The 57,441-nt window shown below is 63.1% G+C and carries 49 protein-coding genes, 2 pseudogenes and 1 riboswitch; of the genes and pseudogenes, 19 read left to right on the top strand and 32 right to left on the bottom strand.

The genetic code is table 11. The annotated features are described in order from the left end of the window. The first annotated feature begins 201 nt into the window (after positions 1–201). Positions 202–2,205 (top strand): cyclic di-GMP phosphodiesterase, encoded by a 2,004-nt coding sequence (gene pdeR, locus PQQ53_RS32535; protein WP_408328678.1) that lies wholly within the window; start codon positions 202–204, stop codon positions 2,203–2,205. A gap of 40 nt (positions 2,206–2,245) precedes the next feature. Here the strand turns inward: pdeR and PQQ53_RS32530 are convergent, their stop codons facing one another. The 3 genes from PQQ53_RS32530 to PQQ53_RS32520 all read right to left on the bottom strand — a co-directional run bounded on the left by PQQ53_RS32530 (position 2,246) and on the right by PQQ53_RS32520 (position 6,256). Further along, a complete protein-coding gene (locus PQQ53_RS32530; protein ID WP_408328675.1) occupies positions 2,246–3,136 on the bottom strand; it encodes a crotonase/enoyl-CoA hydratase family protein in 891 nt (296 codons plus the stop codon). A gap of 469 nt (positions 3,137–3,605) precedes the next feature. Then, positions 3,606–4,709, bottom strand: a complete 1,104-nt coding sequence (locus PQQ53_RS32525) for a malate/lactate/ureidoglycolate dehydrogenase (RefSeq protein WP_408144864.1) — start codon at positions 4,707–4,709, stop codon at positions 3,606–3,608. Between the two features lie 83 nt (positions 4,710–4,792). Then, positions 4,793–6,256 (bottom strand): M20 family metallopeptidase, encoded by a 1,464-nt coding sequence (locus PQQ53_RS32520; RefSeq protein ID WP_408144862.1) that lies wholly within the window; start codon positions 6,254–6,256, stop codon positions 4,793–4,795. 176 nt (positions 6,257–6,432) lie between these two features. Here PQQ53_RS32520 and PQQ53_RS32515 point away from each other — a divergent pair, with 176 nt between their 5' ends. Then, positions 6,433–6,744 (top strand): superinfection immunity protein, encoded by a 312-nt coding sequence (locus PQQ53_RS32515; RefSeq protein WP_408144860.1) that lies wholly within the window; start codon positions 6,433–6,435, stop codon positions 6,742–6,744. Between the two features lie 108 nt (positions 6,745–6,852). On the opposite strand, the gene PQQ53_RS32510 is transcribed toward PQQ53_RS32515, so the two are convergent. The 4 genes from PQQ53_RS32510 to PQQ53_RS32495 form a co-directional block, all read right to left on the bottom strand. Next, positions 6,853–7,125: a YodC family protein gene (locus PQQ53_RS32510; RefSeq protein ID WP_408328673.1), complete on the bottom strand. Its 273-nt coding sequence runs from the start codon at positions 7,123–7,125 to the stop codon at positions 6,853–6,855. A 470-nt stretch (positions 7,126–7,595) separates the two neighbouring features. Beyond that, on the bottom strand, positions 7,596–9,176 hold the full coding sequence (locus PQQ53_RS32505) for an MFS transporter (RefSeq protein WP_408328670.1): 1,581 nt from the start codon (positions 9,174–9,176) through the stop codon (positions 7,596–7,598). Between the two features lie 31 nt (positions 9,177–9,207). Then, complete coding sequence (locus PQQ53_RS32500) at positions 9,208–9,846, bottom strand: TetR/AcrR family transcriptional regulator (RefSeq protein ID WP_408328667.1); 639 nt, start codon at positions 9,844–9,846, stop codon at positions 9,208–9,210. Positions 9,847–10,023: 177 nt separating this feature from the next. Beyond that, positions 10,024–10,449, bottom strand: coding sequence for an OsmC family protein (locus PQQ53_RS32495; protein ID WP_028194665.1), 426 nt, complete (start codon positions 10,447–10,449; stop codon positions 10,024–10,026). Between the two features lie 374 nt (positions 10,450–10,823). Between PQQ53_RS32495 and PQQ53_RS32490 the strand changes: the two genes are divergently transcribed. Further along, on the top strand, positions 10,824–11,132 hold the full coding sequence (locus PQQ53_RS32490) for a DUF4148 domain-containing protein (protein ID WP_408144850.1): 309 nt from the start codon (positions 10,824–10,826) through the stop codon (positions 11,130–11,132). 207 nt (positions 11,133–11,339) lie between these two features. Here the strand turns inward: PQQ53_RS32490 and PQQ53_RS32485 are convergent, their stop codons facing one another. The 5 genes from PQQ53_RS32485 to PQQ53_RS32465 all read right to left on the bottom strand — a co-directional run bounded on the left by PQQ53_RS32485 (position 11,340) and on the right by PQQ53_RS32465 (position 16,578). Continuing rightward, positions 11,340–11,894 (bottom strand): carboxymuconolactone decarboxylase family protein, encoded by a 555-nt coding sequence (locus PQQ53_RS32485; RefSeq protein WP_408153321.1) that lies wholly within the window; start codon positions 11,892–11,894, stop codon positions 11,340–11,342. 35 nt (positions 11,895–11,929) lie between these two features. Continuing rightward, entirely contained in the window at positions 11,930–13,258 is a 1,329-nt protein-coding gene (locus tag PQQ53_RS32480) for an aspartate aminotransferase family protein (protein WP_408144846.1), read from the bottom strand. A gap of 5 nt (positions 13,259–13,263) precedes the next feature. Continuing rightward, positions 13,264–14,295 (bottom strand): C45 family autoproteolytic acyltransferase/hydrolase, encoded by a 1,032-nt coding sequence (locus PQQ53_RS32475; RefSeq protein ID WP_408328664.1) that lies wholly within the window; start codon positions 14,293–14,295, stop codon positions 13,264–13,266. Between the two features lie 150 nt (positions 14,296–14,445). Next, on the bottom strand, positions 14,446–15,300 hold the full coding sequence (locus PQQ53_RS32470) for a MurR/RpiR family transcriptional regulator (RefSeq protein WP_408144842.1): 855 nt from the start codon (positions 15,298–15,300) through the stop codon (positions 14,446–14,448). A gap of 441 nt (positions 15,301–15,741) precedes the next feature. Beyond that, positions 15,742–16,578, bottom strand: coding sequence for an alpha/beta fold hydrolase (locus PQQ53_RS32465; RefSeq protein WP_408144840.1), 837 nt, complete (start codon positions 16,576–16,578; stop codon positions 15,742–15,744). A gap of 502 nt (positions 16,579–17,080) precedes the next feature. Between PQQ53_RS32465 and PQQ53_RS35080 the strand changes: the two genes are divergently transcribed. Next, positions 17,081–17,890, top strand: coding sequence for a phytanoyl-CoA dioxygenase family protein (locus PQQ53_RS35080; RefSeq protein WP_459252115.1), 810 nt, complete (start codon positions 17,081–17,083; stop codon positions 17,888–17,890). A gap of 87 nt (positions 17,891–17,977) precedes the next feature. On the opposite strand, the gene PQQ53_RS32455 is transcribed toward PQQ53_RS35080, so the two are convergent. From PQQ53_RS32455 to PQQ53_RS32415, 9 genes are all read right to left on the bottom strand, one after another. Continuing rightward, a complete protein-coding gene (locus tag PQQ53_RS32455) occupies positions 17,978–18,802 on the bottom strand; it encodes an ABC transporter ATP-binding protein (RefSeq protein ID WP_408328661.1) in 825 nt (274 codons plus the stop codon). An 8-nt stretch (positions 18,803–18,810) separates the two neighbouring features. Then, the gene (locus PQQ53_RS32450; protein WP_408144834.1) at positions 18,811–19,668 is read right to left on the bottom strand and encodes an ABC transporter permease; all 858 of its coding nucleotides are present in this window, start codon (positions 19,666–19,668) and stop codon (positions 18,811–18,813) included. 40 nt (positions 19,669–19,708) lie between these two features. After that, positions 19,709–20,605, bottom strand: a complete 897-nt coding sequence (locus tag PQQ53_RS32445) for a hypothetical protein (protein WP_408328658.1) — start codon at positions 20,603–20,605, stop codon at positions 19,709–19,711. Continuing rightward, positions 20,593–21,375: an N-acyl homoserine lactonase family protein gene (locus PQQ53_RS32440; protein ID WP_408153201.1), complete on the bottom strand. Its 783-nt coding sequence runs from the start codon at positions 21,373–21,375 to the stop codon at positions 20,593–20,595. Before PQQ53_RS32440 ends, PQQ53_RS32445 begins: the two co-directional genes overlap by 13 nt. Before the next feature lie 36 nt (positions 21,376–21,411). Further along, a complete protein-coding gene (locus tag PQQ53_RS32435; protein ID WP_408328655.1) occupies positions 21,412–22,194 on the bottom strand; it encodes a creatininase in 783 nt (260 codons plus the stop codon). Between the two features lie 74 nt (positions 22,195–22,268). Continuing rightward, positions 22,269–23,021: an SDR family NAD(P)-dependent oxidoreductase gene (locus PQQ53_RS32430; protein ID WP_408328652.1), complete on the bottom strand. Its 753-nt coding sequence runs from the start codon at positions 23,019–23,021 to the stop codon at positions 22,269–22,271. A 10-nt stretch (positions 23,022–23,031) separates the two neighbouring features. Further along, positions 23,032–24,042, bottom strand: a complete 1,011-nt coding sequence (locus PQQ53_RS32425; RefSeq protein ID WP_408144825.1) for a fatty acid desaturase family protein — start codon at positions 24,040–24,042, stop codon at positions 23,032–23,034. Positions 24,043–24,047: 5 nt separating this feature from the next. Next, positions 24,048–25,052, bottom strand: coding sequence for an ABC transporter substrate-binding protein (locus PQQ53_RS32420; RefSeq protein WP_408144824.1), 1,005 nt, complete (start codon positions 25,050–25,052; stop codon positions 24,048–24,050). Between the two features lie 56 nt (positions 25,053–25,108). Then, positions 25,109–25,219, bottom strand: a riboswitch (guanidine-I (ykkC/yxkD leader). Between the two features lie 183 nt (positions 25,220–25,402). Continuing rightward, complete coding sequence (locus tag PQQ53_RS32415) at positions 25,403–25,960, bottom strand: MarR family winged helix-turn-helix transcriptional regulator (protein WP_408144822.1); 558 nt, start codon at positions 25,958–25,960, stop codon at positions 25,403–25,405. 332 nt (positions 25,961–26,292) lie between these two features. Between PQQ53_RS32415 and PQQ53_RS32410 the strand changes: the two genes are divergently transcribed. Genes PQQ53_RS32410 through PQQ53_RS32385 form a run of 6 tightly spaced genes read left to right on the top strand, consistent with a single transcriptional unit; the run spans position 26,293 to position 33,311 of the window. Beyond that, positions 26,293–27,555 carry an amidohydrolase/deacetylase family metallohydrolase gene (locus PQQ53_RS32410; protein WP_408144820.1) on the top strand — a complete coding sequence of 421 codons (1,263 nt, stop codon included), beginning with the start codon at positions 26,293–26,295 and terminating at the stop codon, positions 27,553–27,555. Between the two features lie 22 nt (positions 27,556–27,577). After that, positions 27,578–29,989 (top strand): xanthine dehydrogenase family protein molybdopterin-binding subunit, encoded by a 2,412-nt coding sequence (locus PQQ53_RS32405; RefSeq protein ID WP_408328648.1) that lies wholly within the window; start codon positions 27,578–27,580, stop codon positions 29,987–29,989. Continuing rightward, on the top strand, positions 29,986–30,813 hold the full coding sequence (locus PQQ53_RS32400; protein WP_408328645.1) for an FAD binding domain-containing protein: 828 nt from the start codon (positions 29,986–29,988) through the stop codon (positions 30,811–30,813). Before PQQ53_RS32405 ends, PQQ53_RS32400 begins: the two co-directional genes overlap by 4 nt. Then, on the top strand, positions 30,810–31,337 hold the full coding sequence (locus PQQ53_RS32395) for a (2Fe-2S)-binding protein (protein WP_408328642.1): 528 nt from the start codon (positions 30,810–30,812) through the stop codon (positions 31,335–31,337). Before PQQ53_RS32400 ends, PQQ53_RS32395 begins: the two co-directional genes overlap by 4 nt. Before the next feature lie 34 nt (positions 31,338–31,371). Then, complete coding sequence (locus PQQ53_RS32390; protein ID WP_408328639.1) at positions 31,372–32,139, top strand: SRPBCC family protein; 768 nt, start codon at positions 31,372–31,374, stop codon at positions 32,137–32,139. Further along, positions 32,136–33,311, top strand: a complete 1,176-nt coding sequence (locus PQQ53_RS32385; RefSeq protein WP_408328636.1) for an oxamate carbamoyltransferase subunit AllG family protein — start codon at positions 32,136–32,138, stop codon at positions 33,309–33,311. The genes PQQ53_RS32390 and PQQ53_RS32385 overlap by 4 nt, the downstream gene beginning before the upstream one ends. Before the next feature lie 153 nt (positions 33,312–33,464). Here the strand turns inward: PQQ53_RS32385 and PQQ53_RS32380 are convergent, their stop codons facing one another. Further along, positions 33,465–34,013, bottom strand: a complete 549-nt coding sequence (locus PQQ53_RS32380) for a MarR family winged helix-turn-helix transcriptional regulator (protein ID WP_408144808.1) — start codon at positions 34,011–34,013, stop codon at positions 33,465–33,467. A gap of 40 nt (positions 34,014–34,053) precedes the next feature. Further along, entirely contained in the window at positions 34,054–34,680 is a 627-nt protein-coding gene (locus tag PQQ53_RS32375) for a DUF1989 domain-containing protein (protein ID WP_408144806.1), read from the bottom strand. A gap of 432 nt (positions 34,681–35,112) precedes the next feature. Between PQQ53_RS32375 and PQQ53_RS32370 the strand changes: the two genes are divergently transcribed. From PQQ53_RS32370 to PQQ53_RS32355, 4 genes are read left to right on the top strand one after another with little or no spacing between them, the layout of a single operon-like run. Beyond that, the gene (locus PQQ53_RS32370) at positions 35,113–35,994 is read left to right on the top strand and encodes a transporter substrate-binding domain-containing protein (protein WP_408144804.1); all 882 of its coding nucleotides are present in this window, start codon (positions 35,113–35,115) and stop codon (positions 35,992–35,994) included. A gap of 21 nt (positions 35,995–36,015) precedes the next feature. Then, positions 36,016–36,660: an amino acid ABC transporter permease gene (locus tag PQQ53_RS32365; RefSeq protein ID WP_408144802.1), complete on the top strand. Its 645-nt coding sequence runs from the start codon at positions 36,016–36,018 to the stop codon at positions 36,658–36,660. Further along, entirely contained in the window at positions 36,657–37,316 is a 660-nt protein-coding gene (locus PQQ53_RS32360; protein WP_408144800.1) for an amino acid ABC transporter permease, read from the top strand. The genes PQQ53_RS32365 and PQQ53_RS32360 overlap by 4 nt, the downstream gene beginning before the upstream one ends. 8 nt (positions 37,317–37,324) lie before the next feature. After that, positions 37,325–38,158 carry an amino acid ABC transporter ATP-binding protein gene (locus PQQ53_RS32355; RefSeq protein WP_408144798.1) on the top strand — a complete coding sequence of 278 codons (834 nt, stop codon included), beginning with the start codon at positions 37,325–37,327 and terminating at the stop codon, positions 38,156–38,158. Positions 38,159–38,231: 73 nt separating this feature from the next. Here PQQ53_RS32355 and PQQ53_RS32350 read toward each other — a convergent pair whose 3' ends face one another. The 3 genes from PQQ53_RS32350 to gltA all read right to left on the bottom strand — a co-directional run bounded on the left by PQQ53_RS32350 (position 38,232) and on the right by gltA (position 44,042). Beyond that, entirely contained in the window at positions 38,232–39,521 is a 1,290-nt protein-coding gene (locus PQQ53_RS32350; RefSeq protein ID WP_408144797.1) for a hypothetical protein, read from the bottom strand. 616 nt (positions 39,522–40,137) lie between these two features. Next, the gene (locus PQQ53_RS32345; protein ID WP_408144795.1) at positions 40,138–42,417 is read right to left on the bottom strand and encodes an amylo-alpha-1,6-glucosidase; all 2,280 of its coding nucleotides are present in this window, start codon (positions 42,415–42,417) and stop codon (positions 40,138–40,140) included. Positions 42,418–42,743: 326 nt separating this feature from the next. Continuing rightward, a complete protein-coding gene (gene gltA, locus PQQ53_RS32340; protein ID WP_408144793.1) occupies positions 42,744–44,042 on the bottom strand; it encodes a citrate synthase in 1,299 nt (432 codons plus the stop codon). A gap of 430 nt (positions 44,043–44,472) precedes the next feature. Between gltA and PQQ53_RS32335 the strand changes: the two genes are divergently transcribed. Beyond that, positions 44,473–44,874, top strand: coding sequence for a hypothetical protein (locus PQQ53_RS32335; RefSeq protein WP_168664332.1), 402 nt, complete (start codon positions 44,473–44,475; stop codon positions 44,872–44,874). A gap of 105 nt (positions 44,875–44,979) precedes the next feature. Here the strand turns inward: PQQ53_RS32335 and PQQ53_RS32330 are convergent, their stop codons facing one another. The 3 genes from PQQ53_RS32330 to PQQ53_RS32320 all read right to left on the bottom strand — a co-directional run bounded on the left by PQQ53_RS32330 (position 44,980) and on the right by PQQ53_RS32320 (position 48,185). After that, positions 44,980–45,831, bottom strand: coding sequence for an alpha/beta fold hydrolase (locus PQQ53_RS32330; RefSeq protein WP_408328633.1), 852 nt, complete (start codon positions 45,829–45,831; stop codon positions 44,980–44,982). A gap of 450 nt (positions 45,832–46,281) precedes the next feature. Further along, positions 46,282–47,334, bottom strand: a complete 1,053-nt coding sequence (locus tag PQQ53_RS32325; protein WP_408144789.1) for a rod shape-determining protein — start codon at positions 47,332–47,334, stop codon at positions 46,282–46,284. A gap of 191 nt (positions 47,335–47,525) precedes the next feature. Then, positions 47,526–48,185, bottom strand: coding sequence for an alpha/beta hydrolase (locus PQQ53_RS32320; protein WP_408144787.1), 660 nt, complete (start codon positions 48,183–48,185; stop codon positions 47,526–47,528). A 328-nt stretch (positions 48,186–48,513) separates the two neighbouring features. On the opposite strand from PQQ53_RS32320, the gene PQQ53_RS32315 reads away from it, so the two are divergent. Further along, positions 48,514–50,091: a DHA2 family efflux MFS transporter permease subunit gene (locus tag PQQ53_RS32315; RefSeq protein WP_408144785.1), complete on the top strand. Its 1,578-nt coding sequence runs from the start codon at positions 48,514–48,516 to the stop codon at positions 50,089–50,091. 108 nt (positions 50,092–50,199) lie between these two features. Here the strand turns inward: PQQ53_RS32315 and PQQ53_RS32310 are convergent, their stop codons facing one another. The 3 genes and pseudogenes from PQQ53_RS32310 to PQQ53_RS32300 all read right to left on the bottom strand — a co-directional run bounded on the left by PQQ53_RS32310 (position 50,200) and on the right by PQQ53_RS32300 (position 52,841). Then, entirely contained in the window at positions 50,200–50,949 is a 750-nt protein-coding gene (locus tag PQQ53_RS32310) for an AraC family transcriptional regulator (RefSeq protein ID WP_408145015.1), read from the bottom strand. Between the two features lie 153 nt (positions 50,950–51,102). After that, positions 51,103–51,177: pseudogene (locus tag PQQ53_RS32305) on the bottom strand (hypothetical protein); the annotation flags it as partial. A 794-nt stretch (positions 51,178–51,971) separates the two neighbouring features. Further along, complete coding sequence (locus tag PQQ53_RS32300) at positions 51,972–52,841, bottom strand: NmrA family NAD(P)-binding protein (RefSeq protein WP_408328630.1); 870 nt, start codon at positions 52,839–52,841, stop codon at positions 51,972–51,974. A 269-nt stretch (positions 52,842–53,110) separates the two neighbouring features. Here PQQ53_RS32300 and PQQ53_RS32295 point away from each other — a divergent pair. The 3 genes and pseudogenes from PQQ53_RS32295 to PQQ53_RS32285 all read left to right on the top strand — a co-directional run. Further along, a pseudogene (locus PQQ53_RS32295) lies at positions 53,111–53,271 on the top strand (IS21 family transposase); the annotation flags it as partial. 102 nt (positions 53,272–53,373) lie between these two features. Beyond that, positions 53,374–53,499, top strand: a complete 126-nt coding sequence (locus PQQ53_RS32290) for a hypothetical protein (protein ID WP_408328627.1) — start codon at positions 53,374–53,376, stop codon at positions 53,497–53,499. Between the two features lie 1,561 nt (positions 53,500–55,060). Next, entirely contained in the window at positions 55,061–56,194 is a 1,134-nt protein-coding gene (locus PQQ53_RS32285; protein WP_408328681.1) for a beta-glucosidase, read from the top strand. Positions 56,195–57,441: the final 1,247 nt, after the last annotated feature.

The raw sequence follows: 57,441 nt of genomic DNA, 5'->3' as shown, positions 1-57,441 counted from the left end.
GGGGGGGGGGGGGGGGGCAGGTGCACGTGCGCCCCCAGTCACGCCAAAGCAAACTTAAAGCACACGATCACCCGACCGTTAATGTTTATAAGCCCGAATTCCGCCGCTTCGCTACAATGTGGCCAGTCTTAAGCACGTTAAAGACTGTCTGCCCCCTCGCGCCTTGACGGGGACAACCGGCAGACATCGCCCGGGGATCTCATGAACGACGACCAACACGACCAGGTGCTTTATGCCCAGTTCGGCACAAGCAGCCCTTGCTGGCGTCTGTCGACCGACAGCAACGCACTCGAACTCACGCCCGTCAACGGCGATGCGCCTGCGAACGTCGCCATTGCGCTGAATCCTCAACAGGCGTCGCAAATCCGCTGCCTCACCGGCGCAACCTCGCACATTGTCGTCGACGTGCGCATGTTCGGCGAACCGTTGCGCCTGCATCTCGTCGGGAAAAAGCTCAGCGGCAACACGTGGGGCGGCACCGCCTCGGCCTACGACGACACCGAATCCGTCGCCCGCGACCTGGTTCACAGCCTCTCATTCGCCGAGCAGGTGGTCTCCGAAGTCAATTCGGTCGTGGTCATCGTCGACCGGCACGGCCGGATACAGCGCTTTAACCGCCTCGCCGAAGAACTCACCGGGGTCAAGGAAGAGAACATCATCGGCCGTAACGTGTGGGCGCTGTTCATGTCGTCCGAAGACGGCGTGGCGTCCAGTCAGAACATCGCGGGCTTCTTCAATCGCGGCGTGTCGTACGAAGTCGAACGGCGCATTAAAACGGTGCATGGCGAACGGCTGTTTCTGTTCCGCAATAAATTCGTCCAGAGCGGCAGCGGCGTCGAAGAACAGTTCCTGATCTGCTCCGGCACGGATATCACCGAGCAACGGCTCGCGCAGGACCGGCTCACCGAACTCGCCAATACCGACTCGCTCACCGGCCTGGCCAATCGCAACGCGATCCAGGACAAGATCCGCGCGGCCATCGAAGAAGCCGGCCCGAACGAAGCGATCGGCGTGCTGTTCCTCGATCTCGACAACTTCAAGAAGGTCAACGATCACTATGGCCACGTGTTCGGCGACCGCCTGATCAGCGACGTATCGGCGGCCATCAGCACCTGCCTGAACGAAGGCGACGCGCTCGCGCGCCTGGGCGGCGACGAATTCATCGTGCTCGCCGCCAAAGGCACCGCGCACGGGCTCGAAGCCACTGCGCAACGCATTCTCGAACGCATGCGCACGCCGTTCGCGGTCGGGCTCGTCGAGGTGTACACCGGCTGCTCGATCGGCATCGCGCGCTATCCGGAACACGGCGACAGTCTCGAGTCGCTGATCCGTTCGGCCGACACCGCCATGTACGTCGCCAAGGACGAAGGCAAGCGCACCCACCGCGTGTTTTCGGCGGACATGAACCGCCGGGTCGCCGAGTACATGTGGCTCGACACCAACCTGCGGCGCGGACTCGATGAAGGCCAGCTGACGCTGCATTACCAGCCCAAGCTGTCGCTCGCCACCGGCATCGTGCAGGGCGCCGAGGCACTGGTGCGCTGGAATTCGCCGGAGCGCGGGCAGATCATGCCCGCTGAATTCATCCGTTATGCTGAAGAGTCCGGGCTGATCGGCGTGCTGGGTCGCTGGGTCATGGAAACCGCCGCGAAGCAGGCCGCCCGCTGGAAAGCGGCTGGCTACAACCTGCGCATCGCGATCAACGTGTCGGCGCGGCAACTGGTCGACACCGCCGTCGTCCGGCATTTCACCGAGGCGTTGCAGCATGCGAATCTCGATCCCTGCCTGATCGACCTCGAACTCACCGAGAGCTGCCTGATCGAGGACGAAGCGGCCGCGATCGATCTGATCAAGCAGTTCCGCCAGCTCGGCGCGCAGGTGCATCTGGACGACTTCGGCACCGGCTATTCGTCGCTGTCGCAACTGGGCCGCATTCCGCTCGACGTCATCAAGCTCGACCGCAGCTTCGTGCGCTCGATCAATGCCGACACCAAAGCGCAGGCGCTGGTGCGCTCGATGGTGGCGGTCGCGCAGGAGCTGGACTTCAAGGTGGTCGCCGAAGGCATCGAGACCGAATCCGAAGAAATGTTCATGAAGGGGCTCGGCGTCGATTACGTGCAGGGCTTCCTGTATGGGCAGGCCATGCCCGCCGCCGAATTCGAACGCTGGTTGCAGGACAGGCAGAAACTCAGACTGATCGCCTGAGCTTCCGCGCCGGCTCGACGCAATGACGAGCCGGGTCGGTTCAGGCGAAATCGGCCGCGCTCGGCGCCGCCTGACGGAGATTCGACGTACGGCGGCGGTTCTGCAGCATCACCAGCCGCTCCATGAACGCGAGGTCCTTCTCGTCGATCGTGAAGGCGGCGTTGACCCAATCCTCGGTAATTTCCATCAGCTCGGCACGCGAGAGTTGCAGCACGCGCTGACGCGTCCGCAGCATCGCGCGGATGCCGTTCATCTTCGGCTTCAAGGTGTCGATGAAGGTGCGCGTGGCCAGATAGGCTTCACCCGGCTCGAACAACTGGTCGACCAGGCCCTTGCCGAAGTGCCATTCCGCCGTATGGGATTCGCCGACGCCGATCAGTTCCTCGGCGAGACGCATACCTGCCTTGCGCGCGACCAGCGAATAACCGCCCATGCCCGGGAACAGATTGAATGCGATCTCCGGAAAGCCCATGCGCGCGTCTTTCTGCGCAAGCAGGAAATGATGCGCCAGCGCGGCCTCGAAGCCCCCACCGAGCGCCGAGCCCTCCACCATCGCAATCGAAATCGCCCCGGTATCGAAACCTCTCGCCGCCGCGTGCACGCAATCGACGCAGGACCGCGCATAGGCCATCAGCGCCTGGCGCTTGCCGGCGCGAATCGTCTCGGCGAAGAAGTCGAGATCGCCGCCGACGTTGTACATGGTCGGAATCAACGAACCGGTGACCCAGAAATCGATCGGCAAACCGGAGTCTCGCGCCTCCTGCGCGAGCCCCAGAATATCGTGCACCAGATCGAGATTGAAACAGGGACGCGGTTGGGCGCGCAGCATCATCCACATGACGTTGCGGCCTTCTTCGTAGTAAGCGGAGATTTGCGAAAGATTGCCCGCTTCGAGGAACGGACGACAGGCGTGGTGGTTATGCAGATTCATTTTGATCGGTCCTTTAGGGTTAAACACGGGCATTGCAATGCGAGCCTAAAACAGACCGGAATCGGATGGGAGCGGGGTAACTAACAGATGGATGCAAACCGGTGTAGAAGCCGCGCCGGCAGCGACTAGACGGGTGGACAGCGCGATTGTGAAATACCGGCACGCGCAAACGCTTGCGCACCGTAAATGGGCAAAAAAACTGTGGAAAACGGCGTGCTGCGCCAGTTAATTAGCGAGCAAACAAATCGGCATTTTTTGCTGAGTCAGGTGAATAAAAATAAATACGGGTCGATGGGAAAATGCAATCGATATTAAAGCTCTGTCATGTTTGCTCTTTATTATTTTTTGCATGTCGGTTTCTATAGCCAATATGCATATTCAAACATGAACGGCAGGGATAGAGAGCCGCTGCAATGAGCCACAACCGCCTCATGCGCACGATGCCGGGTCGGCGCATGCCGCCTCCCCTTTACCGCAAGCAGGTAGACCAGCGCCCCGCCTTTTCTTCGCTCATGCCGACCGCCAGCGCCGCCTCGTGAATCTGTGTCCACGTGGCGGGGTCGACCGGGATGCCTTCGGCTTCGCGTTGTGCGCGTGTCACGCGCTCGGGCTCGCCAGGTTCGTAGATACGATCGGTGCCCGCCGCCAGCGGCGAGGCCTTCACCCACTCGATGAACGCATCGGCTTCGGCTTGCGCGTCGGGGGCGTCGAAGGCGGCGGGATCGATGATCACCGACAGCATGCAGTTGATGATCGCGTTGGTCGTGCCGAGCGTTTCCGTGTGCGTCGTGAAGCCGCCGGACAGCGCGCCGCCGAAAATCTCGCACATCGCCGCGAGCCCAAAGCCCTTGTGACCGCCGAACGGCGTCAGCGAGCCGAACGGTTCTTCGTGCATGACCTTCGGTTCGAGCGTGGGAAACCCTGCGTGATCGATCAACGCGCCGGGCGGCACATGCTTGCCCTGGTTGTACGCGACGCGCGTCTTGCCGTAGGCCACCGTGCTCGTCGCGAAGTCGAGCACGAGCGGCGGCTTGCCGGGCCGCGGATAAGCCGCGCAGAACGGATTCGTGCCGATGCGCCGGTCCGCGCCGCCGAACGGCGCGACGAGCGGATCGCCCGCGACGTTGACGAAGTGGAACGACACGAGCCCGGCGCGCGCGCACTGTTCGGCCCAATGACCGATGCGGCCGATGTGATGCGCGCCGCGCAAGCCGATAGCGCAGATGCCGAGACGTTTGGCGCGCTCGATGCCCCACTCCATCGCCTCGAACGCAACCACCTGGCCGAAGCCCTTGCCGCCTTCGACGGTCAGCACCGCGCCCGCATCCTTCACCACTTCGGCATGCAGGTTCAGTTGCAGTTGCGCGTCGGCGAGCGACGCGACATAGCGCGGGATCATGCCGACGCCATGCGAGTCGTGTCCGGTCAGATTCGCCGCCACCAGATGATCCGCGACGAGCGCCGCTTCGCGCGGCGTGCTGCCCGCCTGCACCCAGATCGCCGTCACGTAGGCATGCAATTGATCGGCCGGAATCCGGAGGGTGGCGGGACGGGCAGTCTGGTTATCGGTCATCAATGAGTCGGTTCAGGAAAATCGCAAGCGATGGGATGCCGCTCACTCTCTTTCGACGAGTCGAGCAAGCGGCCGGACCGCGCTCAGGGCGCAGCGGCAATCACTTCCGCCACCGCGGCCGTGAGCTTCTTGCCGTACGGCACGTGCAGGAACTCGTTCGGGCCATGCGCGTTCGACTTCGGCCCGAGCACGCCGCACACCATGAACTGCGACTTGGGGAAACCCGCCTTCAGCACGTTCATCAGCGGAATGGTGCCGCCCTGCCCCATGTACGCAACGTCCGCGCCGTAGTGCCGGCGCGACGCGTCGTTGAGCGCCGTGGCCAGCCACGGCGCGAGGTCCGGCGCGTTCCAGCCGCTCGCCGCACCGGCGTCGGGCTTGAACGTCACTTTCGCGTTGTACGGCGGATCGAGTTCAAGCAGCGCCTTCAATTCGGCGACGGCCTTTTCCGCTTCGATCAGCGGCGGCAGACGCAGCGACAGCTTGAACGCGGTGCGCGGACGCAGCACATTGCCCGCGTCGGCGAGCGCGGGCAAGCCGGCCGCGCCCGTCACCGACAGCGAAGGGCGCCACGTCGAATTGAGCAAGGCCTCTTGCGGATCGGTAGTGGTGGGCAGCACCTGGCGGCCGTCCTGGCCGCAGGCCCACGGCAGTTTCTTCCAGACATCGTCGCCGAGAATTTGCGCGGTGGCTTCCGCTTCACGCAGACGGTCCGCAGGGATCGGACTATGGAAACCCTTCGGCAGCAGCGTGCCGTTGGCGGCATCTTCGAGCCGGTCGAACAGTTGCCGCATGATGCGAAAGCTCGACGGCGCGATGCCGCCGTAACCGCCCGAGTGAATGCCTTCGTCGAGCACCTGCACTTCGAGGTCACCGGCGACAAGGCCTCGCAGCGACGTAGTGAGCCACAGTTGATCGTAATTGCCCGCGCCCGAGTCCAGGCACACGACGAGGCCGACCTTGCCGAGCCGCTCGCGCAGCGCGTCGACGTACGGCAGCAGATCGTAGCTGCCCGATTCCTCGCAGGTTTCGATCAGACCGACGCAACGCGGACGCTCGATGCCTTGCGCGTCGAGAGCGGCGAGCGCCGTGATGCTCGCGTAGATCGCGTAGCCGTCGTCGGCGCCGCCACGGCCGTAGAGCTTGCCGTTCTCGAACTTCGGCGTCCAGGGGCCGAGGTCGTTGCGCCAGCCGTCGAACTCGGGCTGCTTGTCGAGGTGGCCGTACAGCACGATGGTTTCTTCGCTGCCCGAGCGGGTCGCGGCGGATTCGAAGAAAATGACCGGCGTGCGCCCGGGCAGGCGGATGACTTCGAGCTTCAGACCGCGCACCGGCTGCTGCTCGGCCCATTGCGCGGCGTCGGTGATCACGCGTTCCAGGTAACCGTGTTTGGCCCAATCAGGATCGAAGGCCGGGCTCTTGGCCGGCACCGCGATGTAGTCCGTCAACGCGGGGACGATCTCGTCGTTCCACTTGCGGTCCACGAATTCGCGAAGCGTGTCGGGATTGATGCGTTGAGCCTGCTGGGTCGTATCGTCGGAGATCATGATGGCGGTCCTGGCGGTTCCGTTCGGTCGAAACGACCATGATAATCCTGATGCACGATCGGCTGAACCCTTTGACGACCACACGGCGTCCCGCGCTGCACCTCCCGAGTAACCCCGCTGCGCAAACGAAACATTCGCGCGACAATCGTGGCATGCATCGCGCATCGGAGTTGTTCGTGGCTGGCAACATGCTCGTCCAGATCATCGCCGCGGGGTTCGCGCTGGCGCTGTACTTTCTGCCGGCGGTTCTCGCGGACCGGCGCAAGCGTCACGACGCCCTGACGCTGGCGCTGTTCAACGCCTGTCTGGGCTGGACCGTGCTGGGCTGGCTGCTTGCGCTCTACTGGTCGTTGCAGCCGAACCCGCCGAAAAACCTCGCGGGGGAAGTGCTGCAGACGCGCAAAACCATGCGGATGCGAGCGTTCTCGTCAGCGCTGATGCTGCGCGTGCACAAACGCGCCTCGGTGCGAGACGATGCAGAGAGTTGATTCTTTCGATGCGCCCAGCCTGCCAGGCTGGATAGCCAACGGCGGCCGGACGTGGATAGCCGAACAGGCGGCCGCATGACGGCCGCCGCGTGCTTCATTCAGCTGGATTCAAGCCGCGCGGCCAATCTGTTGCCAGCGCACGGAGCCGGCCGGAATCGAGCGAGGTTCGGCACGGACGTTCGCGGGCGCGAACATCTCGCGGCGCAGTTCGCCGTATTCGTCGAACCACTCGCAGATCAGCCAGTCGCCGGGATTCAGCGCGACCGGACCTGAATAGGTCACGGTCATGCGTGGACCCCCGTCCTTCAACGTCACGACATCGCCCACGCCGTAACTCGCGGTGGGTGGTGTCTGGAGTGCGTCAATGGTAGCGGTTAGCATTTTGTTTCCCCTACGGAACCGTTGAGCGTGATTAAGTCATTGCGCCGGGATTCTCGACATTAGACCTACTGAGGGAAGTCTCTAAAGTGTGCCAAGATTAACAATCGAAATTAACTGCGGCAAGTTCTTTTTAGACATACCGTTTTCAGCGTCGCTGAAATGTCCTTCCATCCTGACCTGCGCGCTTCGAAACCAGGAAAATCCCTGAACATCGCCGCAACCCCGACCCCATGCGGCACCGCACGATGGCACCATTTACCGCGGGCGAACCCGGGCGCAGTAGAAAATGCGCCTCGCATTCTTCATATCTAAAGCGCTGCCAAATGTCGCACCAGTTTCACGGAAATAAGAGTTACCTGTGAACGGGTAACTCACCGGTAAATAAGCCGGCTTCTATTTATGTTTTTGTTTAAACGTGCACGATAATGCCGGTAAACCACCCGTTGAAAACGATTACCAGTCGCGGATTTTCAAACCGGTTGCACCGAACGGTATAGCGCCAGTTGCTGATGGCGCACCAGAAGCACGCTCAAACCGATGCAGACGAACATCAGCAGCGCATTGATCGCCAGGCTGATCTGAAACGCCTGCGCGTACGCGGCGGGCGCCGCGCTGCCGCCGATCGCGCCGAAGAACGCGCCGCTGATGGCCGCCGTGCCGAACGCCGAACCGATCTGCAGCGTCGACGACACCACGCCTGAGGCCAGCCCCGCCTTCTCCGGCACGACTTCGAGCAGCACGATGCGCATGATCGACGGCAGCAGCAAGCCGTGACCGACGCCGGCGCATACGAGCCCGCAATAGAACAGCAGGTCCGGTGTGGCCGATTGCGTGGCCGACCAGCCGGTGACCGTGAAGCCGACCGTCATCATCGAAAAACCGAGCGTCAGCACATGGCCGCCGATGCGCTTGACCACGGCGGGCGACGTCAGCGGCCCGACCACGAAGCCGAGCGCGAACGGCATGATCGCCATGCCGGAGGCGAGCGGCGTCCAATGCAAACCTGTCTGCAGGAAAATGCCGTAGGTGAGGAAGAACGCGCTATTGCAGTAGAACAGGAACGCGAGCACGAGCCCCAGTGCGAAGGCCCGATTGCGGAACAGTTGCAGATCCACCAGCGGATGGCCCCCGCCGCGCTCCACGCGGCGCTCGGTCGCCACGAACAGCGCGAACGCGGGAACCGCGAGCGCGAACATCGCGAAGGTCCATGCGGGCCAGCCGGCTTCGCGGCCATGCGTCATCGGGTAGATGATCAGCAGCAGCACCGCGGACAACAGCGCGACACCCTTCACGTCGATGCCGGTGCGCGTGGCCGGTTGATTCTCCGGCACGAACTTCCACGTGCCGAGAAACGCCGCAATCCCGATCGGAATATTGATCAGGAAGATGATGCGCCAGTCGAGCCCAAACGGGTGATACGTGATCAGCGCGCCGCCGCCTAGCTGCCCGACGATCGACGACAGCCCGAATACGAAGCCATACAGACTCATCACCTTGGTCTGCTGATGCAGCGGCACGACCGCGCGAATGGTCGCGAGCACTTGCGGTGCCATCACCGCCGCCGCGATGCCCTGCACGATCCGCGCGATCACCAGCATATGGCCGCTGGTCGCAAAGCCGCACAATGCCGACGCGATCACGAAGGCCGCCATGCCCGTCATGAACATGCGGCGGCGCCCGTACAGATCGCCGAGGCGTCCGCCGGTGATCAGCAGTACGGCGTACGCGGACGCGTAGGCGGACACCACCAGTTGCAATTGCGCGTCGCTGGCGTTCAGGCCGGTGTGGATCGACGGCAGCGCGAGGTTGACGATGAAATAGTCGAGTGGCGCAAGGAAAGCGCCGACGAACAGCACGGCCAGCGCGAGGCCCTGGCGCTCGAAGCGCGGCGCGGCTTTTTCCGCAGCCGACGCCGATGCCGCAGCCGCAGCCGATCCGGTGGCGGCCGCCATGCCGGCCGCCACCGCACCGGGGCACGTCACGACGCCCGTGCCGCCGCTGGCGCATCCGACGAGTGCCGTTGGAGCAGACTTGATCGCATCTCTATTCATGACTGACCGTTCAATAATTTGGCAAAAAAATTTAGACGAGTGCGCGCATCGCGACGTCCACTATTCCGAGGAGCGCGTCTTCCTTGTGGGCGACCCGCCCCAACACGCGCAGACCTTGCATCACGCACAGCAGAAAATCGCCGACGGCTTTTTCATCGAGCGTCGAGTTGAATGCGCCGCTCGCCTGGCCGCGAATCACGGACGCTGCCAGCAGCGTCGCCATACGGCGCTGAATCGCCGCGACGCGGGTGCGCAGTTCCTCGTCGCCCGGCTGCATTTCCAGGGTGGTGTTGGTGATGAAGCAACTGCGTTCGCCCGTCAGCGCGCACGCGACCCGCGCGTAATGCAGTAAGGCGTTGCGCAGCGCCTCTTCGGCCGGTACCGGCGCGTTCAGCCGCTCGGCGAGCCGCGCGACCGAACCTTCCGCGTAGTGATCCAGCGCGGCGAGCATGATGCCGTGCTTGTCGCCGAACACGCCGTACAGACTGCCGCGCAAGAGGCCCGTGGCTTTACAGAGGTCGTCGATCGACGTCGCATGGTAGCCGTGGTTCCAGAACACCTGGCTCGCGCTCTTTAGCACGGTGTCCGTGTCGAACTCGCGCGGCCGGCCCCGCGTACACACGTCGCCGCCTTTTTTCGCGGATTGCTTGAGATGGCCCGATTGCTTCATGGGCTGGATATTATGACTAACCGTTCAACAAATCAAGGCCGCGTTTTCGTAAGAAGCGGCAAGGGCAGCTAGACGGGATGCCGGGCGGCGCGCAAAAAAGCCGGCGGCGGGCTTGGCCCGCTCACCGGCTTCGTCACGCGGCGCCTGCCGGAAACCGGCAGAAACGGGCGCGAGAACTCAGGTTTCGAGCTTCGCGTCCATGGTGATCGTCGCGTTCAACACCTTGGACACCGGACAACCCGCCTTCGCATCCGCGGTGGCCTTTTCGAACGCGGCTTTATCGCCACCGGGAATTTTCACCGCCACGTCGAGATGCACCGCGGTGATCGTAAAGCCGCCGCCGTCCTTGTCGAGCGTGACGGTTGCCGTGGTGCCGATGCGTTCGGGTGTGATGCCGGCCTTGCCCAGTTCAGCCGACAACGCCATCGAGAAACAACCCGCATGCGCAGCCGCGATCAGCTCTTCCGGATTCGTGCCGATGCCGTCCGCGAAGCGCGTCGAAAACGAGTACTGGGTCTCCTTGAGGACGCCGCTGTCGGTGGAAATCGAGCCTTTGCCGTCTTGCAGGCCGCCTTGCCAGACTGCCGATGCCTTGCGCTTCATTGCTCTCTCCTGTTGGGTGCCCTGCTTCGCGCGCTTGCCGACCGAAGATGATGCCCGCCGCGACGGTCTCGCCCGGATGTTTCGCGGCTCAGGCATCGGTCGTCTCCTGGGAGACTTCCTTCGGGCGTGTCGCGCGGCGCTGCAGGCGCGGGCGTGGACCGAACTTCATCATAGGCGCTTACGTGTGCCAGCGTCGTGACGATCCACCGGTCGAGCGCGCGGAAACCATGTTCTGCATTACATCAAAATCCGTAATAATTTTTCCTGGCAAACGCTCTTTTTTGCCGACCTCGTAAGAAATAGACTTGTTTCAACGGATCGGGCCTGGTGATTCCAAACCGATCTCTCAACAATCGAATATCTTGGAGGTCATCATGAAATCGCTTCTTTCCGCAGTGGTCATTGCATCCGCTCTCATCGTCCCGGCTGTTTCTTTCGCCCAGCAGTCCAACGGTCCGGTTACGCGCGCGCAGGTGCGCAGCGAACTCGTCGCAGCGCAAAAAGCGGGCCTGGTGTATCAGAACGACACCGAGTATCCGAAGACGGTGCCGCAAGGTGACGCAGCAACGCTTGCCTCGGCACAAGGTTCGAAGGACGTCGGCGGGGTGAGCGGCGGCTCGTCCGCAGCCGGCGCGCCGTCTTCGGTGCAGCAACGTCTGTTTTCGACGTATCGCGGGCAGTAAGGCGCAGGGCCGCGAGGGCCGTGGCGTCACGCAGTGGCACGGCAGGTAAGGTTGTAGCGGTAGGCGGAGAAACGCCCCGGTTGCGAAATTCGCAGCCGGGGCGTTTCGTATTGTGTGCTGTGTGGCGTGTGGCGCCAGCGCAGCTGGCAGGATTAACCCAAGTTGTCGCGTGAGAAGCCTCTCGCGCCAGCTCCCTCTCTGCGCCGCCTACTCGGCGAACGGCAAACTCTCCTGCCCCAGTGCCCGCATGCCGAACACGTTCAGCGTCATCGCAACGAGCGCGTAGTAGCCGAGCAGGCCCACCAGGTTGATCACCACCTGATGCCCGAATCTGTCGACCGCCTTCACATAGGTCGCGTCCGACACCCGCTTCGTGTCGTACAGCTCGCTCGCGAAGTCGTGAATCAGCGCGTCGTCGGCGTCCGCGAAATCCGGGCGGCGTCCTTGACGGATCGCGTCGGCGTCCGCGTCGGCCACGCCTGCTTCGAGCGCGATCGGATAGTGGATATACCACTCGGCCTGCGCCTGCCAACGTGCGGCGGTCACCAGAATCGCCAGTTCCGACAGACGCAACGGCAAGCCGGTCCGGTAGCGGCAGAACGCGCCAAGGCGCTGCGCCTGCTGCGCGAGTTCCGGGCTATGGATCCAGCCGAGAAACGGCCCGTTCAGATTGCCGCGCGGGCCGGACAGAATTTCATCCAGCACGCTCTTCTGTTCAGGCGTGGCGGTGGACTGGTCGAAGTGAGGCAAACGCTCGGTCATCATCGTTCTCGCGGGTGGCGGTGTAGTCGAAAGGCTCAGACAGTGGACAATGCGCCGTCGATCGCGTCGGCCAGCCGGCTGACGATCTCGTCGATGTCGCGCTCGGTGCAGATGAACGGCGGCGCCAGCAGCACATGATCGCCGATCTTGCCGTCGACGGTGCCGCCCATCGGATACACCATCAACCCCCGCGTGAACGCTTCACGCCGGATCGCCGCGTGCAGTTTCAGCCCGGCGTCGAATGGCGTTTTGCTCGCGCGGTCCCTGACCAGTTCGACACCGACGAACAGCCCTCGCCCGCGCACGTCGCCGATATGCGCGTGCTGCGCGTAGTGCTCGCGCAGCCGGCCGCGCAACTGCTCGCCGCGCGCCTGCACGTTGGGCAATAGCCCATCTTCGGCGATCACGCGCTGCACTTCGAGCGCCGCCGCGCACGCGGTGGCGTGGCCGATATACGTGTGACCATGCTGAAAGAAGCCCGAGCCGCCGACGATCGTCTGATAGATCCGCTCGCTCACGAGCGTCGCGCCGATCGGCTGATACCCGGCGCCGAGCCCCTTCGCGATAGTCAGCAGATCCGGTGCGACGCCGTCCTCTTCGCACGCGTACAGGAAACCGGTGCGGCCCATGCCCGACATGATCTCGTCGAGAATCAGCAGGACCCCATAACGATCGCACACCGCGCGAATCTTGCGGAAGTACTCGCGCACCGGCGGCACTGCGCCGGCGGTCGCGCCCACCACCGTTTCCGCGACGAACGCGGCCACCGTATCGGCGCCGAGTTCGAGAATCTTCTGCTCGAGTTCGTCGGCAAGCCGTTGTGCGAAGGCCGCTTCGGTTTCGTCGGCGCGCTGCTCGCGGTACGCGTAACAGGGGCTCACGTGATGCGCTTCGATCAGGATCGGCAGAAACGGCTCGCGCCGCCATGCATTGCCGCCGATCGCGAGCGCCCCCAGCGTATTACCGTGATAGCTCTGGCGACGCGCGATGAAATGGCGGCGCTGCGTTTCGCCCTTCTCGACGAAGTACTGACGCGCCAGTTTCAGCGCCGCCTCGATCGCCTCCGACCCGCCCGACACGAAGTACACATGTTCGAGCCCGGCCGGTGCGCGCGCCACCAGATAGTCGGCAAGCTCCTCAGCGGGCTCGGTGGTGAAGAACGACGTGTGTGCGTACGGCAGCTGTTGCGACTGGCGTTTGATTGCGTCGATTACCCGCTGATTGCTGTGGCCGAGACAGGACACGGCTGCGCCGCCGGACGCGTCGATATAACGCTTGCCGGCTGAATCGACGATTTCGATGCCGTCGCCCGCGACAGCGACCGGCAGAGATTGCTTCGGTGAACGATGAAAGACGGTTGACATGATTTTCAGTTCCTCGTAATTGCGCGAGCGATGAAGGTGTCGAATGCGCAGTGCGCCTGCCGATAGACTTTCATCGACACACCCGCGTCACCGATCTCGAAGAGCGCAGTGGCAAGCGTGTTTTCGTCGTCGGGATCGCGCGGATCGTCGCGGTAGATTGGCAGACCCGATGGCGCGCGATCATGCAGCACGTCGAGCAACGCGGCGGGTTGCATGGGCGTGACGAGCGTGGGCAGCAAGGCATCGACACGCAATTGCCTATCACGCGATGAATCCGTGACGATTTGCGCTTCGGCTTCGCAGCCCGTATGAATCATGTGATTTGCGTGGCCGGCGAGTCCGGACACGCTTTGTACTGAGCAGCGCCGCGCGCTAGCTTCGACGCTGAAGAGCCGCGCGTCGCCCGCACAAGCGAGCGTGTGATGAAAACCGCTCGCCGCCGGCACGGTGCGCAGCATGTGCAACGCTTCGTCGAGCGAACCGGCGTCGAGCACGGCTCGGGCGAGGATCATCCGGGGCACGCCGGCAGCGGGCTCGCGAATGCGCAGATTATTGATTGCCTGCGCGATACCAGCGCGGCTCGCAGCGAAGGTGTGTCCGGGCAGCGACCCAGGGTAATAGAAGCTCACGAAGCCGGGCTTGCCGGCAGGCCGGACCTCGACCAGTGCACAGCGCTCGCGCAGAAAGGGGTCGCCGTCTTCGTTATGCGCGATGAAACGCTGGTCGCCCGCTACAGCCGCCAGCGTGGTGCAACCGTCCGGTGCGTGATGGATCAGTTCGCCGCGGCAGTTCCAGAGAAACAGGTCTTGCGCGGGCCAGTCCAGCGCCGCCGCCATGCCGTCGAGTTCGGCCAGCAACGCCGGATAGTGCGCGCGGGCCGCATCACGTAGCGTCTGCACGAACGGCTCGCCGCGCCAGTGCCGGACCGCGTGCCACGCGGTGCTCTGCTCCATGTACCCGGCGAACACCGGCCTCGCGATTTCACCCAGCCGATAGCCGATGTCATACGGCTCCCCGCTCACCTGAAAAAGACCCATCCCCTGTTTCGACGCCACGGCTCGCACCCATTCAACAATCGGTACGCATTTATACTTCCAAACAACATTTGTTGTCAAACGAACCGATGCTGATTCAGATGAAGCGGTCGTGCTCCGCCAAAAGTCCGGGTTCGTTTCAGACGGAAACGCTCAAGGCACGTACGCGCCCTTCGCGTGCAGGGACTGCTCGGCGATCGCGAGCTGCTCGACGGCGCCCGCGCCTTCGAGCGCGAGTAGATGCGCGACCAGCGATTCCGCAATCGCGGTGGCCGCCACCAGTGACGGAAAGAACGACGGGCTCTCGTGCGAAAAGATCAGCGCCTTGTCGGCGTTCAGCGCGATCGGCGAAACCGCGCTGTCGGTGATCGCAATCAGCTTGCTGCCTTTTTCCAGCGCGGCCTCGGCCACGCGCGCCGCTTCGACCGAATACGGCGCGAAACTGATGACGATGGTCGCACTGTCGCGCTCGACCGTGCGCAACTGCATTTCGAGCGTGCCGGCCTCGCCGTTGAGCAGCGACACCGATGACCGGAACAACCGGTAGCCGTACACGAGGCCGAACGCCACCGCGTAACAGGAGCGAAAGCCCGCCACGTGCACGTGCGGCGCGCGCCGCAACAGCCGCGCGGCTTCGACGATCACGCGGCCGTTATGCGCGGCGGTGACATCGAGGTTGTGCTGTTGCGCGATCAGCAGATCGTTCGCCAGCGCATCTTTCGATTTGACTAGCGAACGCGCGCGGCTCGTAAGCGGCTCGGGCCGCGTGCGCACGCGCGCGACGAACAGATTGCGCAGTTCGTTCCAGCCGGGGAAACCGAGTTGCTGCGACAGGCGCACCAGCGAAGCCGGCTGCACCTGGGCGCGCTCAGCCACTTTGCGCATCGACGAGACCGCGACTTCGTCGGGATGATCGAGCAGAAAACCTGCTCCCATCTGGAACTGTGGACTCAGTTCGGAGAACCGCGCCCGGATCAGGGCAGCGAGTTGGTCGAAACTGTCTGGCATGCGATGATCGGACGAGCCGCCGGTAGGGATGACAACAAATGTTACCACCGGGGCCGAGGGGGTCAACAGGGCTGTCTGCGGGTGGGTGGGTTGCAAACGACTTCTGGCCTGTCGCGAATATGGCCGCGTGTGACGCCTGATATTCGCCAGGGATAGCGGTTAGTGCTTCACTTCGCCATTAACGGGTTTTGCGCCATTGAAGAAAGTTACCAAAGTGGTTTCGTCGCAGTCACGGCACAAATCGGAGATACCACCCTTTGAAAATCAACCACTTATGAAAATCAGTTGCAAACAGGAGTGCCGAATCGACAATTGGCGACCTTAATGGTCGGAAGAATCGCATTGCAATCGAGAAAATCGTGTAGGACGCCCGGCGGCCCGATAACGCAATGATTGAAGAAGCGAACCGGGATTGTTCCCGGCTCGCTCGGGTCGCTACGTTTACGCCTGAACGAATGCAAGCAGGTCCGCGTTGAGGACGTCCGCGCTAACTGTCAGCATGCCGTGCGAAAAACCGGGATACGTCTTCAGCGTACCGTTCTTAAGTAACTTGATGGACTTCAACGCTGCATCGGCGATAGGAACAATCTGGTCGTCCTCGCCGTGCAGAACAAGCGTCGGCACTGTAATCGACTTCAAGTCGTCGGTCTGGTCCGTCTCCGAGAATGCCTTGATTCCCTCGTAGTGAGCTTTGGCGCTGCCCATCATGCCCTGACGCCACCAATTCTGAATGACGCCTTGATGCACCGTCGCGCCTTCCCGGTTAAATCCATAAAACGGGCCCGTCGGCAAATCGACGAAGAATTGCGAACGGCTAGCCGCCAGCGCACTACGCAAGCCGTCGAAAACCTCAAGGGGTAAGCCCTCCGGATTTGTCTCGGTCTTCAGCATCAGCGGGGGCACCGCACTGACGAGCACCGCCTTTGCAACCCTTCCTGCAGGCTCGCCGTGTTTCGCAACGTACCTGGCAACCTCCCCGCCGCCAGTCGAGTGTCCGATGTGGATTGCGTTCTTCAGGTCGAGCGCTTCAACAACCGCAAACGCGTCAGCGGCGTAGTGGTCCATGTCGTGGCCGTCTGAGACCTGACTGGAACGCCCATGACCGCGCCGGTCGTGCGCGACGACGCGATACCCCTTCTGAACGAAGAACAACATCTGCGCATCCCAGTCGTCCGAGGACAGCGGCCAGCCATGATGAAAAACGATGGGCTGCGCGTCTTTTGGACCCCAGTCTTTGTAGAAAATCTCGACGTTATCTTTGGTTGTGACGAACGGCATGATAATCCTCACTCGTTAAATGTTTTGGAGCAGGATGCACGCGCAGAGAAACTTTCTGCGCAAGCTTCAACGTTCTTGCAGGAAGGACAAACGAGATAGCTGGCTCTCAATCGAAATCTCACTGCATGGAGAGCCGACAACGGGCCGCCCGGAAAACGCACGAGGCGAGCACTAGCCTCGTGCGGGCCGAGTTGGATATTAGCATTAGCAAAGCCGCATGGTCTGCCCTCGTTGCATCCAGCATGACGCCAAGCTCGGCCAGCCTTATTCGCCAGCTTTATTCTTTCGACTGTCCCAACTTCTTTCAGGATGCATCAGGTCGCGTAGAGGACTTACCTATTCGTTGCCGATACCCGTGGTGATGCAACGCAGCGCGCAGACCTGCAGGCCGAGTGGGCGAACGTATTGAACGTGGGCGCGGGTGTGCTCGTGTTGAGGCGCGTTTATGCCGACACGGTACCGTTCGATGAAGCGCCCCGGGTCTTTGAGTCCGTCAGCCGGGATGAGCGTGAAGCCGGCGCCGCCGCGGACCATTTCGCCAAGGCAGGACGTCCAGCTTCCGCTCGAAAAAGGCGACGCGCTGTTCTTCAATCCCGCGCTTTTTCATGCAGCCGGCTCCAGCCGCACAACCTCTGTTCAGCGCATGGCCAACCTCCTGCAGATTTCCTCTGCCTACGGACGTGCGATGGAGTCGCTCAATCGCACGAAGATGGGCGAAGCGCTATATCCGGTCCTGCTGAAGCGAGGGCATATGGCGAGCATCACACCTGAAGACGCTGATGCGGTCATAGCGTCGTGCGCCGAAGGTTATCCGTTTCCGATGAACCTCGACAGGGACTCGCAGCAGGGCGGACTCGCGCCGCCGAGCCAGTGTTGGTCTCGCCGCCTGCATGACTCCAATGTGTTCGTCCGAACCCAACATCTCACCCTCCCCCCTTCCCCTCGATGCAGGCAGCAGCGGCGCAAAGCCCCGCCCTCCGGGCGGTTCGGGCCAATTTTCTCCGTCGGCATGGACGTTGCATTTAGCGAGGCATTCGAGGAGAAAGTCATGACATGCCGCTATTCCGACGCAGCCGAAACGAAGTCGGTTGGAACCAACGCAATCGTTGCCGTTGCCGCTGTTGCTCTTGTGGCGCTATGCCTGACCGGTATCGCGGCATTTGCTGGGCTACTGCCAAATTCCGACAGGGTGGCCGCCGCCATGACCGCAACACCGCTAGTCGACATGCAGGTCGACGTTCGGCGCAACGATCCTGATCCGCGCCTTGAACCGCAGCTGGAAGATGGCGAGCCCGGCGCGTCGACGAACTAGTCAGACAAAGCCGTCGAAAGCGAATAGCCCAACCTTCTCCGAACAATCGAAACTCGCACTTCGGCTATACCGGGGCATGGCGAGCCGTCATTGCCGCGTCAACTGCTCCAGCCTCTCCAGGTCCGTCTTCATGCCGGACGTCTCCCGTATCCGCGCGAGGATCTCACGCTTGAGCGCGATGAACTCCGGCGACAGCTTCATCTCCGGATCGCGCCTCGCGGACAACGGCACGTCGTAGATCGAATCGACACGTCCGGGTCGTGGCGCCATCAGGACGACCCGGTGCCCGAGATAGATCGCTTCTTCGACGTCGTGCGTAACGAACAAGAGCGTCGTTTTTTCGAGCGCATGAACATGCAGAATCAGGTCGTGCATGACTTCACGCGTCTGCGCGTCGAGCGCGCCGAACGGCTCGTCCATCAGCAGGATCGACGGCTTGCCCATCAGCGCGCGTGCAATCGCGACGCGTTGCTGCATGCCGCCCGACAACTGGTTCGGATACGCGTCGGCGACGTGCGCGAGGCCCATCGAGTGCAGCAGCGCATCGGCGCGTCCGCTCGCCGTCTCGACTTCCGCCTCCGTCCGGTTGCGCCCGTTGACCTTCAGCAGGCGCGAAAAGCGGATGTTCTGCCTGACCGTCAGCCATGCATAGAGACTGTAGTTCTGAAAGACCATCGCGCGATCGCCCCCCGGCCCTTCAATCTCGCGGTCGTCGACGCGTATCGAGCCGCTGTCGATCGTTTCCAGCCCGCCCAGAATGCGCAACAGTGTCGACTTGCCGCAACCCGACGCGCCGACCAGCGTGACGAACTCGTTTTCGCGGACGGTCAGGTCGATATCGGCCAGCGCCCGCACCTCGTTCGCACCGCGCCCGAACTGCTTGCACAGCCCTTCGACGACAATCTTTTTCATGGGGGATTTCATCGTTTGGCCATCCATTTGCTGAACAGCAGGCGGTGTGAAAGCCGAAACGCCTGGTCGATCACGAGACCGATCAGCCCGATCAGCAGAATGCCCGCGAAGATCTTGTCGGTCTGCAGATAGCGCTGCGCTTTGAGGATCGAATACCCGAGCCCCGTGTTCGCCGCCACCAGTTCGGCGACCACCAGATACGTCCATGCCCAGCCCATCGTGATACGCAGCGTATCGAGCACCGCGGGCTTAGCCGACGGGAAGATCACGAGCCGCACCAGTTCCTCACGTGAAGCGCCCATCGTCTGCGCGGCTTCGACCTGCGCAAGCGGCACGAACCGCACGTTCTCCGCGATCATCAGCACCATCTGAAAGAACGTGCCGATAAAGATGATCGCGATCTTCGAGCCTTCGTCGATGCCGACCCACAGCATCACGAGCGGAATGAACGCGACTGCGGGCATATAGCGGATGAAGTCGGTCAGCGGTTCGAGCAGCGCCTGCATCGGCTTGAACGTGCCGATCAGGAGGCCGAGCGGCACCGCGACGAGCGCCGACAGCGCCCACCCGGCGCAGACGCGATACATGCTGATGCCGATGTCGGTCAGCAGGCCGTCGTCGGTCCACCAGATCGACAGCCGATGAACGACGTCGAGCGGTCCCGGCATGAACACCTTCGCGACCAGCCCGGCCGACGCCAGCGCCCACCACGAGAGCAACGGCACCAGCAGGCCCGCGAGCGCGAACATCAGATAGGCGGAGCGGCTGATCTCGCCGCGCACAGCCCATAACGAAGGCGCCTTGCGCTTCTGCGGCTTCTCTGCCGCCGGCATTTTCCGGTTCAGCACGTGTTCGGTGGTGGACATCGTAGCTCCTGTCTGGCCGTGTTGAGTAGTGCGTGATGCGTCAGGTCGGATCGGCGCCGTATCCGCGCGCGGCCTGAAGTTGATCGAGGGCCGCGCTGACGGAGTCGGTGAATGCAGGCTGACCTTCGCGCCAGGGCAACGTCGAAAGTTCGATCGTCCAGCGCGCGCCGTCATTGCCGCGTACCCGGCCGAGCGAGATTTCAAAATCGAGCAAAGCCCGTACATCGTCGATAGCAAGCGCCGGGTCGCGGACGACTTCAACGAGCCGCTTGCCCCGGCATGACGCCAGCACGGCCTGCGCTCGCGGCGAGCGGCTGCGCGCGAGCATGAAGAAATCGCCGCAGCGCGCGATGAACACCGACGGCGCATCGTCGCGCGCCGCGCCATCCGGATCATCGGCCAGCACGCCCGCCGCATGCGCGGACTCGCGCGAGAGCCGCACCGCCCACGTCGCCCCGAGCGAAGCCGGATCGCGCTCCCAGCGTTCGTGATACACGGCTTCGATGCCGTCTTCGAGCACGACATGCGGCGTCTCGAAGCGCATGGTCCCCAGATCGCGCGCGTTGCTCGGCGGGCTGAAATCGATCTGCCGATGCCACGTGCAACGGTCGAGCCGGTCGTCGCCGGCATCGATCGCGACGGCGGCCTCGTCGACCGTCGTCGCGCCCGCGAAGCCCATTTGCGCGGCCAGGTCGATCAATTGCTCGCATGTGAGTTCGGCAAGCGCCGATGCTGTGCCGAACGTACCGCGTGTAGCGGGCACCCGGATATCGATGTGCAAGCGCGCGGTCTGCATCCAGAACACACGTGTCTCGCGATCGATCCGTCCGTCTCCCGTCGTCAGCAGCGTGCGGCGCCATAGTCCGCGATAGCTCTGCGGCACGGGCGGTGCGGTATCGGGCTGAACGTCGTACGGCAGCAAAGTCATGCGTGCCATGCGGTTCCTCCGCTCAGCGTTCGCCAGAACGCAATGTCGTGGTTCGGCCAGATGGCGGCATCCGTTTCGCGTGCGAGCGCCTTGAGCTTGCGGATGCTGGCAAGCGCCATGTCTTCATGGTCGTTCCAGCACAGCCCGGGCGCGATCTCTTCGTCGATGTTTTCGGTGAGGTCGGCGGCATCGCCCGCGAGCACAATGGGCTTGCCCTGCGGGAGTTCGATCCACAACGACATATGTCCTGCCGTGTGTCCGGGCGTGTTGATCGCGCGCACGCCAGGCGCGAGATCGTACTCGTCCCGTTGCACGCGCCAGCGATAGTCGCCCGCGAAGTCGTCCTGGAAATAGCCGAGGTCCGCCTGCGCGCGCGCCGCATCGAGTTCGTCCGCGTGCACGTGAATGTCCGAGCCGCACACGTCGCACAGGCCGCCCGCGTGATCGAAATGCAGATGGCCGATCATGACGACGTCCACATCCGAAGGCAGCAGGCCGAGCCTCGCCAGATGGCCCGGAATGCGCTGCTCGTCGGTCATCTGCGGCACGGGCAGCGGCCTTGCCCGTTGCGTGTAGTAACGTTCGCGCAACGCGGGATCCGCGATCTTGCGATAGTCGCAGCCGACGTCGTACAGGATGCGACCCTGACGCGTCTCGATCAGATACGCGAGGATCGGTGCGTCGATATCGGTGCCTGCGCCGCGATTGCGCGTCGATACCGATTTGTCGTATCGGTGCATCGCGGTGAGCAAGGGCCACACTCTCAAAACTTGCGTCATTTGCCTGTGTCTCCTGTTGACGATATGCGTTCGAAGCTAGGCGTCGTTGAATTCGGCCTTCAGGGCAGCCGCGATTCGGCTCGACACCTCGTCGGCGAGCCACGCGCCCTTCTCCGCGCTCGCTCCCCGTGCCGACGACAATACACCCGAGAGCGGCACCCACGACGTGCGCGTCGGATAGCTGTCGTATTCGGGGAAGTCCGCCGGCGCTTCGTCGGGAATGTCGTCGAGCGAGACCAGGTCCGGGTGATAGTGCAACATCATCGAGGTCTCCATCACCGCCGCGTGTTCGAGCGCATAGCCCGGAAAGCCATCGGGGAACACTTTCGCCAGCGTCGGCTCGGTGCAGAAGTCCCAGTACTCGAGGCGGACCACGCGCAGCGACGGTGTACGCGTCCCGTTGAGCGACAGATCGCGCATCGCGAGTTCGATCCCTTCGGTGAGAAACCACTGGTTCTCATAGTGGCCGTCGATCAGCGCGAGCCGGCGCACGCCGTGCCGCGCGAATTCGCGGACGACGTCGCGCGTCATCTGGGACAGGTTGTTGCCATCCACGCTCGTCGTGCCGCAAAAATGCTGGCCGCCGCCGCACTTCGGCTGCGACTTGTAGCCGTAGTTGAAAGCCGGTGCGACGATGCCGCCGAGCTGGCGCGCCACGTCGGTCGCAACCGCCGTCGACAGCAACGCATCGGTGCCGAGCGGCAAATGCGGACCGTGCTGTTCGAGCGCGCCGCACGGCAACAACACGACCGCCTGGTCGTTCAGCACACGGTTGCGATAGTTCACCCAGTTCAAGCGCTGCATCAGGACTTCGTTCATCGATGACTTCTCCGGAATCTGTCAAGCGCTTGCGCGCGTTTTTCAAGCGAATCGCGCGAGGCGCTCAGGTGAGTTCAGCCCATCCACGCTCCGCCATTCGGACTGATCGTCTGTCCGTGGTAGAACGAGGCATGGTCGGAAGCAAGGAACACGATCGTGGCGGCGATTTCGTCGGGCAAGCCGACGCGGCCCGCCGGAATCGCCGCTTCGAGCGCCAGCGCTGCGGCGCTCATGTGGTCCGCGGACAGCATCGCGGTCGCAACCGGCCCGGGCGCGACCGCATTGATACGCACGATCGGCGCAAACTCGCGCGCAAGCGAACGTGTCAGTGCGATGACGCCGGCCTTCGCCGCGCAATAAGGTGCGAAGTGCGCGCGGCCGAGCATGCCGAGTTCGGAAGCGATGTTGACGATCACGCCTTGCCGCGCGTCCAGCATAGATGGCAGCACGGCACGACAGCCGATGAACACCCCCGTCAGATCGACATCGACCACGCGACGCCAGTCGGCCTCCGAGGTCTCGAGAAACGGCTTGTCGAGCAGCACGCCCGCGTTGTTCACGAGCACGTCGATGCGGCCCCAGCGTTCGCCGAGTTGCGCCACTGTCGCCTGAAACGCCGCGCTGTCCGTCACGTCGAAGTCGTACGCTTGCGCGATGCCGCCCGCCGCTTCGATATCGCCGCACACCTCGCTCGCGGCTTCATGCTGATTGAAGTGTCCCACCGCAACCCGCGCGCCGGCCGAAGCCAGCATGCGAGCCGTCGCGCGTCCAATGCCCGTGGCCGCGCCGGTGACGAGAGCAACCTTGCCGTCGAGAGCAATCTGCATATCCGCGCACCTATACCGCGGTCAGAAACGATACGCCGACTGCGCCATAGAAGTCGTCGGCCTGCTTCTTCGTGATGTCCATCACGCCATAATCGCTGGCGAGAATCCGCTTGACACGATGCCGATGAAAGCTAGTCACAAGGCGCGCCATCGGAATGACCTGGCTGTCGTCGTCGCCGTAAAGCCTGGCGTGCGCGGCGGGCAGCCTGTACCACGGCTCGACGGGCCGGTCGTGATGGGCGTTGTGATACGAAAAATTCAGCAGCAGCAGGTTGAGCGCGGGATAGCGGACCGAGACGAGGTTCGAATACGTGTTGCGTTGCTCGTAGGCGTGGTCCCTGATCTTGTCGGCGGGAATCGCGCCGCCTTCTTCCAGTACGGCGAAGGCGTCATAGGTGTGCTGATAGGCGTCGGCAAAGCGCAGCACGATCAGGCAGATGAGCCATGCCACCAGATACAGCACGGCCGCTTGCCACGAAATCCACGCCAGCCCCGCGAACAGCGCGGCCCGCACGACCAGCACCGTCGCCACACGTCGGCGCTGCGAGCGTTTGCCCTCGCGCATGAACGGCATTGCGATCACATAGCCATGCATGATCAGTTCGACGGCCGGAAAATAGGCCCATTCGAGCGCCAGCACGACTCTGCGCACCCACTGCGGCAAGCCCAGCAGGAACGCCTTCGCATCGAACGTCAGCACGTCCGCGCGATCGACATGGTGCCGCATGTGCTTGCGTCTGAGATCCGCGAACGACGCGTAGCAACTGCCGTTGAGCCACGCGAGCGCGGCGCCGAGCCGTGCATTCGCTTCAGCAGTGCGAAACACCGCGCCGTGCGCGGCGTCATGCAGCAGATAGGCGCTGACGATCATCGCGTGCGCGAGCAGCAGCGTGCCGGGCGCGCTGAGCCATGGCTTCGCCGTCAGCAGCATCGCAATGCCCAACGCGAAGCCGCCGAACGAATAGGCGATCGCCAGCGTGTTCGGGACCGCACCGTCGCGGTATCGATAGAGGCTGCGCATGGCGATCACTTCACGAGTTGATTGACGAATTGCGCGTCGATCGTCGTTTCGATCGCCGGCGGCGCGCTGATCTGCCCTTTCTTTTGCAGCAGTCCTCCGATCACCGCGCCGCTCGTGAAATACGAACGTGTCGTCGGCCCCTTGACGAAGCTCTGCGGCATTTCCTTCGTCGGAATGTTGTACACGCCGTCGAGTTGGCTTTTCACTTCGTCCGCCGATATGCCGAGCGCCTTGCCGATGATCCTGTTCGCCTCGTCCGGATGACTCTTCATATAGGCCATGCCGTCGGCGTAAGCCTGAAGAATGCCTTTCACCTCGGTGGGATGGGCGTCGATATACGACTGTTCGAACACCAGCACATCGGCGATCAGACCGGGCGCATTGCGCGACGAATACACCACATGGAACTTGTTCTTGTCCGCCGACAGAATCTGCGAAACGTTCGGCTCATACGTGACGCCGACCGGCAGACTGCCCGACACCATCGCGCCGGGAATCGCCTCCGGCGTCATGTTGACGGCCGTGATGTCCTTGTCGCTCAAGCCATTGGTTTGCAATGCGTAGGCCAGCAGAAAGTCGGATGGCGAAAGCGGGTTGAACGCAATCTTCTTGCCCTTGAAATCGGCGACTTTCCTGACATCGGCCGTCGCCACGATCGCATCGCCGCCGTTCGAGAAGTCGATCGGCATGACGACCTTCTGCTTCATCCCCTTCGCGTCGGAGCCGATCACCTGGTCGTAGGTCAGCATCGCGCCGTCGACCGAATGGCTCGTTAGCGCGGCCGGCAGCAGGCCGGGGTCGTTGAAGAACTGGAGTTTGACCGACAGCCCGTACTTCTTGTAGAGATCGAGGGCTTCCGCGACATAGAACGGACCATAGCCGATCCACACGACGGTGCCGATTTTCAGGGGCTGGGCAGCCTGGGCGGCGGGAGTGGAGAACGACAGGCAAGCAAGCATGCTTGCAGCGAGCGACAACGTGCGCAACGTCTTCATCGACGAGAACGGCATACGGAAGGCTCCTGAGCTGAGGGAAGAAAAAATGTACGGGAGAGCGCTTCATGCGCATCTCCCGGGCTTTTATCCCTCCGTGGAGCCCCGAACGTAACCGGAGCCGGAATGCTCTCGGACCAGACATCCGCATGACACCGCGGACCGGAACCCTAGCTTTCCTATCAGTTGCTGAGCTTGACGCTCATCCCGTGACGCAGCGTTCTAAGCACAAAGCCTGCCAACAGCGCGCCCTTTTTCTCAACGTCATGCACGACGGCGCTTTGCGCAAAGTTGAAAGCCATGACGCGCTCGACGTCGCGACGCATGATCGAGCATGTCTGCCCAGCGGCAGTGCAGCAGCAACCGTTTTAGGGCGTGTCATCAGCGCCGTCGCTTGCCGTCGCCTCGGGCAATCGCAACGGCACCACGGTCCGTTCATTGTTGGCCTCGACGAGACGGATCATCTGCAACATGAAGACATCGCGCTCGGCGGGCGATAGATGTTCGATGGTGCGATCGTGCGCGCGTTGCACGGCCGGCGCCATTTTCGCCACCAGTCGCCGCCCTTGCGCGGAGAGCCTGACGAGCCGCAGGCGCTTGTCGTGCGCAGCCTGCTTGCGATTGACGAGACCGCGCGCATGCAGTCGCGGGATGACTTCGGCGACGCTGGAGCGTTCGAGGCCAATCTCGACGGCGAGCGTGTTCTGGTCGATCTCGCCGAGTGCTTCGAGCGTCGTCAGCAGGCTGTATTGCACGGGCGTGATATTGAACTCGCTCGTCTCTTCCGCGAATAGCGAGCCATGAATCTGGTGCAGGCGCCGGATCAGAAAACCGGGGCGCTCGAATAAGGGCGATCTGGCCTGCAACCGTTCGAGTTCGGCGCGGGTCGTTTCGAGGTCCGTTTCCGGAGGGGTCAGGGTCGACATGGGCTGCCTTCGAGAGAGCGGGAGAACACGGGCCGATATGGGACGAATCGCTGAATTCTATGCGATTCGGCGGCCTTGCGGAAATTGCGTGGCATACCATGCAATTCACCACCGCGAAGCATTGGGCCAGCTTTCGGTGCAGCGCCGAACGGAAGTCGTCATGTTGGTGCGGAGCTTACGGCGAAAATCCGTGGTACGGCACGCATCTATTCTATGAAAGCATTGCAAGTATTTGATACAAAGGCGTTTACCAGACTTCCTAAGCAACCCATCCAAACCGGCACACTATTTGCGGTACACCACGCATCTCGTCTCCGGAACTGCACAGGAATATGTCCCAGCTTCTTCTCAAAGGCGGCCGCGTGATCGATCCGGCTGCCGGCCTCGACGCCACGCTCGACATTCTCGTGGAAGGTAACGCGATCGCCGCGATCGGCCCCGCACTCCGCACCACCGCGCCGACGGCCGAGGTGATCGATTGCCGTGACATGCTGGTGCTGCCCGGCCTCATCGACACGCACGGCCACGTCTATCAATACGTGACGGGCCGCTTCGGCCTGAACGCGGATCAATGCGGCGTGCGCTCCGGCGTGACGACCATCGTCGACCAGGGTGGTGCAAGCTGCATCACGATTCCGGGTTTTCGCCATTTCGTCGCCGAGCCCGCGGCAACCCGCGTGTTCGCCTATATTTCGGCCTACCTCGTGGGCGGCCTCGAAGGCCATTACTATCCTGACCTCTATCGCCCGGACTGCCTCGATGCCGGGGCGACGGTGAAGTCCGCGCTCGCCAATGCGGATCTCGTCAAGGGCGTGAAGGCGCACGCGGAGATCGGCGGCTTTGCGCGCTGGGGACTCGATGTCATGAAGATTGCGTCGAAGATCGGACGCGATGCCAGCCTGCCCGTCTATATCCACTTCGGGCAACTATGGCCGAAGCCCGAAAGCGGCGGCCTGGCCGTGAATCCGGATTCGATCTTCAATCAGGTGGTCGACACGCTGAAGCCGGGCGACATCCTCGCCCATCCGTTCAGCCGGCACCCCGGCGGCTTTGTCGAAGAAAACGGCAAGCTGCATCCGCTCGTGCACGAAGCGGTCGCGCGTGGACTGAAGATCGATGTGGGCCATGGCTCGCACTTCAGCTTCAAGACGGCGCGCGTGGTGCTCGACAGCGGCGTGATACCCGATACGCTCGGCGCGGACATGCACGGCTACAACACCCATGTGCCCTCGCCTGCCGGCACGCCTGACAGTCACCCCGACGAAGAGCATTCGTTTCTCGGCCGCACGCAGTTCAGTCTCGTCAGCGCGATGACGAGCATGCTGGCGCTCGGGCTGCCGCTCGATCATGTCGTCGCGATGGCCACCGGCAACGCCGCGAAGATGATCGGCATGGAAGGCAAACTCGGCACGTTGAAGGTAGGCGGTATCGCCGATATCAGCGTGCTGGACGACAAGCGCGGCCGCTGGGTGCTCGAAGACAACGAAGGCACTCAGGTCGTCACCGATCGCATGCTCGCGCCGCGCTTCTGTCTGCGCGACGGCGTCCGTTACGACGCCGATGCGCCGCAACTGCCGCTCGCCCGCGCCGCCTGACACGGCATTCACAGGAGACACGATGAAACGTGCAGCCACCACGAAGTCGCCGGAGCGGCCGCAAGGCATCGGCGCGTCGCTGCCGCGCAAGGAAGACGACCGCTTTATGCACGGACGCGGCGAGTATGTCGGCAACATCCGGATGGTCGGCATGGTCGATGTCGCGTTCGTACGCAGTCCGATCGCGCACGGCCATATCGTCGGCATCGAAAAGCCCGCGGGTCTGGAAAAGTTCGTCTACACGCTCGCCGATCTGGACGGCGTGAAGCCGATCGTCGCGAATTCGGGGCTGCCGGGTTTCAAGCCTTCCGAACAGCCCGTGCTGGCGCGCGGCAAGGTGCGCCAGGTCGGCGAAACGATCGCCATGTGCGTGGCCGCGACCCGCGCCGCCGCGGAAGATATCGCCGCGCAGGTGTTCGTCGACTTCGAAGAGCTGCCGGCCGTCGTCGATATGCTCGATGCGCGCCGCGACAGTTCGGCGCTGGTTCACGAAGAATGGGGCGACAACGTCTTTCTCGAAACCTTTGTCGACGCGAAGCCGGATGTCGACCTCGACGCGATCCGCCGCGACGCGCCGATCAAGGTGCACCGCAAGCTGCGCACCGCGCGCCAGAGCATGGCGCCGATGGAAGGCCGCGGCGTGGTCGCGCATTGGGACCGGCGTCTGTCGCAACTGATCGTCCACACGTCGGCTCAAATGCCGCACATCACGCGCACGGGCCTCGCGCACTGTCTCGGTCTCGATGAAGGCCAGGTGCGCGTGATCGCGCCGGACGTCGGCGGCGGCTTCGGCTACAAGGGCATCTTGCTGCCCGAGGAAGTGTGCTGCGGCTGGCTCGCGATGCATCTGGACAAACCGGTGCGCTGGATCGAAGACCGTCGCGAACAACTGACCGCCAACGCGAACTGCCGCGAACACGACTACGACATCACGGCCTACGCCACCCGCGACGGACGCCTGCTCGCGGTCGATTGCGAAGCCAGCGTCGATTCGGGCGCGTACTCGTCGTATCCGTTCTCCGCCTGCCTCGAAGCGGCGCAGGTCGGCAGCATTCTGCCCGGCCCGTACAAGATGGACCGCTACCGCTGCCGGACCTGGTCGGTGGCGACGAACAAGCCGCCGATCCTGCCCTATCGCGGCGTCGCGCGCACGGGCGTGTGCTACGCGATCGAATCGGTGATGGACGCGATCGCCGTCGAAGCCGGCCTGGAGCCGTACGAGGTGCGCCTGTGCAACCTCGTCGAGCCGCACGAGATGCCCTACGACAACATCACGAACAAGCACTTCGACAGCGGCGACTATCCCCAAGCCGTGCGGCGCGCGATTGCCGCGATCGATCTGCCGGCGGTTCGCGCGCGTCAGCAGCGCGGCGAGCCCGATGGCCGGCGGCTCGGCTTCGGCATGGCGGTATTCTGCGAACAGGGCGCGCACGGCACCTCCGTGTACCACGGCTGGGGCATTCCGATGGTGCCGGGCTACGAGCCGGCCGTGATCCGCCTCACGCCCGACGGCATTCTCGAAGTACGCGCCGGCGTGCATTCGCATGGCCAGGGCATGGAGACGACGCTCGCGCAGATCGCGCACGAAGTGCTCGGCATCGATACGGAGCGCGTGCGCATCGTGCTCGGCGACACCGGCGTCACACCCTACTCGACGGGCACGTGGGGCTCGCGCTCGATCGTGATGGCGGGTGGCGCATTGGGCCAGGCCGCGAAAGAACTCAAACAGCGCCTGCTGAAAATTGGCGCGTGGCTGCTGAAGGAGCCGCTCGATGCCGTGCGCTGGGAAAACGGCGCGGTGTGCGGTGCGGTGTGCGGTGCCGACGCGCGCCGCACGATCGCGGAGATCGCGCACACCTGGTATCTCGCCCCGCAACTGCTGCCGCCCGACGTCGATCCGCGCGGACTCGAAGTGTCGACGTCGTATCAGGCGAAGCGCGACACCGGCACGTTCAGTTATGCGTGCCACGCGGTGGTCGTCGCGGTCGATACGCAACTCGGCAAGACCGACATCCTCGATTATGTGATCGTCGAAGACGGCGGCGTGCTGATCAATCCGATGGTCGTTGACGGGCAGGTGTATGGCGGTGCCGCGCAAGGCATCGGCACCGCGCTCTACGAAGCGATGCCGTACAGCGACGACGGCCAGCCGCTCGCCTCGACGCTCGCCGACTACCTGTTGCCGGGCGCGACCGAAGTGCCCGCGATCCGTATCGAACATATGGAAACGCCCGCGCCGTACACCGAATTCGGCCAGAAAGGCATCGGCGAGAGCGGCGCGATCGGCTCGCCCGCCGCGATTGCCAATGCCGTCAACGATGCGCTGCGCCCGCTCGGGGTGCAGGTCAATCAGCTGCCGATCGCGCCGCGCGTGATCGTCGACGCGATGCGAGCGGCGACCCAGGTCCGCGCGACGAAGGAAATGCCCGCATGAAAGCCGCCATTTACGACTATGCGAAACCCGCGACGTGCGACAGCGCAGTCGCCATCGTCAGTCCGACCGAAGGCATGGCCAAGTTCGTCGCCGGCGGCCAGTCGCTGGGTCCGATGATGAACCTGCGCCTCGCGCAGCCCGACATGCTGGTCGACCTGCGCGGCATTGCCGCGTTGCGCGAATGCCGGATCGAAGGCGACACGACCTTCTTCGGTGCGTGCATCACGCACGCGGAGATCGAGGATCGCAAATGGGACGACGGCACGCAGGGATTGATGCCCTATGTGGCGCGCGGCATCGCGTATCGCGCGGTGCGCAATCGCGGCACGCTCGGCGGCAGTCTCGCGCATGCTGACCCCGCCGCCGACTGGATCAACACGATGGTCGCGCTCGACGCCGAACTGCTCGTCGCGGGCCCTAACGGGTCACGTTCGCTGGCAGCCGGCGACTGGATGAGCGGCGCGTTCACCACCGCACTCGAGCCCGACGAGATTCTCACCGGCGTGCGCGTGCGGCGTCTGTCATCGGCGGCACGCTGGGCGTACTACAAGTTCAACCGCAAGCCCGGCGAGTTCGCGGAGGCCATTGCGATCGTCGTCGACGATGCGCCGGCCGGCATCTGCCGCGCGGTGATCGGCGCTATCGACGGTCCGCCGTATCTGATAGCGAACGCCCGCGCGTTGCTCGATAGCGCGGACGCCGCATTGCTCGATCCGCATCTCGATGCAGCCGGCCTCGAAGCGGGAAGCTACGAATACCAGGTGCATCGCGTGGCGCTCGAACGCGCAAGCGCGATGGTTCGCGACAACAGGAAGCAGACATGACCGATATCGTTACTTGCGTCACCCAGCGCATCGAACTGCGGGTCAATCGCGAAGACGTGTCGGCGGCGGTCGAGCCGCGCACGAGCCTCGCCGATTTTCTGCGCGAGCAGCAGATGCTGTGCGGCACCAACATAGGCTGCGAACAGGGCGTGTGCGGAGCCTGCACGTTGCTGGTCGACGGCATGCCGACGCGCTCGTGCATTACGTCGGCGGTGTCGTGCGCGGGCGCGGAGGTTCAGAGCATCGAAGGCTTCGACGACGACGCCGTGATGAACGCGCTGCGCGCCGCCTTCACGGCCGAACACGCGCTGCAATGCGGCTACTGTACGCCGGGCATGCTGATGAGCGCACGCGACATCGTCACGCGCCTGCCCGATGCCGACGACGAACGCGTGCGGCTCGAACTGTCGGGCAATCTCTGCCGCTGCACCGGCTACGTCGGCATCGTGCGCGCGATCCGCCGCGTGCTGGACGCGCGCCACGCGAGCCAGACCGCGCCGCTCGCTGCGGCTGCTGTCGTCTGATTCCGCTTCCACGCGTCGAACCAACGGACCTCTCATGGAAATAGAGCAAAGCTTTACCGTGCCGTACCCGCGTGACGTAGTGTGGGCTTCCTTTCACGACACAGCCGGCATCGTCGCGTGTCTGCCGGGCGCGTCGCTGAGCGCGCCGCCGGATGAAGGGCGGCTGAAACTCGCGATGACCGTGAAGCTCGGGCCGATCGTCGCGAGTTTTGCTGGCGACGGCGAGATGAAACTCGACGATACCGCCTGGCGCGGCAGCGTCACCGGCGGCGGAGTGGATCGCAAAAGCGCGTCGCGGGTGAAGGGCGAAGCCGCGTTTTCGCTCGACGACTCGACGCCGGGCGAAACTCGCGTCGATGTGAAAGTGGACTATTCGATTGCCGGCAGCCTCGCGCAGTTCTCGCGCGGCGGGATCGTCAAGGAACTCGCGACGCGGATGACCGATGCGTTTGCCGCAAATCTGAAGATGCGGCTGGACGAGTCGGTTGCGCAGGCGGCACTCGTCGAGCGGGATGCGCAAGCGGGCGCGGCCGCTGTGGCGGACGCACAACCTCCGGCGATGACGATGGCCGGGCCTGTGGATACGCCGCTCGATAACGCCGCCGTTGAGCCGGCAATCCGGCCCGCTGATCAGCCCGCTATTCAGCCCGCCGATGCGCCCGTCCCACCGACCGCCCCCAGCGCAGCGCCGCTTCATCGTGCGAACCCGCCTGCCACCGCGCCGCTGAACCTCGGCAGCATGTTCTGGAAGATCCTGTGGTCGCGTCTCTGCGGCGTGTTCGGCTTCGGGGCACGCCGATGACCTCGCCGGCCAACGACGCCGCCCTGCAACGCCTGTACGCCGTCCGCCCGCAATGGCGCGCCGTTCGCCGTGCACGCGACGCCGTCGGGCTGCCCGATTTCACGTTGCTGCACGCCGGGCCGCCCTACGCGGATCCATGCAGTCCGCCCGCACCGGTGTTGTCCTCGGCGGTGCTGTGTTGTCTGTACGAAGGCTGGGCGGCGAGCGAGCAGGACGCCGAGCGGCTGATTGTCAGCGGCCGCGTGACGCTCGTTCCGGCACAATCGTATGGCGTGGTGACGCCGCTTGCCGCCGTGATTTCCGGCAGCACGGCGCTGGTCGAAGTCGTCGATCGGACAGGCGCTGCATGGTCGCTGCTGGGCAGCGGCGCGGGGCCGCAGCTGCGCTTCGGTTCACGCGACCCTGCCATTCTCGAACGCATGACATGGCGCGACACGGTGCTCGCACCAGTGCTCGACGACGCGCTGTCGAGCGGGCACGTCGACCTGATCGCCCTCGCCCGCCACGGCCTCGATAACGGCGACGATCTGCATGCCCGCACCACGGCCGCGAGCGCGGCGCTTCACGCGTTGCTGTCGCCCCGGCTCACGGATGCATCGGTGCATGCGATGCTCCAGCAGACGCCGCTCTTCTTTCTCACGCTCTGGATGGCGGCCTGTTGCCTGATGACGTCGGCGGCCGCGCAGGATGCCGACCCTGCATCGACACTAGTCGTCGCGCTCGCGGGTAATGGCGTCGACGTCGGCATCCGGCTGGCGGGTCGCCCGTCACACTGGACCACTGCGCGCGCGGCCGCGCCGCAAGGACCGCGCATGAATCCCGCACTCGACGCAGCCGCCGCGCCGCTGACCGGCGATAGCGGCGTGATCGACGCCGCCGGCTTCGGCGCGCAGGCGCTCATGCTCGCGCCCGAACCGGCAGGCGCCTTCGCACCGTGGCTTTCCCCCGGATGGCAGCGCGAGCAGGCCCAGTTGTATGCGGGGACACACCCGGCCTTTGCCGATCTGCACGCCGGTCTCGATGCCACACGCGTGATCCGGCACGGCGTCGCACCGCTCGCGGCGATCGCGATGATCGGTGCAGACGGCCGCGCGGGTCTGCTCGGCCGGGGACTTTTCGCCGCGCACGTCGGCCTGTTTGCCACGGCGCTCCATGAGCTCGCGGAAGCATGACGCGCGCGATTCCCTCGCAGCGGGAATGAACGGCCCGTTCGTCGTGCACGGCTTCGTCGCGCTGCTTTTTCAATCGCACCGAAAGTCGAGGCGCTCGCGCGCGCGGTTCACGCGCCGGTATCGGCACGGCAAACACAATGAGAGGCGGCGACCTCAGGCGTCTTCGTCGCTCTTTTTCGCGCCCCCTCCGACGGGTGTTCTGCTGAGCTCGTTATTCGTTTCGACGAGCAAGGCCAGATACGCCATGAAGCGCTTGCGATCTTCCGGCGCGAGCGCGGCTATCGTGCGCTCATGCGCGCGTGCGACGCCCTGTTCGAGACGGCCGAGCAACGCCCGCCCGACATCGGTGAGTTCCGCCACCTTCTTGCGCTTGTCGGTCTTCGACACGCGGCGTTGAATGAAGCGCCGCTCGACCAGCCGCCCGATTACATCGGCCGTATTCGCACGATCGAGGCCGACCGCACGCGACAGGGCGATCTGCTCGGACGGCCCCATCTGTTCGAGCGCCGTGAGAATGCTGTACTGCACGGGCGTGATGCCCTCCGGCGCGCACTCTTCGACGAACAGTGCGACGTGGATCTGATGCAGCCGGCGGATCAGGAAGCCGGGGCGCGCCTCCAGCGCGGTATGACGCCAGTCCTTGAGCGTGTCGTCGCTCCCGGGCTCCCTGGCAGGTTTTTCTTTTTTCGGGCTCGCGGCCATGAAGTGCTCTAGTCGGTTGCTGGGATTGGCGTGCGGATGATCAGGCGCGCCACACCGTTACCTCGATCGGCGTAGGCTTGAAGCCCGAGGACGGATTGTTCTGCTGCGGACAGTTCGACAGCATCGCGATCACCGGCATCTCCGCGCGCAGCACCACATAGTCCCCCGCTTTCGACGAACCCGGCGCGATTTCGACTTCGCCTTGCTCGCCGACCGTCACGCGCATGAAGAAGTTGATGTTCGAGACGATCTCGGACGGACCGAGCGACCACTTCGCCAGCTCCTGCACGAAGTTGTGGCGGCAGCTGAGCGTGTTGTGCACGCCATAGCGGAGCAGATCCATCTCGTGGCTGCAGCATCCCGCAAGCGTGTCGTGAAATCCGCAGGTGTCTTCGAGCACCGAGAACATTTTCCGCGCCCGATCGGAATAGATCGTCGAGCCCTTGCTCACATACAACGAGCGGTTGAGCTTCACCGTGTTCGGCACGTTCAGCCGGTCAAGCGGCATGTCGCCGCCATAGCAAAGGAAATCGACTGCCTGCTGACCTTCCAGATCGACGATACGCAACTGGTCGCCGATTTCGAGCCTGTTCGACCAGCGGCCGCCCGGCTCGATGACTTCGCGTGAAGCCGGTTCCCGCGTTGCGAGTTCGCTGTGCTGTTCCATCGCGTCAAGCCTCCTTGTTTGGGCGCGCAAATCCGGGTTTTCAAAAATTCGTCAGTACACATCGTATCAGCAAAATAAGCACTTGCCGGATTATCTGGCGATCCACCTGCGGCTTGCCATCGCAGCTCATGCGCATCGCTAGCACAGCACGCAACGCGGTCCAAAGAAGTGCATCGACCGCGCTTTACACGGGCTTTTGGTCTTGGTTTGGTGCGCACGTCGCCCGCTCACGGCGCATCTCGTCGAACCCGGAACTGCCGGCGCCCGCGTCAACGGGCATCCTGCGTACTGGCATGCAATTTGCAATTAAGACGCAAACTTGTAAGTGTGCATACGAATTTCGCCCGGCACATGAATGAGGCGGCCGTCTGGCCAAGAAAGCGCACTCTCCGCGCGACAACCGCGTCACATCAGCTAAAAGAGGGGTACTCAATGTCGTCTCTCATCATCCAGCGCGCCGAAGCGGGCGCCACCCGCCGCTCCGGCCTCCGCCGTCTCGCGCACACTTCGTTGCGTACGCTGTTCGCGATCGCCGCGTTTGCAGGTGCCGCGCACGTCGCGAGTGCGGCGAGCGCGGATGAAATCAAGTCGCGTGGCTATATCTCGGTGGCGACGGAAGACGATTTCAAACCGTTCGAATTCGTGGACAACGGCACGCCCACCGGCTACGACAACGAAATGCTCGCGCTCGTGAAGAAGAAACTACCCGTGCAGATTCGCCAGCAGATCATGCCGTGGTCGGGCATCCTGCCCGGCGTCACGACCGGCAAATACGACATGGCGGTGACGGCGGTGCTCGTTACGCCCGAACGCAAAGGCACGTTCGATTTCACGGCGCCGCTCGCGGAATCGACAACGTTCTACGTGGTCAAGAAAGGCTCGCCGATCAAATCGGCTGACGATCTGGTCGGCAAGATCATCGGCGTGCAGACCGGCAGCGCGATGCTGGCCGACGTGAAGACGTTCGACGAGCAGTTGAAGAAAACCCACGGCGGCAAGGGCCTCAAGCAGATCGTCGAGTATCAGTCGTACCCGGAGATCTATCAGGATGTCGCGCTGGGCCGGCTCGACGTCGCGGCGAATACGCAGATCAACCTCAATTCGCTGATCAGGACGCGCCCCGATACGTTCGTGATCGGCGAGAAGATCGGCAACCCGGTGTATATCGCATGGGCCGTCAAGAAGGGGGACACGGCCGCGTTGCAAATGGTGAACGGCGTCCTGCTCGATCTGCGCAAGAGCGGCGAGATGTATCAGATGCAGAAGAAGTGGTTCGGCGCGAGCTTCGAATCGATGCCGCAATCCATTAACTGATCCCGCCGCCGAGCCCGCCTGATGACCGCTTACGACTACTGGAGCATTACACAGGGTGCGCTGGCGACCATATCGCTATCGCTCATCAGCATCGTACTCGGCGTGCCGCTCGGGCTCGGGCTCGCACTGATCCGCTGGGCAAAGGTGCCGGTGCTCGATCGCATCGTGTATTCGTATGTGAGCATCGTGCGTTCGTGCCCGACCGTCACGCTGACCTTGCTGGTGTTCTTCGCGCTGCCGCAACTCGGACTCTCGCTCGACCCGGTTCCCGCTGCGATCGCCGCGTTGACCATCAGCACGTCGGCGTTCAACTGCGAGATCTGGCGCAGTGCGTTCGTCGAATTTCCGCGCGACCAGTACGATGCGGCGCTGTCATTCGCGATGCCCCGCTTCACGCGCATCCGGCGCATCGTTTTGCCGCAGGTCTATCGCGCGAGCCTGCCCGGGCTCGTCAACGAAATGACGCTGCAGATCAAGTCGACGCCCGCCGTCGCGGTGATCGGCATTGTCGAGATCACACGCGCCGCGCTGCGGGTCGGCTCGAATACCTATGAGCCGCTGCCTCCCTTCATTTTCGCGCTCGTGCTGTACAGCCTGATCGTGTTCGCGCTGATCCGGTTGAAACGCATGGTCGAGAAACGTCTTCGCACCGGAGGCCTCGCTTGATCGCCAACTTCCTGATCATCTGGCAGCAGCGCGACGCCGTACTCGCGGGACTGCTCAATACGGTGATCCTGCTCGCCGTCTCGGGCGTCGCGTCGCTCGTGCTCGGCACGCTGCTCACGCCGATGCTCATGTCGCAGAACAAGGCAGTGAGCCGCGTGGCCGCCGTCTATGTCGACGCGATGCGCTGCGCGCCGTTCCTGCTGTTCGTCTATCTGATCTACTTTGGCCTGCCGACACTCGGCATCCGCATGTCGAACTGGTCAGCGGGCGCGCTCGCACTGATTCTCTATAACGCGGCCTATATGGGCGAGCTGTTGCGCGGCGCATGGGTCGAACTGCCCGCGTCGCTGATCGAATCCGGCAAGGCGTTCGGCTTTCGCGGCTTCACGCTCCTGCGGCGCATCATCCTGCCACCCGTCATGCTCCGCGCGACGCCGCTCGTGGGCAATCAGCTGATCCAGATCGTCAAGGACAGCGCGTTTCTGACGGTTATCGCGGTCAGCGAACTGACGCATGAAATGACGGGCATCCAGGCCACCTACTTCATTCCGTTCGCGGCCTTCGTCGCGGCGGTTCTCCTTTACTGGTGCATCTGCCTCGCGATCGAGGCAGGCACCGGCATGCTGAACAAATTCGCCGAGGAGCGTCGAGCGTGACTCCTGCCATGCCTTTAACCCTGCCGGAAACCGGACCGGCCGATGCCGCGACCCCGCGCGCCAACGTGCTGAATCTCGTCGGCATCTCGAAGTCGTTCGGCGACAATCAGGTGCTGCGCGATGTATCGCTGAAGGTCGCCCAAGGCGAGACGGTCTGCCTGCTTGGCCCGTCCGGCTGCGGCAAGTCGACCTTGCTACGCTGCATCAACTGGCTCGAAGTGCCCGACGCGGGCAGCGTGCATGTGTCAGGCCAGCGCATGGGTGTGCGCGACAACACGCGCATCCGCATGAGCGACGCCGACCTCGCGAAGATACGCGCGAAGATCGGCATGGTCTTTCAGCATTTCGCACTGTGGCCGCATCTGAGCGTGATCGACAATGTGATGGAGGCACCGCTGCACGTACTCAAACGCGATCGTGCGACGGTGCGGGCGGAAGCGATCGAACTGCTCGATCGCGTGGGCCTCGCCGACAAGCATGACCAGTTTCCGTCGCGTCTGTCGGGCGGCCAGAAGCAACGCGTCGGCATTGCGCGCGCACTTGCGATGAAACCCGACGTGCTGCTATTCGACGAACCCACCAGCGCGCTCGATCCGATGCTGGTCGGCGAAGTGCTCAGCGTGATGCGCTCGCTGGCAAACGAAGGCGCGACGATGGTGATCGTCACGCACGAAATGGAGTTCGCGCGCCAGGTCGCCGATCGCATCGTGTTCATGGATGGTGGGCAGGTCGTCGAAACCGCGCCGCCGCAGCAGTTTTTCGGCAGCCCGGAGTCGCTGCGCGCACGGCAGTTTCTTGCCCGCTTTCATGGCCATGGCGGCGCGGGTATCCCGGTCAACTAGGCATTGATAAACAGCGCGAGGCCTCCGAAGAGCGACGCAGCGGACGATCACGCGTCCGCTGCGTCCCGGACAATCACTGCGGCTCGTACCACGAGTAGGTGGCGAGCGTGCTAATCGGCGTGCCGATCTGCAAGGTGATGTCACGCAGCGAGGTCAACTCGATGTTGCGCAAATCGCCCATGTAGCGCCGCGAGTCGCCATTGTCGTTGATATATGCGACGACGTTCCCGGTCACACCGGCCACGTTCGTGCTGCTTAGCGGTTGGCCCCAGATATCGAAGAACTGGCCGAGCGTGAAGGTCTTGAAAGTCGGCGTTTCAATATGGATGATGCCGGTCTGGTCGTGCGTGTGCATTTCATAGTTGCACTGGGACAGAATGCCGACGTTGGCGGGCATCGCGAGCCACTGGCCGTCCTTGAAAATAGCGAGGTGGGCATGGACGTGATACAGCTCGCTCATGTTGGCCGCGCAGATCAGACCATCCACGGTCGCACCTTTGCCCCCCGTCGCGGTGTTGCCGGGCGGCCAGAAGTTGTTCCCCACCACGCCGAGGAACGTGAGCGTGATCGGGTTTGGATCGAATGGCGGCGGATCGGTCCATGCGTACGTCGGAATCTGGGCCAATGGCGTGCCGATTTCAATCGTCACCTCGCCATGCGCGGGCAGCACGAGGCTCGCAGGATCGCCTGTGTATTGCGTGAGCGCGCCGCCATCGTTCACGTAGATGGTGATGGGCGAGCCGGTCACACCGGCGACGCTGGACGCGTCGATCGTTTGTCCCCAGATCGAGAAGAACTGGCCCAGGGTGTAAGACGCTTGAGTGCTCGCGTCCATGTGGATTTTGCCGGTTGAATCCACCGTGTGCAGCGGATATGCGCAGCCAGTCTGGGCAGCCATGGTCGGCTCGACCATGCCGACATTACCCGGCAGCGCAAGCAGGCGCCCGTTCTGATAGATGGATAGATGCGCGTAAGTGTAGGCATTGCTGCGCACGGTGCAGTTGAGCCCGGCCACGGCTTGACCTCGTCCGCCCGATGACGTGGAGCCCGCGGGCCAGTAGGCATCGCCGAGCGTCGTGCCGTCGATCACCGGTGTCGCGGCGGCCAGCGTCGGCGTCGTCGCGCTGGGGGTCGATGCGCCTGACGCGGGGGTGGCCGCTGCCGGCGTGCTGGCGGAAGCTGGGGCACTGGCTCCGCCCGGAGCACTGGCGGCGGCCGGAGCACTGGCTGCGCCCGTCGCGCCGGCGGCGCCCGCACCGCTGGAGGCACCCGTCGAACCGTCTCCCCCGCCGCCTCCGCCGCAACCGGTCAATACCAGGAAGACGCCAATCGCGAGCAATCGTGAACTCGATCCTGTCAACATGTCGTACTCCGCCCAGGTCGTTACAAGAGGAATGGGTACAGCAGATCACTTCAGGACCAAGCGCCTCGCCAGAAACATATCGTTCGACCGGGACTGCGCACAGTCGCGGGTCCCGCGAGTGCTCGACGCGTGCAAATCGCTGGGATCCGGATGCCAATACATGCTTAAGAAATTACTTCACATTACTTAAAATTACGTGTTTTATGCCAATCGAGCGTAACAGATGTCATCAGAAAGCGAATCAAATGAACCACAGCGTTTTGCGCCTTTTCGTGTCGTATTTATGCGAGTCTGCGCGCATCTGGGGGGAGGAATCTGAAGGCGGCCGGCGGACAGACGCTCGTCGAGCGTCTGGCGGCATTCGATGAGAAGGCGCGCTCCCACGGTCTTTCGGTCGTGGAAGCGCCCTTTCGCGCGGAGGACTATCTATCTGGCCACTCTCAGCATGCAGCAAGCATCGAGGGTGGCCCGAGGTGGCCGAGGTGGCCGAGGTGGCCGAGGTGGCATTACGTTGGTCAAAGTGAAAATGATGGGAAGGTGACCCACCTCCTTCACGACATTCTTCTGCAATCCCCGGCGGGCGTATCAGTCATGAGGCAGGCAGTCACGCTCCAGGCTAAAGCAACGCCACCACCCGCACATCGCCCTGCTCGGCCGAGGCGACCACCTTCTCGCCGATACGGCGGAACGTGATCGACACCGACGAATCGCCGACCCGCAGATCGCCGATTTCGAGCCAGTCGATGCCTTCGGGCAGCATCGGCTGCTCGATCACCACTTCGCGCCGCTCGGCGTCGATCGTGATGCCCAGACAGGCTTCGAGCATCATGAACGGCGAACCCGCCGCCCACGCCTGCGGCAGACACGCGACCGGGTACGCGGTGGGCGGTTCGCCGCGCCGCCGCGGAAAGCCGCAGAACAGCTCGGGCAAACGCATGTCGAAGTTGACCGCCGCCTGGAACAGCGCCTGCAACAGGCGCACGGCCGCGGCCTTGCCGCCGTAATGCGACAGGCCGCGTGCGCACAGCGCGTTGTCGTGCGGCCAGACCGAACCGTTGTGATAAGCCATCGGATTGAAGCGTGCCTGGCTCGCGGCCAGCGTGCGCACGCCCCAGCCCGTGTGGAACAGCGTGGAGTCGAGCGCGCGCACCACCGCTTCGCCGCGCTCGCGCGTCGGCAGCCCGAAGGCCAGCAGGTGGCCCGCATTCGATGCCATCACGCGGCACAGTTCGCCATGGCCGTCGAGCGCGATACCGTAGAAGCCGGACTCTTCCATCCAGTACTTTTCTTCGACACATTGACGGATTTTCTTCGCGCGCTCGCTGTATTGGGCAGCCGGTTCGCGCAGGCCGCGCAGTTTTGCGAAGCGCGCCATCGTGTCGAACGCGGCGCTCGCATACGCCTGCACTTCGACGAGCGCGATCGGCCCATCGGGAAAGCGGCCGTCGGCATGAAACACCGAGTCGTGACTGTCCTTCCACCCCTGGTTCGCCAGCCCGCCGTCCGACTCGCGCTGATAGTCGAGCAGGCCGTAACGGTTCTTGTCGCACACGCCCGCAACCCACTGCGCGGCACGTTCGAGCGCCGGCCACAATTCGTCGATCAGCGCGAGGTCGCCGGTGCGCGCCGCATAGGCGCCGGCCAGCACGATGAACAGCGGCGTGGTATCGACGCCGCCGTAGTAAAGCGCGAACGGCACTTCACCGGCGGCGGCCATTTCGCCCTTGCGCATCTCGTGCATGATCTTGCCTGGCGCGGCATCGCGAAACGGCGAATTCTCGCGCGCCTGATGCTCGGCAAGAAAGCGCAGCACGCCCGCGGCCAGTTGCGGTTGCAGCCACAGCGTCTGCAACGACGTGATGACGGCGTCGCGGCCGAACGGCGTCGAGAACCACGGGATGCCCGCATACGGATACGGGCCGGTCGCGAGATCGGTGGTCAGGAGGCCGAGGTCGGCGAACGAGCGGTCGATCCATGCATTGAAAAGCGGATTGCTCGAACGCACGCGCGCGGTCGCACGGCGGCGTTCGCGCATCACGAGGTGGGCATCGACCAACGCGGCGCGCACCGCCGCGCGGCCGACGCGCGGACGCTCCGCATCGATTTGTGACAGATGGATTTCGCTCAGCGCATGCACCGGTTGCGAGACGTCGGCGCCCGGCTTGTCCGACTGCGCGACGACCTGCACCGCGACCGACAGATAAATCGACACGCACGCTTGCGCCGGCAGTTTGACGGTGTAGTCGGCGCGGTCGGCGAACAGCTTGTCCGGCTCCGGCGCGAACGCAATCTGCACATTGCGCGCGACGTCGTCGAGACCGATATAGCCGAGCAGTACTTCACGATTCTCCACGCGCGCCGGTTCGATACGGCCTTGCTTGTCGCGCTTCAGCCCGCGCACTTCGAACATGTCGCGGAAGTCGCTCGCGAACGAAATGGACAGCGGCACCACGGCGTCGCGCGTGCCGTAGTTGGTGAGTTCGATGGCCTCGTTGAGCACGGTACCCGACAGCACGCGCACGCGCTCGACGTGGATCACGCCTTCGGGCGTGCTGTCGCCGCCGAGCGGCGGCAGCGGACGATTGGTCAGGTGCGCGGTGAACGAGGTGTTGTCGCTGCTGACGCTGCCCGATAGCAGCGACGGCGCACGGCCGCCGAAAGTCAGGCGCAGTTGCGAAAGAACGCGGGTGTCGTTGACGAACAGGCCGTCGTCGTGGCCCGTGATATCGCCGAGCGGGTCGTTGACGATGAAGGTGTCGCCCGACTTCAGCACGTGCTGGGTGGCACTCGCGACATTGAGGTTTTCCGTCGGGATGAATACGCCGTCCGGCTCGGGCTCGCGGTGATCGACACCGCCCGAGAGGGACACACCACCGAGGGTTTCTGGCTGCTGCATCAGGGTCACTCCTATGGGTTCGCTTCGGCTTTCAGTTTCACATTCGGTCCCCGCTTCGTGCCGGCCGGTTGCTTCCGATTGTAGAGGGTCTGTCCGCGTCAGACGAACTTATCACAGGGGAGTTTCGGTTTTTTTGCAAGGTTTGTTGCGTGTTTGTTGCGTGATTTTCCGTGGCACAGGACGTGCAGAGGGTTGGGCTTTCACGCGACGCAAGCGAGGTCGGCTTTCTTTCGTGGGGAAGTTGCCGCAAGCATGCGCCTTCAATCAGGACTTCAGCGCAAAAAAAGCCGTCGCGCAGTCATCGGACTGCCGACGGCCTCGACACATTAACGCTGCGTCACCGCTTTGGCTTCGCGCTGCGTCTCACCCACGAACAACTGACGCGGGCGGCCGATCTTCTGCTCAGGATCGGCAATCATTTCGTTCCACTGTGCAATCCAGCCGACCGTGCGTGCCATCGCGAAGATACACGTGAACATCGCGGTCGGAATGCCGAGTGCGCGTTGCACGATACCCGAGTAGAAGTCGACGTTCGGGTACAGCTTGCGCGACACGAAGTAATCGTCTTCGAGTGCGATCTTTTCCAGCGCCATAGCGAGCTTGAACAGCGGGTCGTCGTGCAGGCCCAGTTCTTCGAGCACTTCGTGGCAGGTTTCGCGCATCAGCTTCGCGCGCGGATCGTAGTTCTTGTAGACGCGGTGACCGAAGCCCATCAGCTTCACGCCCGAGTTCTTGTCCTTTACCTTCGCGATGAACTCGGGGATGTTGTCGACCGAGCCGATTTCTTCCAGCATGTTCAACGCGGCTTCGTTCGCGCCGCCGTGCGCCGGGCCCCACAGACACGCGATACCCGCCGCGATACACGCGAACGGATTCGCACCCGACGAACCGGCAAGGCGCACGGTCGAGGTCGATGCGTTCTGTTCATGGTCCGCGTGCAGGATCAGGATGCGGTCGAGCGCGCGCACCAGCACGTCGTTGACCTCGTACTCTTCCGCCGGATTGGCGAACATCATGCGCATGAAGTTCGCGCTATACGACAGGTCGTTCTTCGGATAAACGAACGGTTGACCCACGGTGTACTTGTACGCCATCGCGACCAGCGTCGGCAGCTTTGCGATCATGCGGATCGCGGAGACCTCGCGGTGCTGCGCGTTATTGATGTCGAGCGAGTCGTGATAGAACGCCGACAATGCGCCGACCGCGGCGACCAGAATCGCCATCGGGTGCGCGTCGCGGCGGAAACCACGGAAGAAGAAGTGCATCTGCTCGTGCACCATCGTGTGCTTCGTGACAGTGTTCACGAACTCTTCTTTCTGCTGCGCGTTCGGCAGTTCGCCCTTCAACAGCAAATAACAGGTTTCGAGAAAGTCGGCGTTTTGCGCGAGATTGTCGATCGGATAACCGCGGTACAGCAGCTCGCCCTTGTCGCCGTCGATATACGTGATTTCGGAATTGCACGCCGCCGTCGACATGAAGCCCGGGTCGTACGTGAACTTGCCGGTCTGGCCGTACAACTTGCGAATGTCGATCACGTCCGGCCCGAGCGAGCCTTGATAGATCGGCAGTTCAATCGTCTGGTCGCTGTCGGAAAAGCTCAGCGTTGCGTGTGTCTTCGAGTTCATCTACACGTTCCTTATACTTTCACATCGCACACATGCCGGCATGCCCGACCTTCGCTTCTTCCGGACGCGTTGGCATGCTCAGGCTCCGCCTCGCATTCTACGGGCCACAGGGTCGTTGATTGCGACGATTGACGGCAACAATCAATCTCGGCTCACGCAACATTCGTTGCCTGTGAAGCCCCTGTGAAGGGCACGTGAAACGCGCGAATATACCGCGCGAAAGATTCCCCGCGCGCTGCACGGCACTGCCCAGCCAAATGAAAGTTAGCGCGCTCGCCGCAACAATGTTTTGCTCCAGTCGGGCTGCGCAGGCTCAGCGCATCTGCGATACTGGATTCGTGTTTTGCTTCCCCTGCTAACACATCGCTGTCTTTGGCCCGCCGCGTCACGGCGGGCTTTTTTAATCAGCCAGAAGAACAGGAAGGACCCGATGAACGCCTCTCTCGAAACGCTATTTCCGGATCATGTTCACACGGAAGAGAACAGCGTCACCGCGCTGAATCATCAGGACATCGTCGTCGCATTATCGGCGGCGCTGAAAACGCAGGACGTGGCGGTGCTGCACATGCTTTATCCGCGCACCGACGCGCGCACGCATCGCAGTCTCGATACGCTCGTGAATGTATTGCACGGCCACGGCCTGCATGAAGTGGCGGACCTGATCGCTCAGGAAGCGCACTATCTGCTGTTCAAAGATCCTGTGAAAGCGTGGAAAGCCTTCCACGAAATTCGCAACGACTCGCTCGCGATCGGCGTGCATCTGTACTACCACGGCCTCGTCGGCGAAGCGGCGGAACGTGCGCTCGATAAAGACGCGCATCGCAAGGTTTGAACCCGGCTGTCTGATTGGAGAGCCGTGCCGGGCTGCCGCATGTGAAGCGCCGCGAGCGGCCCGGCGCGGTGGCGCAATGGCCGCACTGCGCGCCCATGTCGCTCACTACACGCCCATCGCGCGAATGAACTCGTCGACGTAGCGATTGAACGCGCCCGGATGCGCGAGGTTCATCCCATGCGATGCCCCGCGCACCGTCTCGCGGCGCGCATCGGGCAGCCACGATTGCAACGCGGCGGCGGTACGCCGGAACATGTCGGGACTCTTCTCGCCGTCGATCAGCAACACCGGGCAGCGCACGTCGGCGGCTTCTTCAGGCACATAGGGCGGCAACGGATCCTGGAATTGCCGCGCGAGCGTGTGCGCGTTATCGGTCGCCATCCTGCGAAAGCCGGGCGTGCTCATCGCCCAGAACCCGGGCCGGCTGACCGAATCGACGAACAATTGCAAGCCCGCTTCCACTTCCCCTGCTTCGATCAGTTGCGCCGCTTTCGCGCGCAACGCGTTGACCGTCTCCGGCAAACGCGCGGGCGGACGCCCGGCGATCTGCAGGGGACCGCCGGGGTCGGCAAGCGTCAACGTGCGCACACGTTCAGGATGTCGCCGAGCGAAATGAAACGCCACACAGCCGCCGCGCGAATGCCCCGCCACATGCGCTGGTCCCGCACCGAAGCGGTCGATGAATTCGGCGACTTCATCCGCATGCCTGCTCCAGCTGAACGGCAGACCGGGCTCGGTATCGGTCACCGGCCAGTAGTGCGTGAGACTCACCGCGACACAGCGATACTGCTTTGAAAGACCGGCGAGTTGCGGTTGCCAGTAGCGGTAATCGCACAGCGAGCCATGCACGAACAGCAGCAGTTCGCCCTCGCCCGCTTCCACGTAGGGCATGCGCAGACCGCTTTGCAGTTCGATGAAAGATGGCGAAGACAACGAAGCAGAAACAGATTGATTCACGGATGGTTCACAGACAGCGCGGCAGCACGCCAATTCAGCGGCGCCGGCGAGAAATGGAATGAAGAAAATGCCTCTACGTCCCTGAAATTGGGACGCGGACGCGTATTGTCACATAGCTTCCGAAAAGCATGCGGGCGCTCGTTCGCGACGCGGCATCGGCCAGACGGATAAGCAGGACTCGTACGCCCGAACCGTCGAACGCAGCGCGGCGCTACCGTACAAACGAAGCTGTCACACAGAAGCGTGTGGCGGCTCGTCCAACGTACGGACCCGGCTCCGACCGGTGCGAGCCGCTGATAACCGCGGCGCACATTGACTCAACCAGGACCCGCACGCGCGAGCCCCCGATTGGCCACGCAGGTCCGCACGGCACAGGCAGCGCGAGACCACAGCGTGGGCGCGTTAAAACACTTCGCCGAAAAACATCAGCAGCCCTTCCCGCGCCCATCGTCATTCGTACCCGGCTTCTTCGAGCAAACCGGACGCGGCCGCCGCCCCCGCCCCACGCACCGCGCAGGTCAGCGGTTCATCGGCCACCCGCACTTCGAGTCCGAGTTCACAGGTCAGGCGGCGCCCGAGGTTGCCGAGCAGCGCGCCGCCGCCGGTCAGCACGATGCCGTGGTGCGCGATGTCCGTCACCAGTTCGGCCGGCGCGCTTTCGAGCCCGCGCTTGACCGCACCGATCACCTGACGCAGCGGCCCTTCGATCGCCTCGGCGATATCGTGATTGCTCAACTGCACCGTGCGCGGCAAGCCGTCGTCGACGCTGCGGCCGGTCGCGTTCATCTGCTCGAACGGCACGTCACGCACCGCCGAACCGATGTTCTTCTTCACATGCTCGGCGGTTTGCTCGCCGATCAGCACGCCGTACAGATTGCGCACATAGCTCACGATCGCCGCGTCGAAGTTGTCGCCGCCCACGCGCACCGAGCCGCTATACGCGGTGCCGCCGAGCGCGATCACGCCGACTTCGGTGGTGCCGCCGCCGATATCGACCACCATCGACCCGGTCGCGTCCGCCACCGGCATGCCCGCGCCAAGCGCCGACGCCAGCGATTCGCCGATGAAGCTGACCTTCCACGCACCGGCCGCGACGGCCGCCTCCTTGATCGCGCGCCGCTCGACGTGGGTCGCGCCCGCCGGCACGCACAGCGTGAACGCCGCGCGGCGGCTGAACAGCGGCCGCGGACGCGCCATGTCGACGAACTGGCGAATCATGTGCTCGGCGGCGGAGAAATTGGCGATCACGCCGTGGCGCATCGGCCGCACCGTTTCGAGGTTGCGCGGCGTGCGGCCCAGCAGCTGGCGCGCTTCGGTGCCCACCGCGGCGACGCGCATGGGTCCGGCTGCAGGCTCTTTCTGGAAACACACGACAGACGGCTGGTTCAGCACGATGCCGCCGTCGTCGGTATAGATAAGGGTATTGGCCGTGCCGAGGTCCACCGCCACGGAAGGGCGGAACAGTCGCTCGAAGAGCGGGTAATGCGGCGTCGGTCTGGCCATAGGAAGGCTCTGATAAGTCGTTGTCCACCCGTGGTGCCGGGCAGTTTGAAAATGCGCCCCCGGTTCCCCGAGCCGCTCGGCACGCCCCGTCGGGCATGGCGCGGTCCGCACGGCGGGGTGATTTTCAAGCTAATGACCGCTTAACGGCAAGCAGATCAATATCTTTAGGGCGACTTTCAATCGGGGCCGTGTCAACCGCGCGACAGTGCCCCCAGTGAGCGCTCCAGCGCCTCGCGGCCGAGCGCGACGCCGTCGGCGTCGATCGTATGGCCGATGCCGGGCAGCACGTACGCGTCGACCGTGTAGCCGGCGTTGCTGAACGCGTCGGCGGCGTACTCCAGTTCGCGCACCGGGATCACTTCGTCGTCCTCGCCGTGGATCAGCGTGAGCGGCGTGCCGTTGTTCGCGACGATGGGCGACGCGAGCCGCCCCGAATACGCGACGACGCCGGCTGCGCCTTCGGCGCTGGCCGCCACGTGGTGCAGCGCCATGATCGAACCTTGCGAAAAGCCGACGAGCGCAAGGCGACCGAAAGCCACCTGCCAATGGGCGAGTTCTGCTTCGAGCACCCTGCGCAGCGCCGGATAAGCGGCGCTCACCCGCGCCTCCCGATTCGCTTCGTTGACGTCGCGCAGGCTGAACCATTGACGGCCGCCAAAGCCGCCGTCGAACGCGTCGGTGCCGTCGAGCGAGGTGAACGCGACGTCCGGCAGCGCCTCGCTCCAGATGTCCGCGAGCGGCATCAGATCGCGCGCATTGCTGCCGACGCCGTGCATCAGCACGACGAGCCCTTTGGCAGGCGCGCTCACCGGTGCGCGCCGCCAGCCGTGTTCGAATTGCTCCCAGGCCATATGCGTTTCCTTTTCTGTTGGTCGATTCGTGGTTCGTGTGCGGTGCGCGCACGCGCGGCAAGCGCCTGCCTTGCGCATCTTTCGCCGGCTTTATACGCCTGAACGGCATGCGTGACCACGATGTCATGCAGGCCATCGGCAGCCCTAGCCGCGAGCATACGCTGAGCGCCCTCTTCGCGCCGCCCGGCGCGCATCTCCGACGACGTCAAAATCCGAATACAGGTATGCTTTTGCGATCATTCGACGGACCCGCCGACGGGCGCCTTTCGCTCGCGGTGAATAGCCCATCCGTCCACACCGTGCGCAGCACCCCGTTCCGGAGAACCCATTGAGCCAGCCCACCGCCGCGCCCGCTTCCGCGCCGCCTGCCCCGCCACCGCCGCTCGAAGGCGGCAAACTGGTTCTGGCCACTGTCGCCGTCGCGCTCGCGACGTTCATGAACGTGCTCGACACGTCGATCGCGAACGTCGCGATTCCGACCATTTCGGGAAACCTCGGCGTCTCGGTCGATGAAGGCACGTGGGTCATCACCGTGTTCGCCGCAGCCAATGCGGTGTCGATTCCGCTGACCGGCTGGCTCACGCAGCGCATCGGCCAGGTGAAGCTGTTCGTCGGCGCGATCCTGATGTTCGTGCTGGCCTCGTGGCTGTGCGGCATTGCGCCGACGCTGCCGATCCTGCTGCTCGCGCGGATCTTCCAGGGCGCGGTGGCCGGCCCGCTGATTCCGCTGTCGCAAGCGATTCTGCTCGGCTCGTATCCGAAGGAGAAATCCTCGACCGCGCTCGCGCTCTGGGCGATGACCGCGACCGTCGGCCCGATCGCGGGCCCCGCGCTCGGCGGCTGGATCACGGATAGTTACAGCTGGTCGTGGATCTTCTACATCAACATTCCGGTCGGCCTGTTCGCGGCGGGCGTCACGTGGATGATCTATCGCACCCGTGAGTCGCCGACCCGCAAGCCGCCGATCGACGTGGTCGGGCTCGGCCTGCTGATCACCTGGGTCGCGTCGCTGCAGATCATGCTCGACAAGGGCAAGGACCTCGACTGGTTCTCGTCGCCGGTCATCGTGATTCTCGGCATCACCGCGCTGATCAGCTTCGCGTTCTTCCTCGTGTGGGAGCTGACCGAAGAGAATCCGATCGTCGATTTACGGCTCTTCCAGCAGCGCAATTTTCTCGGCGGCACGATTGCGATTTCGGTCGCGTACGGCGTGTTCTTCGGCAACCTCGTGCTGCTGCCGCAATGGATGCAGGAGTATCTGAACTACCGCTCCGTGGATGCTGGTCTCGTCACCGCGCCGCTCGGCATCTTCGCGGTGATACTCGCGCCGGTGATGGGCCGGGTGCTGCCGCGCTCGGACGCGCGCGTGATCTCGACGCTGGCGTTCGTCGGCTTTGCGCTCGTGTTCTACATGCGCTCGAAATACGTGATCGAAATCGACACCTGGCATCTCGTGTTGCCCACACTGCTGCAAGGCATTCCGATGGCGCTGTTCTTCGTGCCGCTGACCTCGATCATCCTGTCCGGCCAGCCGCCGAGCAAGATTCCGGCAGCCGCGGGCCTGTCGAATTTCGCGCGGGTGTTTTGCGGCGCGGTGGGCACGTCGATCGCGGGCTCGGCGTGGAATAACCGCACCGTGCTCCATCATGCGCGGCTCACCGAACAGGCCAGCATCAACAACCCGGCGTTCAACCAGCAGATCGACACGACCCAGTCGCTGCTGCATCTGAATCAGCAATCGGCGCACGCACTGTTCGATTTCACCGTGAACACGCAGGCCGCGATGATGGGCCTGAACGACATTTTCTTCGTGTCGGCGATCATCTTCATTCTGATCATTCCATTGATCTGGATTACACGGCCGGCCAAGGGCGGCGGCGGTCCTGGCGCGGCGGGCGCACATTGAGGGGGATGGCGGGGTGTTGCATTCCGTGCGCGCGGGCCTGAGGGTTCGCTTTCGCCGGGCTGCTCGCGTGCGGTGACGCAGTGGCGCTCGCGTCGCGCCGGTAGCGTGTCAGCGGAAATAGCGCGCGGGGGTATCGCCGAACGCCTCGCGGAACACCGCGATGAACGACGACACGTCGTTGTAGCCCACGTCGAGCGCCACCTGGGTGACGCTCGCGCCGCCGCCCAGATGTTCGAGTGCGACCAGCAGGCGCAATTGCTGGCGCCATTGACCGAAGGTCTGCCCGGTTTCCTTAACGAACAGACGCGCCGCCGTGCGCGCCGTGACACCGGCGGCCGCCGCGAGCTCTTCGAGTACCGCGGGTTGCGCGGGGTCGTCGCTGAGCGCGGCGGCGATCCGCTCGATGCGCGGGTCGCCCGGCCAGTTCAGGCCCAGTGGCGCGGAGCGCAAGCCCGGCAGGCGATCCAGCAGCACCTGCATGAGACGGTTGGCGGGTTCGTCGAACGGTTGGTCGTACGGCAGAGCGGCCGCGGCGCCCAGCAGCGCCTGCACGAGGGCGTCCGGCACGAGCGCGCCGCTTTGCGCGGGCAAGGGCGCCGCGTCCGGGGTGGCATAGAGCGAATAGAGTTGCACGGGACGCGTCGCGTGCAGGCAGTGCAACACGTTCGGCACGATCCAGACCGCGTGCCCGGGCGGCACGACCCAGCGGCCGGTTTCGGTGCGCACGGTCAGCACGCCGTCGCTTACGTGAATCAGCCGTGCGTGACGATAGGCTCGCCACGGCTCGTCAAGCGTGTCATGGCGTTCGCCGACCACGAAGACCGTCTGGTCGACGCCGTTCGGATCGAAGGCTTCCATCTGGGGGTCCGGGTTGCCGCGTTGCTTCCACGAAGGCAGCAAGATTAGCACGGCTCGCGCGGAGGACTTTGTGGGGAGGCAAGAAGGGAATCGCGGCTTCGGCGGTCTACGCTCAATGCGCGACGCCTTCCTGCTCGAACCGTTGTCGGTTTCGTAGTCGCGCAGTACGACATGCCACTCGCCAGTGGGCAACACCACGCGGCTACCGTCGTTGAAGTCGACGCGCACACCTTTCAGGGCTTGCTGCTTGCGCGCGCGCGGGCGGCGGGAACGGTGGTTTGGGCGCGGTGCCCGCGGGTATCGGGCGAACGGCGGAAGCGGTCTCGCTTGCCGGCGCAGCAAGCATACTGTGAGGAATCGAAGCAGTCATGAAACAGCGCAAAACTGGATGGAAACCAGGCGCCGATCGCATCGAACGCCGAACCTGCGGGTATTGCTCCAGTAGGGTCGACTGCTACTGACTGTCTGGCAGTTTACACGGCTCACGAGATTTGCAGATGGAATACAAACCGTAGCAATCTGGGTTTAAGCGCGTTTGTGGTTTCTCATCGAAACTTAAGAAACAGTCGTGATGCTATACGTGTACGCAATCGGCTGGAATTTTAAAAACTTAAGCCCTTACGCGTAGAGATACTTATTAAGGGATCTTGCTCCTATTGCGCAGGCGTAGCCCGCGCGGGCTGTATCGGGCATGGCGGCTGGCGCCATGCAATGCTGACTGGCGTGCTTCTCGGGGGTTCGCTGCACGTTCGCTTCAATCGCCTCAAGCCAGAAGCCGATTACCTCTGGTGCGTGGAAAATATACCTCGATTTTAATCGCGCGCCTGCAAACCTTTACTCGGTTGTCGAGCGATATTTTTACCGAATAGCGGTGGCCTTCGGCGCTTCGCGGTCGTTAAAATTTTCGTTTCATTCCACCTCGAAGACCGGCGGCAATTTGAAACCGTTGGTTTATGCGTGTATCGGCGTTTCTCTTAATCGGCGGGCGGTCGAATCTGCTGAAGGATTGACCGCCCCGCCGCTCATCCCGCTCGTTCCACCAACTCCGCCAAAACCCGCTGAAAAGACGTCGTGCCAATCGCCCGCTCGTTCGGCCCGTCCGCGAAGTCGATCCAGCCCGAGTTGAAGCCGTCGAGCATTTCGATGCGCGGCACGGGCCACGCCGTGCCCTGCGACTGGAACCGCGCTTCCCACTCATCGCGCGGCACCGCCCACGCCTCCACCCGGCGCCCCAGCACGCCGCCGAGCAGCGCGGCAATCTCATGCTGTGTATAACGCTGCGGACCTTCGATCTCGACCACGCGCCGCCCCTGCCACGACTGCGCGAGCGTGTCCGCGATCACACAGCCGATATCCGTCGTCGCGACCATCGGATACGCACGATCGAGCGGCTGCAGAAAGCTCGGCATCACACCGGTTTCGCGAGCCGGCGCGATGTCCCACAGCGAGTTTTCCATGAACCACGCGGGCCGCATGAACGCGGTCGGAATCGGCAGATCGGCCAGCGCCCGTTCGAGAATGTGCACCTGTGTGATGAGCCCGAGGCCGGCCTCGCGCTGCCCGCCGACCGACGATAGCGCCACCACCCGCTCGGGCTTCGCCTTCGTCAACGCCGCCTTCAACACCGCGGCTGCGGCGTGCGCATTCGGATAGCCCGGTTGCGGCGCGAAGTTCGGCGCGATCATCACGAAGACGCCCGCCGCGCCACGGAACGCGGCGGCGAGTGCGTCGGCGTCTTCGAACGACGCGATGGCCACTTCGGCACCCCGCTGCGCCCACTGCGCCGCCTTGCTCTCGTCGCGCAACACCGCGCGCACCGCATGTCCCGCATCCAGCAGCGCGCGCGCCGCCGCGCCGCCCACCTGTCCTGTCACACCGGTAATTGCAAACATGATCTTCGCTCCTCGATGACGGCAGATGCCGCTTTGGAACGTATTCTCGATGTTTCGTTGATATTTCGCGAGAGCATGCATGTCATTTGTTTAATGATACTTTGGCATTACAAGCCGTCGTTCCGGCTCGCTGTCGTTATGGACGGCACACCCGCGATGTGTTGTTTTGCACAGTAACGGGATCCACGAAAAGCGCTAATTTGCATCGCATATCGACCCACGCAGAACATAATTCTTCCCGCAACGCGCAGGATAACGAAGTGATCGACATGGCTATATTGGCCATCATTCGACGCTGGCACTTCGCGATCAGCTCTCGTTGCGCGAGATCGAAAAGCGACTTGGTGTATCGCGCAATAGAGTCAGGCGTTACATTCGTGCCGGGGCGGCTCTGCCGGCTTATCCCAAACGTCATAGCCCCAGCAAACTTGGAGAATGTCAAGGCGGGCGCATACGGTACTGATCAAATGGTGCGAGTGGTCGTCGTTGCGGAATTCAACGGACTTGGCGGGGCACGATCTCTTGCGCGGACATGTGGTGCCTCCACGTGCGCGGACACTTCGTCAGGAGTTTTGTCGGCGAGGAGTTTGCCGATGAAATGATCAAGCTCGACAAGAAGTTCGACAAGCCTGTGGTACTAATTCTCACCCACGAGTAAGCAGTGCATGGCCGATGATCGGTTCGATCACCTGCCGTCGCTTGAGCCAGCGTCGCTGCGTGCCGGTCAGTGGCCTGTGTTTGCTACGATGAACAAGCTTGACTGACGACACTTCGGTGTCGACGCCACAAAACCCGAAATCGACCGGCGTGGTGTTCGGTTGCGGCGTCCCCGCGAGATCCTGCAACTGAATGGCGTTCTGTCCGAGTTGCTCCGCCCTTGCGTTCCCGTGATCGCGAGGCTTACCTTGACGCCCGACTCGTTGGATTGCCGCGCGTTTCCTTTTCCGATGCACTGGACCTCAGGCGCCTGTAGGCGGGTACAACCTGTTCCAGTCACTGAGGTTGGCGCGCAGTTGTGTCTGCCGTTCGTCCGATGTCATGGGCAGATTACGTTCGATGTCACGCAGTGACCCTCCCGATACTATGCGTGGACATCTGAGCGGGTGGCGCCGACCGTTCATTCATCGCGTCCAAACGACCACAAAAGAAATCAGGTTTCCTCATCGATGACCACTATGAAACTCCCAGACTCTTTGCCAGATCAACCTTCGTTTGGGGAGTTCTCCGATGAGTCAACCAACCGTAGCGCATCAGCCGGACGCGGCATCACACGCTTATGCAGGCCCGTCCATTTCAGCCCGCTCTTTGCCGCAGTTAATCTCGCCGCCTAATGGCAGAAATTACCGCCAACGTTTTGACGGGCAGGAAAAACCCGAGAAACGTATTCCTCAGTTGTTTAGATAAATCGGAACTTTTACTTAAAACTGACGCATGTAGCGCGTCGGCGAGAAAATGGGGCGAATACGAAGTCAGAGTACGGTGGAAATCTACTCAAATATTCGAACAATGTCGCCCCCGAAGGCCGTCCCCGCCGCCCACTCTGGTTTCTATCTATATTTTTCACCGCTTTCAAATTTAAGGTCGCCCAAAGGGCCAAATAACGAAGCCTATTAGTATTAATAATACCAATATGCGTTTTGGCGATTTATTATCAGATGATACAGATTGTTACGACGAAATACTCGTTAAAAATGTTTCATCCGCGTAACATCGCCGCTTCATTGCCTGGGCAGGGAGCGAACGTTCTAATCAAGGTAGAACGTACGTAGTTAGTCATCTCTGGTTATATCGGGCGCATGGGCCGTTCCGCCTGCCTTTCATCGGTGTCCAGTCGCTGTCGGCTTCCTCGAAGGGACTTGGGGCGAGCGTTTTCTTGGTTCAGGACCGTCAAAAAAAACTCACTCGTAGCTCTAATGAAATTTCAAACCTTACGTAATCTTTCGATCTATTTAGCACTCCCAATTGTTGCAGCGTGTGGTGGCGGGGGTGATGGCAAAAGTGACTCAACAGCCGTCGCCGCCAACGCTGTCGATCCGGTAGCTGTAGTCGATGCCGCCAAGCATCCCCCTTCGGTAAGCGGCACCACAATTCCACCTGCCACCTCGATCAATGATGAATGGGGTGCAGTCTGGTCGGTGAAGAACGGCGTGGTCTATCGGGCTGGTCGGACAGCTGGGTCGACGGCGGGCGTCAAGCTGTTGCTCTGGTACGCCGGCAAAATGTATCAGCAAGGCAGCGACAACAGCTGGTGGGTGTGGCAAAAGAGCAATTGGGCGGCGTCCGCCGATCCGCGTCCTGCTGCCAGCGCTCCGGCGACGACGACCACCACTACGCCCACGGCCACTACCACCACGGGCACGGCCACCACGCCCACGGCCACGCCCACGTCGGCAGCCGCAACCTCCGCTACTGCGCCAGCCATCCCGTTCTTCGGCGTCAATGAGCATTACAACTACGGCGGCGTTTATACTTCGGTCCCGCTCGCTACTCAGGCCGCAACGCTGTCCGACCTTGGCCTGACAGCGAACCGGCAGGATATTCACAGCTACGATCAGATTGACGCTGTGGCCGATACCCTTATTCCAGGCATGGGCTCGAAGATCACGATCATGCCGATGATCGATGCCTATCCGTACGATGACCCCTCGCTGAATGGGCAGACGCCGACCGAGGCGAGCGCCTACGCATACGCCTACTCGATGGCGGCTTATGCTGCGACCAAGCTCAAAGGCGTACCGGTGGTGGAATTCGGCAACGAGTACGACCTCGATATGCCGGTGGCCAACGACGGCGCCAATGTCTCCGACTACGACAACAGCACGTGGCCAATCTATCGCGGCGCGCTGCGTGGTTCGTACGACGGCTGGCGTTCGGTTGACACCGCAGGCTCGACGAAAATTATCGCCACCGCGTCATTGGGCTTCCTCCATCTGGGCTGGTACAAAGGCATGCTGACCGGCGTCCAGCCGGACGGCTCGACCGGCCACCCGGTGGTGAAGACCGACATCATTCAGTTGCATTGGTACTCTGACGGTGGTGATCCTGAGAATACGTGGGGCGTGACGGGCACGAACTACAACGTTCTGAAGTCCTTGCACGACGCATACAACCTCCCGATCATGTTCACGGAGATCGGCGTCAACACCGACTTCACCACAGCGCAGGCACAGGAGTACATCGCCAAGACGATTCCTGAACTCGTCGCGGCCAAAGCCACGTACAACGTGATCGGCTTCAACTGGTACGAACTGTACGATGACCCAACCGGCGATTACGGCATTCTGACGAGCAGCGCCGGGCAGAAGCCGATTTATACCGCCATCAAACAAGCCGTCGCAGCAGCGGCGCAATAAGCAGGGCCATGATCCGGTTGTGCGCGCGGCGCGCAACCGGATTGACCGATAGAGGGTAAGCCGTTCCCTGGGCTCTGCAGAACCTCCCGCCGGCTAAAGCAGTTAGCAACCTCGCTTAACCCCCGTCGCCTCCATGACGACGGTGAGAACCCGCCAGATGATTTTCAAATCAGGTCGGACCGGGGCCCGCCAAACCTGAATCATTTCTACAGCCTTACGATGTTTGAGGAATGAGGCGCGGGCCAGCGGATTTCATAGAAGGCCGCAGTCTATGTGGCTGCAACCAGACCGCATATAGCGCAGCAACCCCTCCTGCCCGTCACACGAAAAGCTGACGCAAAAGGAACGCGTTCATATAGAAATGATGGCCGAACGTGGGATTACGCTCGATCATCCGACTGCGCATCGCTGGGCGCTCACGCTGCTGCCGGTTCCCATCTGACGCCGCCAGGCCGTTTGATGGTTTCGTTGCACATACCCTACCCAATGGTTCCTGCCTGCCTGATCGGCCTTGTCGTAACCGCTAGCGTGCCAGCTCCTTTCGCCAATCGCCCGGTCAGCCTGCGGGATGCGGCAACCGCCTCGTGATCGTGATCGCGACCGAAGGTCAGACGATCGCAGACCACGTCCGGTGTTTCAACCGAAGCCATAAGCGGGGCGAACCATTGGCGACCGGAGTCACTACCTGGCAGTCCTGCAATGTTGCAGCCAAGTCAATGAGGTTCTCGTGCGACGGCTGTTATCGCTGTGAGTTCATCGACTCGGCACGCCGTTATAGCTGGTGGCCCAGGAACTGACAAAACACATCTGGCTGCCGCAATCGGTGTACGGGCCATTGAACACCCGATCGATGCTTTTCGGCCCCATCCGACGCTGCGCTGTCGGGAAACACGGCTCACGGGGATGGGTTGACGTGCCTGGCGAGGTAACCGACCAGAGCCCCGAGCAAAGAGCGCGCCGTTGGAAGCCGAACGGATCAGCCGTTTTGATGCCTTCTTCCTTATTCCAGACGACGCTACGGAAAAAAACGCCATTTTTCTTCGCTCGACGCGGCGTCGATTGTGCACATCTGGTCACCCCTCGCAAAACGAGCGCTGATCATCTATCGACAGTGCGCTTTTTGATAGGCGACTCTCGTGAAAAATGAACTGATCCATTCCATTGCACCGTGACGTCTTTGTCTCCGCCCGTATCCGAACCGGATACAGGAGCACGCGCGACTTCGCTGAGTCGTTCTTTCTGTCGCG

It is taken from the genome of Paraburkholderia strydomiana (assembly GCF_046030495.1).
In the GTDB taxonomy this organism is placed as follows: Bacteria; Pseudomonadota; Gammaproteobacteria; order Burkholderiales; family Burkholderiaceae; genus Paraburkholderia; species Paraburkholderia strydomiana_A.
The sequence above is the reverse complement of the archived record's forward strand: the minus strand, read 5'-3'. Positions and strand labels throughout refer to the sequence as shown.

Bases quoted from the DNA above. Each gene is read 5' to 3' on its own strand.
- pdeR (WP_408328678.1), top strand. From the start codon at position 202: ATGAACGACGACCAACACGACCAGGTGCTTTATGCCCAGTTCGGCACA.
- PQQ53_RS32530 (WP_408328675.1), bottom strand. From the start codon at position 3,136: ATGAATCTGCATAACCACCACGCCTGTCGTCCGTTCCTCGAAGCGGGC.
- PQQ53_RS32525 (WP_408144864.1), bottom strand. From the start codon at position 4,709: ATGACCGATAACCAGACTGCCCGTCCCGCCACCCTCCGGATTCCGGCC.
- PQQ53_RS32520 (WP_408144862.1), bottom strand. From the start codon at position 6,256: ATGATCTCCGACGATACGACCCAGCAGGCTCAACGCATCAATCCCGAC.
- PQQ53_RS32510 (WP_408328673.1), bottom strand. From the start codon at position 7,125: ATGCTAACCGCTACCATTGACGCACTCCAGACACCACCCACCGCGAGT.
- PQQ53_RS32505 (WP_408328670.1), bottom strand. From the start codon at position 9,176: ATGAATAGAGATGCGATCAAGTCTGCTCCAACGGCACTCGTCGGATGC.
- PQQ53_RS32500 (WP_408328667.1), bottom strand. From the start codon at position 9,846: ATGAAGCAATCGGGCCATCTCAAGCAATCCGCGAAAAAAGGCGGCGAC.
- PQQ53_RS32495 (WP_028194665.1), bottom strand. From the start codon at position 10,449: ATGAAGCGCAAGGCATCGGCAGTCTGGCAAGGCGGCCTGCAAGACGGC.
- PQQ53_RS32490 (WP_408144850.1), top strand. From the start codon at position 10,824: ATGAAATCGCTTCTTTCCGCAGTGGTCATTGCATCCGCTCTCATCGTC.
- PQQ53_RS32485 (WP_408153321.1), bottom strand. From the start codon at position 11,894: ATGACCGAGCGTTTGCCTCACTTCGACCAGTCCACCGCCACGCCTGAA.
- PQQ53_RS32480 (WP_408144846.1), bottom strand. From the start codon at position 13,258: ATGTCAACCGTCTTTCATCGTTCACCGAAGCAATCTCTGCCGGTCGCT.
- PQQ53_RS32475 (WP_408328664.1), bottom strand. From the start codon at position 14,295: ATGGGTCTTTTTCAGGTGAGCGGGGAGCCGTATGACATCGGCTATCGG.
- PQQ53_RS32470 (WP_408144842.1), bottom strand. From the start codon at position 15,300: ATGCCAGACAGTTTCGACCAACTCGCTGCCCTGATCCGGGCGCGGTTC.
- PQQ53_RS32465 (WP_408144840.1), bottom strand. From the start codon at position 16,578: ATGCCGTTCGTCACAACCAAAGATAACGTCGAGATTTTCTACAAAGAC.
- PQQ53_RS35080 (WP_459252115.1), top strand. From the start codon at position 17,081: ATGAGCGTGAAGCCGGCGCCGCCGCGGACCATTTCGCCAAGGCAGGAC.
- PQQ53_RS32455 (WP_408328661.1), bottom strand. From the start codon at position 18,802: ATGAAAAAGATTGTCGTCGAAGGGCTGTGCAAGCAGTTCGGGCGCGGT.
- PQQ53_RS32450 (WP_408144834.1), bottom strand. From the start codon at position 19,668: ATGTCCACCACCGAACACGTGCTGAACCGGAAAATGCCGGCGGCAGAG.
- PQQ53_RS32445 (WP_408328658.1), bottom strand. From the start codon at position 20,605: ATGGCACGCATGACTTTGCTGCCGTACGACGTTCAGCCCGATACCGCA.
- PQQ53_RS32440 (WP_408153201.1), bottom strand. From the start codon at position 21,375: ATGACGCAAGTTTTGAGAGTGTGGCCCTTGCTCACCGCGATGCACCGA.
- PQQ53_RS32435 (WP_408328655.1), bottom strand. From the start codon at position 22,194: ATGAACGAAGTCCTGATGCAGCGCTTGAACTGGGTGAACTATCGCAAC.
- PQQ53_RS32430 (WP_408328652.1), bottom strand. From the start codon at position 23,021: ATGCAGATTGCTCTCGACGGCAAGGTTGCTCTCGTCACCGGCGCGGCC.
- PQQ53_RS32425 (WP_408144825.1), bottom strand. From the start codon at position 24,042: ATGCGCAGCCTCTATCGATACCGCGACGGTGCGGTCCCGAACACGCTG.
- PQQ53_RS32420 (WP_408144824.1), bottom strand. From the start codon at position 25,052: ATGCCGTTCTCGTCGATGAAGACGTTGCGCACGTTGTCGCTCGCTGCA.
- PQQ53_RS32415 (WP_408144822.1), bottom strand. From the start codon at position 25,960: ATGTCGACCCTGACCCCTCCGGAAACGGACCTCGAAACGACCCGCGCC.
- PQQ53_RS32410 (WP_408144820.1), top strand. From the start codon at position 26,293: ATGTCCCAGCTTCTTCTCAAAGGCGGCCGCGTGATCGATCCGGCTGCC.
- PQQ53_RS32405 (WP_408328648.1), top strand. From the start codon at position 27,578: ATGAAACGTGCAGCCACCACGAAGTCGCCGGAGCGGCCGCAAGGCATC.
- PQQ53_RS32400 (WP_408328645.1), top strand. From the start codon at position 29,986: ATGAAAGCCGCCATTTACGACTATGCGAAACCCGCGACGTGCGACAGC.
- PQQ53_RS32395 (WP_408328642.1), top strand. From the start codon at position 30,810: ATGACCGATATCGTTACTTGCGTCACCCAGCGCATCGAACTGCGGGTC.
- PQQ53_RS32390 (WP_408328639.1), top strand. From the start codon at position 31,372: ATGGAAATAGAGCAAAGCTTTACCGTGCCGTACCCGCGTGACGTAGTG.
- PQQ53_RS32385 (WP_408328636.1), top strand. From the start codon at position 32,136: ATGACCTCGCCGGCCAACGACGCCGCCCTGCAACGCCTGTACGCCGTC.
- PQQ53_RS32380 (WP_408144808.1), bottom strand. From the start codon at position 34,013: ATGGCCGCGAGCCCGAAAAAAGAAAAACCTGCCAGGGAGCCCGGGAGC.
- PQQ53_RS32375 (WP_408144806.1), bottom strand. From the start codon at position 34,680: ATGGAACAGCACAGCGAACTCGCAACGCGGGAACCGGCTTCACGCGAA.
- PQQ53_RS32370 (WP_408144804.1), top strand. From the start codon at position 35,113: ATGTCGTCTCTCATCATCCAGCGCGCCGAAGCGGGCGCCACCCGCCGC.
- PQQ53_RS32365 (WP_408144802.1), top strand. From the start codon at position 36,016: ATGACCGCTTACGACTACTGGAGCATTACACAGGGTGCGCTGGCGACC.
- PQQ53_RS32355 (WP_408144798.1), top strand. From the start codon at position 37,325: ATGCCTTTAACCCTGCCGGAAACCGGACCGGCCGATGCCGCGACCCCG.
- PQQ53_RS32350 (WP_408144797.1), bottom strand. From the start codon at position 39,521: ATGTTGACAGGATCGAGTTCACGATTGCTCGCGATTGGCGTCTTCCTG.
- PQQ53_RS32345 (WP_408144795.1), bottom strand. From the start codon at position 42,417: ATGCAGCAGCCAGAAACCCTCGGTGGTGTGTCCCTCTCGGGCGGTGTC.
- gltA (WP_408144793.1), bottom strand. From the start codon at position 44,042: ATGAACTCGAAGACACACGCAACGCTGAGCTTTTCCGACAGCGACCAG.
- PQQ53_RS32335 (WP_168664332.1), top strand. From the start codon at position 44,473: ATGAACGCCTCTCTCGAAACGCTATTTCCGGATCATGTTCACACGGAA.
- PQQ53_RS32325 (WP_408144789.1), bottom strand. From the start codon at position 47,334: ATGGCCAGACCGACGCCGCATTACCCGCTCTTCGAGCGACTGTTCCGC.
- PQQ53_RS32320 (WP_408144787.1), bottom strand. From the start codon at position 48,185: ATGGCCTGGGAGCAATTCGAACACGGCTGGCGGCGCGCACCGGTGAGC.
- PQQ53_RS32310 (WP_408145015.1), bottom strand. From the start codon at position 50,949: ATGGAAGCCTTCGATCCGAACGGCGTCGACCAGACGGTCTTCGTGGTC.
- PQQ53_RS32300 (WP_408328630.1), bottom strand. From the start codon at position 52,841: ATGTTTGCAATTACCGGTGTGACAGGACAGGTGGGCGGCGCGGCGGCG.
- PQQ53_RS32290 (WP_408328627.1), top strand. From the start codon at position 53,374: ATGTGGTGCCTCCACGTGCGCGGACACTTCGTCAGGAGTTTTGTCGGC.
- PQQ53_RS32285 (WP_408328681.1), top strand. From the start codon at position 55,061: ATGTATCAGCAAGGCAGCGACAACAGCTGGTGGGTGTGGCAAAAGAGC.